Source organism: Oceanobacillus sp. J11TS1, from assembly GCF_018333215.1.
Taxonomy (GTDB): Bacteria; Bacillota; Bacilli; order Bacillales; family Amphibacillaceae; genus Oceanobacillus.
In genome coordinates this window covers 1-57,080 of record NZ_BORO01000026.1, presented here as the reverse complement: position 1 = coordinate 57,080, position 57,080 = coordinate 1, and the positions used below count along the sequence as shown (strand labels likewise).

Here is a 57,080-nt window from a genome sequence, read left to right as displayed (position 1 = left end):
ATGGTTCATAGGCCAAGCCCCAACTATGAAAAAAAGTGTTGACCTTACCACGAAGGCTACCATGCCCACCACTCCATGTAAAACCGGCGCACTACCTGGGGATTTACACATACTTATTGACAGTACCGATACGAGCATAGCGGAGCGGGTATACTAACTTTTCGAGCGGATATAGGCCTTTTGGATTGGGTTGCTCTCTTTTCGAGCGGAGGCCAGATTCGAGATAGGTCTACTGATTAATTTATAGAAAAATAGACCAGGATTCTTCCCGGTCCATCTTTTTATTCTTCTACCATTTCCGATTGTACATAATGATAAACCAAGTTTTCCGTGTGCTTGAGAGACGATTCATGTGTCCGTTCAAATGCGTGGGAGGCGTCAATTCCCGGTCCAATTAGTCCATGAATGATATCATGCCCGGAATGAATGGCCGCAGATGCATCTGATTGATAGTACGGATAGATATCTAATTTATAATCGATTTGATTTGCTTTAGCAATTTCTGTGAGATGATTGCGAAGGCCATAGTGGTATGGACCAGAAGCATCCTTCACACAAATCGATACCGTGTATTCATCTGTTCGTTGACCGTCTCCAATCGCTCCCATATCGACAGCTAAATATTCAACAGTTTCTGGCGGGATGTTGGAATTACCGCCGTATCCAATCTCTTCATTATTAGAAAAGAGGAAATGCGTTGTATAGGGCAATTCTGTTTGATCTGCCACAAGCTTTTCAATCACATTAATTAAGATTGCAACACTTGCTTTATCATCCAAATGGCGAGATTTAATAAATCCGGAGTCTGTTGTTTCAACTCTTGGATCAAAGGAAATAAAGTCACCTACTTCAATTCCTAATTTGCGGGTATCTTCTTCGCTTTTCACAACCGCGTCAACCCGGACTTCGATATTTTCTGTATCTCTTTTTAGTTCGGAAGTATTCCGATACACGTGGACAGCTGTTTGATGCATTAAAATGGTACCTGTTATTTTTTCTCCACCTACTGTGTGGATTGTACAATATTCTCCTTCCACAAAGTTAAAAGGAAAACCGCCAATAGCCTGTATTTTTAAACGGCCATTGTCTTTTATCTCTTTGACAATCGCTCCTAAAGTATCCACATGCGCTGTCAGAAAACGATGTTTGCGTGTATCTTTACCAGGCAATGTCGCAATCAAACCGCCTTTACGGTTACGTTTTGTTTGTACATGGCTTTTTGCTAATCTGTTTTCAATAAATTGTATCGCATCTTTTGTATAGCCGGTCGGACTTGGTATGGTTACTAAATCCTTAATTAATGCCTTCGTTTCTTCTATGTTAGGATAATTGCTCATGATTGGCCTCCTCAGAAAATTTGGAATGATACTAATGATTCTACTATAGTTTACCAAAAAAAGCATTGTCATTAATTATTCAAAGTTTATAAAAATGTAATGTTTTTACTTCGACCAAACTTGTTATAGATCTCATTATCTTGTAACATAGAGTTCGGCAACACTATATTGAATTCAATAGATTAAGGAGGAAAACAAATATGAAGAAATTAACAGGAGCACTATCTTTCATTCTCTTATTATTTGTATGTAGTGCAAGTCCTGTCTTTGCACATACACACCATGAGGCATCTGACCCAGAGGAGGGTTCAACAGTAACAGAACCTTTAGATAGGATTACAATTTATTTTGAAACAGTGATTGAAGAGAGCGCTGTACTGGAATTACAAGCGGAGGATGGTACACAGATTGCTCTAGATAATATCGCAGTCAATGACGATGAATTATCTGCTGAAGTCGCTGAACCTTTAAAAAATGGGGCATATACAATCAGTTGGGATATTATTGGTGTAGATGGTCATCCTATGGAGGATTCCATTTCGTTTGAAGTGGATATAGAGGAAGATACAGATTCTGCAGAAGATGCTAACGAGAATCAAGATGCTTCTTCTGAAAGTGATGTCCAAGATTCTGCGCAGGATGATAGTAACTCCAATACGATGCTAATTGCGATTTTACTTATTGCGATTATCGCTATCGTAGCCATTGTATTACTAAGAAGGAAGAAATAAGACATGTTTTATCTAACCATTTTCACAGAAACATTCTTATACCTTTGCCTTGCCTTTTTAGCGGGAAGCTTTCTTATTCGATTGCTTCCTGCCACTTCTTCAGCAAACATCAGAATCTCTTCTAATTTGCAGCTCACAGCTATTGGGGGAATTGCTTTATTCGCATTTATGCCTCTTATTCAGCTGATTAGTCACATAGCCCAACGTTCTACATTAGGTTCTGCTTTTGAGACGGTTTTATTATCCTTTCGAATTGGGAATGCTTGGCTATTTTTATTTATCATTTGTATTCTTTTTAGTATTTACATTGCATTTGTCCAGGATACAAGCCGTAAACAAACTGCTTGGGTTGGTATGATTTTTGTATGTTTTGCTGCAATTGGTGTGGGCTGGTCCAGCCATGCTGGTTCATTGCAAGGGATTCCCGGTGTGTTAACGCATGCGGTGCATTTGTTTGCAGTGAGCTCCTGGGTTGGAACGCTCATGATGGTCTGCTGGTTTTCACCAAAGTCTATTAGTTGGCTGCATTTTATAAAAAGCTATCATCCTTTTGCAATGGCTTGTTTTGCCATTGTCGTTCTAAGCGGTATTTTATTAGCGCAATTCACTGTTGATTTTCGCCAGTATGGAGATGCCCTGCTTGTTTCTTATGGTCAAAGTTTATTTTTTAAACAATTATTTATCGTTCCATTATTGGTATATGCCATATTTAATGGGATTTGGATGAAACGACGTTTACAGGCTGATGCAAGCTTTCAAGCAAGACCTTGGATACGAGTAGAATTCTTTATTATTATGTTTATTTTGTTGCTGACAGGTGTTATGAATGAACAGTCACCGCCGCTTCATATCGAAAATTTAATTGCCCATAGCGGCTATGCACCTATTCTAAATATGTTTTATGCGGGAGCTATGGATGGTTTAAGAATAGGCTTAGCATTAGATGGATCTGTTTTCTTTTTTATTGGCTTAGCGCTGGCATGTCTAGCTGCAAGCATTTATACCTTTAAAACAAGAAGACACCCTGCTCTTTCCTACCTAGCGTCTCTCCTGTTTGTAGTAATGGGATACTTTGCCTTTATTCAAAGCATCGTGATTAACTGATTATAAAAGCAAAAGCATGTGCTCTTTTTTATGTCCAGAGCACATGCTTTTATTTATCTTTCTAATATCGTTACTTTAACATCTTTTCTTCCCCAGCTATGTGCTTGAGAGGAATCTGAAAAGAATACATCAATTTTATTTCCTGTAATTGCTCCGCCTGTATCACGTGCTACAGCTACTCCATAGCCTTCCACTTCTACAATACTGCCAAGCGGGATAACACTAGGATCCACAGCAATTACCTTCGCACCTGGATTTTTCTTTAAATCAAAACCGGTTGTAGTAATACCGGTACACCCAGCACAATCAGCTGTGTATGCTGTTGATGACACGGTAAATGTTTTGCCCGATTCTTCTTTAACTACAGTGTCTTCTTCACTAGAACTTTTCTCTTCCTTTGGCTGAGAAGGTTCTTCTTTCTCTTGGCTAGGATCTTCCTTCACCTCGGACTTCTCAACAGGAACCTCTTCTTTTTCTGCTTCAGGTTTAGCTTCAGGTTCAGGTTCCTTTGTAATTGTTTTAGAGGCGACACTCGTTTCTTTTTCTTTGTGAACCTTTGTTTCTTCTTCTTTCGCTGCTTTTTCTTCAGCTTCAGCTAGTTTTGCTGCTTCCGCTTCTTTTGCTTTTTCTTCAGCTGCAGCAAGTGTTGCCTGTGCATCAGCTTCTAAAGATGCCAATTGGGAATCTGTTATTTCCAATTCTTCCACAAGCGCTTGTAAATCGTCTTGCTTTGTTTCTAACTCATCTTTCTTGGCATTGCTATCTACCAATGCTTGTTCCACATTTTCTTTTGCTGCTCTTTGCTCATCTTTTAAATTATTTAAGTCATCCATTTTGTCTACTTCTTCAGAACGCTTATCTTCCAATAGAGCAATATCTGCTTCTTGCTGTTCAATCAAGGATGCATCAGAATCTGCAATTTTATTAACTGCATTTGCCCGTGTAATAAAATCCTCAAAGCTTTGGGCACCGAAGAGAACCTCTAAATAGTTAATATCCCCGCCGGAATGCTGAACAGATACCATTCTTTCTTTCAAGATATCAAACCGCTCTTCTATTTTCTGTTCCAGCTCTGACATTTCATCTTCTAAAGTAAAAATATCTTCTAATAAAGCATCAATCTGTTGATCTGTTTCATCAATCTCCTGTTGCTTTTCTTCTAATTCAATTTCTGTACTTGCAATTTCACTCTTTAACTGCTCCAATTCTTCTAATACTGAAGCAATTTGTTGTTCAGAGTCGGATAACTCTGTCTTGACTTCCGAGCGCTGATCGCGAATTCCCTCGAGATCATCAGCAGTTTCTGCTTGAACTGGTTTAATACTGGAACTCATGAAACCAACTATCATTACTATTGCTAGCAAAAACGTTTTCTTCAATTCTTTTCCCCCTGTTCCTGCATCACTACTACATAGGTCTCTCTGTAAAAGGACGATGAGCCCTTCGTTAATATGCAGTTTTGTGAATCATAGGATAAATTTAACACAATATGAATTTCTAGTGCAGTGTAACATCTATAGATTGCAAAAAGATTATCAAAATATTACAGTTCTGTATCACCACTAGGGGAAAATCCTTGTTAAGCCTGTCATACGAATGCTTTCAGATGTAATATTACAATCTAATTACATGATGTAATATAAGTAAATTTCCCATGGAGAGTCCTGTTCTGTAAATGTTTCCTCTAGGGACAACCCTATATCTCTAGCATTTTCAATTGGAACAGCAGAAAGAACATATTCTCCTCCTAACTCCTTTAAAGCCGTTGTATCAATGGCCAAGTCCTGTATAGGCTCATTTCGATTTTTGGTAAACATATAGTTCTTACCGTGTTCCGCTACATACATATACAATCTTCCTCCCCATGTATCAAAGTAATTTTGCAGGCTCGGACTTTTTTCTAACTCACCGGCAATAACCTCTCGAAAGGCATGCTTATATTCCAGCGGAAAACTATTATTATACGTATCCAACGTATAGAAACCATTATATTGAGCTATCGTTGGATGCAACCCAACACTGACAACGCGATAATCGCTTGGATCCTCCCCGATATATTCTTGAATAGACGTAAATAATTCCTTCGAATAAAACTCTTTAAAGGTAGGCGTATTTACTTCCCGGTATTTAAATTCTTCTGAAAGTCCAAACAGCATATAGCATTGCCAAATAATAACTGCAATGACAAGAAGTTTCCCAATCTTTCGAAACCTCCAAATGATGCCTAGAGCTAGGGCAAAAGCAATATACCATATTGGCGGATCCATAAAATGAATGCGGGCAAAATTAAAGGTATTTAAAACAGAAATATTTTCTTTTAACGGTTGCCAGCCTTCCCAGTACCAGAATGCATACCAAAAGGACAACACTAAATTTAACAAAAACAGCGTATACAACCATTTCGGCTGCCGTTTTTTTACTAATGCAAGCCACAGGGCGAATAAAATAATGGGAATAATAATATAGGCTTGAATCGCTTCATCATGCGTATGCCCATATAAAAAATTCTCCCATGCCAATTCGTAGCTTCGTTCAAATGTATTATGACTCAACTCCAATTCTTCTCGGTGGGAAGTAAAACTATCATCAAAAAACATGGATGTAATTAATAAGTAATCCTTCATCAAAAATAGGCTTGTCATTATTGCAATCGCAGCAAAGAACGTCCAATTCCATTGTTTATAGCGAATCCGGTCAATCAGCCACAATACGCCAATTACTGCGAGAAAGAAAACAAAACTAAGGACAAAATTTGCGAAAAATGGAATAAGGCATAGTAATACCCATGTATGCTTCGGTGCCTTGGTCCGATATTGTCGAATCATTAAAAAGACATACAGAGCAAGCGGCATCCCTGCAATTGATAGGACGCCGGACGGCCAATAAGGCAGCATAGCAAAAGCAAGCGAAACACCGACTGTAATCCAGGGTGTCGTCTCTTTTTTCACGACAAAGCGAGTTAATAATAAATACATTCCAAATAACGCTGCCAAGCGCATAATTGTTTGACTGATCGTATAGGCTGTTATTGGTTCAAAGAGAACATACAACCAAAGCGCGGCATCAAAAGCAGAAGGCAAAGCACTTCGAGGCAGTCCATCAATGGCATACGGCAACGGCACATCCTTTAAGGAAAAAATTTGCCCGCTCTCTGCCAGCACTTTGTACCAAACGATATTAGAATCCATATTATCATGAATACGAATATGTACGTCTTCTCCATAAATCACATAAGGAGACAAGTAGGCAAGCAAAATAAGACAGCCTGCCCATATCCATTTATTGTGCATAAAATTGCTGAATGCTTTGAATGACATACTCTACATCCCCTTTACTTATCCCATAGTAAAGTGGTAATCGTAATAAACGTTCACTTTCTATTGTTGTATAGGCATCTTCTCCATGAAAGTAGCCAAATTGTTTTCCTGCTATGGATGAATGTAAAGGAACATAATGTGTCGCTGTTACAATGTCCAGATCTTTTAAATAATTGCTTAGCTGTTCCCGAACGATCGCATCCGCTGTTTTGATAAAGAATAAATGTGCGTTATGTTTGCTATCTTCAGGGATTGCTGGCAACTCGATTTTCCCCTCTTCAGCAAGCGGTGCGAGACCTTCCGCATAAAGGTTCCATGTCCTAATGCGATTTTCATTAATTTCTTCGGCATGCTCGAACTGTACAGACAGATAAGCTGCATTTAGTTCACTAAGCAGATAAGATGACCCGATATCTCTCCAAGTATATTTATCTACCTCGCCGCGAATAAATTGCGAGCGGTCTGTTCCTTTTTCTTGAATGATCTCCGCACGTTCTGCCAGGGAAGCATCATTAATGTAGAGAGCTCCACCTTCTCCGCAAACATAGTTTTTCGTTTCGTGAAAGCTGATCGTTCCTAAATGTCCAATTGTCCCCAAAGCTTTTCCTCTATAAAAACTCATCAATCCCTGTGCTGCGTCTTCTACAACCCATAGCTTATATTTTTCTGCAAGGGACATAACCAGCTCCATTTCACAAGAAACACCTGCATAATGGACAACAACAATCACTTTGGTTTTTTTTGTAATTGCTGCTTCGATTCGTTTTGGATCGACATTCATTGTTTCCGGTTCGACATCTACAAAGACAATTTTCGCTCCCCGAAGCGCAAACGCATTTGCTGTCGAAACAAAGGTATAAGAAGGCATGATCACTTCGTCCCCTTCGCCAACATCCGTTAACAACGCTGCCATTTCAAGAGCGGCTGTACAAGAAGGGGTCAGCATGGCTTTGTTGACACCCATCTTTTCCTCCAACCAGCGTATACACTTTTCTCCGTAGGAACCGTTGCCTGATAATTTCTGTTTTGCTATTGCATCACGAATTGCTACGTCTTCTTTTCCTATATAACATGGTACATTAAATGGTATCATGGAATCACCTCATTATAAGAATGCCTATTATCACAAAAGCAAAGCCAATGATTTTCTGTGTACTAATCGGTTCTCCAAATAAGAGTACAGATAAAATAAAAACAAGAACAAAAGAAAGACTCATAAATGGATAGGCATAGCTGATATCGAATTTTGTCATAGCCGCCATCCAGCTTAATGCTGCTAAAAAGGCAGCAATAAATCCGGATAGTATCCAAGGATTCCATATGAGTTGAAATAAAAATAAAAATTTATCAAGTAATCCATCTGGTAATTCCCCTTGCCGATCCATGGTCCATTTAATAATTAATTGTCCATAAACGGTAAATAGAATGGTTCCAGCAATATAAAAATAGCCCAAGCTTCTCTCCCCCTACTACCTGTTGCCTTCTTTAAAGAAAATTACCATTCACTTTATGATAAACATCCTTCCCTGCGCGTAACCGAAACCCTAAGCCGATAAAGACATTTAATGAAGCTGGATTACTCGGAGAAATAGATGTAATAAGCTGCTCTTTATTGGTACGTTCAAACTGCTCTTTCACACAAGCTGCTGCAAATGGTGCGGCAAAACCCTTTCCACGAATATCCTTATGCATTGCCAACAGTAAAACATTTTCTTCTTGATAAGCAAAAAAACCTGCAACACGATCAGCTTGCTTATAGGCAAGAATTAAATTCTGTTCAATCAAGTCTTTTACCCAATTCCGATAACGCAGATCCGCCATTTCATTGGGAACTTGAAAATCACGGTGATATCTTCCGCCTTGAAATGCTTCTTCCGCTATGGCTAATACTTCATCTGCATTATAATCTTCATAAAAGGATACCTCTCCAGCCCGTTCTGCTAAAAAGGTATTCCGGTAACAATAAGGCTCCAGTAATGTATCCGTATAATAAAAACCGTATTTATGCAGTAAAGCCTTGTCCGCCAGAGGGTCCACCTTAATAGTAAAATGACCCTCTGTTTCTTCTGTTGCTTGCAAAGCTGCTTCACTGTATTCCGTTAATTGAAAGGTAGCCAATGGAAAATTCCGATTATCCCATGGTGTTGGTTCTAGATATTCACTCATTTCCCTCTTCCTCTCTATTTAGCATCCAAATATTTTTGGCGGGGCGAGTAATTGCCAATGGCCAAGCCCTAAGATATGGTGACTTCTGCGTCGGCAATTATTGTCCTGTAGTTTTATTTTTTTGAACTTCGCCTTTTATATCTTTAATTAAATAAAGCGGACGCCCCTTCGCTTCATTAAAAATCTTTCCGAGATAGAGACCAATAATCCCAAGCTGGAAGAAAATCAAACCACCAATAAAGAAAATAGATACCATAACACTCGTCCAGCCTTGCACGGTCTCATCCAGAAAGAAGTAACGTGAAAATAAATAAAGCGCATAAATAAAGGAAGCCAAAGCCATCAGAAATCCTATACCAATCGAAAGTCTCAGCGGTTTATTCGATTGGGAGACAATCGCATCGGTTGCTAATGCGAATAATTTTTTCAGCTGATAAGACGATGTCCCTTCCTTTCTTGCATCATGCTGTACCTCTATTTTTGTCTGCTGATATCCCATCCATTGAATAAAGAAAGGAAAGTAACGATTTTGCTCCCGCAGCTCTCGAAAGCTTTCCACTACTTTTTTTCGGGAAATACTAAAATTTGCTATGGAAGCGTCTGTTTTTTTCCCTGTAAAATAATCATAAACCTTGTAAAACACCCTCGATGACAATTTTTTTAATTGTTTATCCTGCCTTTGCACACGTTGCGCAAAAACAACATCATAACCATCCTGTGCTCTCTGATATAACGAAGCAATTTCTTCCGGGCGGTCCTGCAGATCGCAATCCATCACGACCACCCAATCCCCTGAAGTAAAATCAAGACCGGCTGTGATGGCATGATGCTGTCCAAAATTGCGAGATAGATTTATTCCTTTTATTTGCTTATCTTGCTGATGGAGCTTGAGAATCGTTTCCCAAGCGAGATCCGGGCTTGCATCATTTACCATAATAATTTCATATTCTGCTGGAATGGACTGGATTGTTTGAATAATTCGACTGGTTAATTCAATAAGACAACGTTCACAACCGTAGACTGGAACTACGACAGAAATTAAATCGGTACGTCTGTTTTCCATTTTTCTACATACCATTCCACTGTTTTTCGCAGTCCATTCTCTAAATCTACTTCAGGCTGCCAGCCTAATTCTTTTTGTATTTTACTAGCATCTATAGCATATCTCTTGTCATGTCCTTGACGATCATCTACATAGGTAATCAAATCAGAAAAATGCTCCAAACGATAGGTTTGAAGTAAATCCGGTCTCAATTCATCCAATAACTGACAAACCATTTTTGTAATCATTATGTTTTCTTGCTCATTACTGCCGCCAACATTATAAACTTCCATCGTCTTACCCTGGTGATAAATCCTATCAATCGCTTTACAGTGGTCCTCAACATATAACCAATCACGTATGTTCTTTCCATCACCGTAAATGGGTATCGGCTCATTTGCCAAAGCATGTCGAATAATCGTCGGCAACAGTTTCTCATCGTGCTGTCGTGGACCATAATTATTGGAGCAGGAGGAAATAATAACATTCATCCCATAAGTATAGCCAAAGCTTTTCACTAAAAGATTCGCACCTGCTTTCGATGCACTATAGGGATTTCTAGGATCGTAAGGGGTTTCTTCTGTAAACTTTCCTGATTCTCCTAATGAACCATAGACTTCATCTGTCGATATCTGGTGAAATCGGCGCTGGCGAAGCTCTCCCTTCTTCTCCCAATCTTCCTTGGCTGCTTGTAAGAGATTTAGTGTTCCAACTAGATTCGTATCAATAAATGGACTGGCATCATCAATGGAGCGATCAACATGCGATTCAGCTGCAAAATGAATCACACCTTCAACATCATATTCATCGAAAATTGCTGCCACTGTTGTCCTATCTGCAATATCTCCATGAATAAAATGGTAATTCTCCGCATCTTCTACTTCTACTAAATTATTTAATGAGCCTGCATAGGTTAGCTTATCTACATTAATTAACTGCTGTTCGGGATATTTCTTTTGATAATATTGGATGAAATTAGAGCCGATAAATCCGGCCCCGCCAGTGATTAAGATGGCCTTACTCATTTCCTACCAGTCCTAACATTGGGTGATGGTCAATGGAATCCCAGTATTGCTGACTATGTTTACGGTTTGCAATTTCCATTAAATATTGTCCATAATCTGTTTTTTCCATAGACTTTCCCTTTTCGTAAAGCGCCTCCCGAGACATATATCCTAAATAAAAAGCAATTTCTTCTAAGCAAGCAATCTTAAATCCTTGTCGTTGCTGTGTTGTTTTAATAAATTCAGCCGCATCAAATAAGGATTCTTGTGTCCCTGCATCCATCCAGGCAAACCCTCTTCCTAATAGCTCCACATGAAGCTGATTCCATTTCAAGTATTCTTTATTTAAATCTGTAATTTCTAATTCCCCGCGCTCAGATGGTTTGAGTTTTTTAGCAATTTGAACAGCTCTGGAATCATATATATACAGACCTGTCACAGCAAAGTCTGATTTAGGATCCTCTGGCTTTTCCTCAATTGAAATCGCATTTTGATGATGATCGAATTCAACAACGCCAAAGCGATGCGCATCCTTCACGCGATAGCCAAAAACCGTCGCATGCTGGTGTTTTTTCAGTGCATTTCTTAATAATGTTGTAAATCCTTGCCCAAAGAAAATATTATCCGCCAGGATCAGAGTGACATCATCTTTCCCAATGAAATCTTCTGCAAGAATAAATGCTTGTGGAATTCCTTTTGGCTGATGTTGTTCTTTATACACGATACGAATACCTAATGCAGATCCATCTCCTAATAATCTCTCAAAACGATTCGTATCCTCCGGTGTACTAATCACCATCACTTCTTTAATACCGCCAAGCATCAGGACAGATAATGGATAATAAATCATCGGTTTATCGTATACAGGTAATAGGTGTTTATTGATACTATCCGTACTTGGAGATAAACGAGTTCCGCTTCCCCCAGCTAGAATAATCCCTTTCATGTTATACACCCTCCATCAAAATAGTATTTGAGATTTCATATATTTCTATTGTGAAACTTAACGCTTATCTCCATTATTCCTTATTTCAGACTTTTATAAACTTACATTATTATTTCAAATTTGTTTCGAAACGGTAATAATAAATGAGGTTACTGCCTTTGAATTGCCACAATTAGTAAAAAGGATATAAGAGTAGAGCATTTAGCAAATTTGTTCCGTGCCAAATGAACTGTTTTCTTAATCAAATATCTTTCTCTAGATGACTTATAAAGGATAAATTTCCAAAGATAACATCAAAAAACCTCTCCACCATTTTAAACTTAAAAATGATGAAGAGGTTTTATTCACTCTAATTAATTTGTGACAGTTTCTTGATTGTGCATTCTTTCTTGTTTTATTACTGCTCTTTCCCGACGTGCTTTTCTTCCGTGCAAGACATAATATAAGCCTGTAACAACAATGGTTAAAAGACCCATCAACCAATACAAATTACGATATCCTACAAGCGGAATCAACATTCCAAGCAAGAATGGAGCGAAACCAGCGCCTAAGTCAGCAAGCATATAAAAAGTTGATGTTGCAAGACCGATCTTTTCTTTTGGTGCAGATTTGACAGCAATTGCTTGAGCACTTGGTATGATTGTTCCATAGCCCAAACCGATAAAAACAGCGGATAATAAAAGTAAGAATCCATTCGTTGCTGTTGCCAATACAGCTAAACCAATCACAAAGGATATAAAAGATGGATACATTACTTTATTTTCTCCAAAACGGTCAAATATTTTTCCGGTAAATGGACGGGAAACCAACGTACTCACGGCATAAACCATAAAGAAAAAGCTCGCTACAGAGACAAGATCAATTTCTTGTGCGTAAGCTGTTAAGAATGACAGAACACTTGCATAAGCGACCCCTACAAATACAGCAACAAAAGCAATTGGCAATGCTTCTCTTTGCAAGTATTTGTCCAGTCCTTTTGCTGGTTCTGCTTCTGGCTGTTTCTGAGCTTCCTGTTTTGGAAGAGAAGCAACTTCGATTTTCTTAATTGTAAGTCCCATTAAGAATGCTACTGCAATAATAGCAAGACAGAAAGTAAAGTTCATTTCAAAACCAAGATGCTGATTAATTAAAATACCTACAAACGGTCCTACCGCAGATGCTACGGTTGTACTTAATGCATAGTAACCAATGCCTTCCCCTTTACGATTTTCAGGAACAATTTTGGAAGCAATTGCTCCAGTAGAGGTAGATGAAATACCGAAAGCAATTCCGTGTAAGAAACGAACAATCATAAGAATTGCTAAACTATGAATCGTAAAATATAAAGAGATGGTTGCGATAGAAGCAACAAGGCCAATCATTAAAATATATTTAGGCTGCCACTGGTCAATATACTTACCAGAATATAGACGGCCAAAAAGCATACCGATAATAAATATACCAGCAGCTAAACCTCCCATTCCTTCACTTGCTTGGTATTCCTCAATAGTGAATACCGTAATGGTAACAATTAAAGAATAGTGAATAATATACATAAGAAAATTCACTAATGTTATCGATATAAAATCTTTTGTCCAGAGTTTCTCCGACATTTAATCACCACTTTCTAAAAAACAGTATGTTTATATTATATATATTAATAATAACGTTGTATAATTAAAATTAATGATGTTTACATTAACTACACTTATATAAGAGGTGAAACCATTGAACTTTGAGCAATTAGAATATGTAAAGGCCGTTGTTGAATATGAATCGATGACACGTGCTTCTGAAGCACTGCATATCAGTCAATCAGCTTTAAGTCAATCCATCGCAAGTCTGGAAAAAGAGCTCGAGCATAAACTCTTCAATCGGTCGAGAAGCGGCACAGTACCTACGGAAAATGGCAAAAAGCTTATCCCTATTATATTAGAAATTCTCGAATCGGAATCGAAGTTAAGACAAACTGCCAATTCCTTATCGGCAATACTGCGTGGAAAATTAACCGTTGCAACCTCACCATCCTTATTTATGGCAGTTGTTCCGCCAGCACTCTCAAGCTTTAGAAAGGATAACCCGCTAATTGACGTGCAGATTATAGAGGCAGAAAATGAGGAAATTTATCATTTAGTACAGAAAAAAGAGATAGATATTGGACTGTTTTCTTTAATAAATGATCATAAAATAGAGCCAAGTATGGAGGTATATTCCTTATTTATATCCAGCAGTTTTAAAGCAATTGTACCAATTGATTCCAAGCTCGCATTTCGGGAATCAATCAGTTTAGAAGATATTCAAGATTCGCCTTTTATTTTATTTGACCGGGAATTTTATAACGTAAATATTGAGAAATTTGAAGAGAATCGAGGACCATTAAATATCTTGTTTACCACAAAAAATCCCAGCGTCTTATTTCGTTCCGTTTCATCAGGTTTGGGCATCAGTATTGTTTCTGATTTGATGCTTCAAAATAATCCTTATCTGCAGACCAAATCGATTGCAGCTATTCCTATTGGTTATCCATTTAATAATGAAATCCAATTTGTCGCTTTATCCAATAAAGACAATGGAAAAAAGCAACTGACGGAAACCTTTATTTCCTATATAAGAAATAAAAAATGAGCAGTTCTCACCTGAGACTGTTCATTTTTTGTTACCTATAGAATGGGAAAGGATAGGTGGCTTGATAGCTGTTCCACTTTTGCATTTGTATGGAAAATCGGGATTCAAGATTATAATAATTTCACTCCTCCTATTTTAGAACTACATTTAGGTTCAGAATGTTTTGTATCTCGCCTTTTTACAAAGCAATTATCGCTAGAAATAATAAGATTCATAACTTCTTTCCCCAATTCTATAATACGTATATATTTGAAGATAACTTCCATATTGTACTTCTTTTTTCATGTTTTTCTTCAGTCTGTAGTCCGATAGTATACTGAAACTCTCCGAATTCATTACTAATTTTCTAACCTATCACTTATAGGTGGCATAAATTTCCCTTATTTTTTCAAAAAATATCCTTTTTTTCCTTTTATATTTATGGTAAATTATATACGCATGAAAAAAAAGGGGGAAATACATACTATGAAGAAATTAATGCTATTATTAGTAGCTATTTTATTAGCTGGAGTTCTTGTCGCGTGTGGTGACAGTGACTCAGGATCAGAGGCAAAAACTGATACCGATACAAATCAGGAATCAAATGAAGATACATTAGAAACGGAAGATGAGGATGCTGAAGTATATGAATTCAACCAAGAAATTGCGGATAATGATAATTTCAAGGCTACTTTAGTCAGCATCGAAAGAGTTATTGACGAAGATTGGGATGAAGAAAAAATAGAAGTGACGTTTGAAGTAGAAAACAAACGTGACGATACAGTAGAATTCCAAGCTCGTGAAGTTTCCATTAACGATAAAATGGTGGATGAAAGTTTACAATCCATGAGTACTGAAGTTGCAGGCGGTAAGTCTGCGGATGCTGTTCTTACCATAGAAGATTATGAAGGCGGCAACCTTCCAGAACTAGAAGGCGATTTTGAAATGTTATTAAACGTATTTAGCTGGGACGATATGGATTACGATGAAGAAGCTGAAGTTAATGTGACATTTGAATAAAAAATTTGTATAGCTCTCACATTGTGGGAGCTATTTTTATTTGGTAAAATACACTTGCAATCAGTTCATAAAGTGTTCGCAACAATATTTATAAAATTTTATAAGAAACTCAAAATAGAAAATAAAGATCAAATCCTTTCTTTCATTCATACTCATATCAAAGAATTATTGGATTTGGATTCTAAATCGAGAGAAGACTTTTGATTTCTCTTGAAAGTTTTCTAGACAACAATGGCTCTCATAAATTAGCCGCACAGCAATTATTTGTTACACGACAAGCATTGTATTATCGAATCCAAAAAATCAAAAATATCTTAGGTAATGACTTTTTAGAGCCACCTAAAAGGTTAGCTGTAGAATTTTCTGTTAAGGCTTATCGATACTTAAATAAAAATCGTTCATTGTAAAACACACGCGACTTAATCACGTCCCAAGTGAATGCTAATCACTTGGGGCGTTTTTCTCTTCTACCATCTCCTTTTTTCCATTTCTTCTGTGGTACTAGATCTAATTCTCTTCCTTTCCTGCCATCTTCTACTACCTAATATCATTTTTACGCGGTGTGATGAAGGGATATCTGTTTCTCAAAACAAAGAATTTTATGTTATGATTTGGAAAGTTATTTTAATTACATTAAGGAGAGTTAGTGTATGGACGAAGTGCCAATCAATTCTAAAAATATTCTCGCTTTGATAATATTTCTTTTATTGACAACCGGTTTTACATGGCTGTATATCAATTTCAACAGTACCATTAAAGATGAACCTGCAGAAGAAACGATTGAATTAAAATACAGTAAAAAAGGATTGTATTTATACCCGCGCTATGAGATACATGTCTCCAATTCGGATCGGCCAAGTACCGTTTCCAAAGAACAATTTGAATCTGTCGAAGTAGGAGATACGATTTCAGGGTACATGAAAACTGAAGATACCTTTGTAACGGAGAAAGATATTCACTTTGAAAAATTATTAGGGATACCGATTCTTATTGTGTTATATCTAGCTGTGCTATTCGTTGGTGCCGGCTTATTGAAAAGTACAACATTTATCAAAAATAAGCCTTCCTATAAAAACATCGTTCAAAAAGTATTCATGACAAGTCTTTTAACGCTTTTAGGCATCTACATCCTAACAGGGTTGATTCTTGTAACGCTGATAACAACAAATATTTTTAATAAAGTAAACACATGGAATCAAACAGTAGTAACAGCGTCTGTTTTAGGCGGGGACTATAATGAGACACGATCACAAAGGGGTGCTTCTTACACAACCTATGAGCTATTCCTTCATTTTCAAGATCAAGAAGGGAAAGATTACATAACCAAAAAAGCAGTAACCGGTACAACATATAATAAATATGATCTGGATGAAAGCATTCCACTGATTTATCGTAATAATAACGTATATGATACCTTTATTGATACAAAAAGTGCCAACGAAATCTGGCCTGCTTTTCTGAATCTGTATACCATACTTATCGGCTTTTATTTAATTTCCGTATTTGCCATGATTAGAGGATGGCGTAAGAAGAAAAAGCTTCAGCAAGAAGAAGATGCTACGCTTCACAATACGATTTGAAACTTGAATGGAATAATTTGATAAAGTGGGTTAACCTGACTCATCAAATTATTCTGCAAATCCTTCCACCCTTGACTTTTCCACGGTATAATAAATCGTAATCATATCTTTACTCAACTGCCATGTCAGTTGTTTTATTCTTTTTACTTTTATATTATTTAATCAGTATTCATTTATTTGTGAACAATATCACAAATAATAGGAAGGGGAGAAAAAAGTTGCAACGACAAATGAAAATGGGGACGATGATTCATGGTGTAGGGGAGAAAATGTCTGACTGGAGACACCCAGAGATACCGTCAGATGCCAGTGTCAGTCTTGAATTTTATATAGAACAGGCACAAAAAGCTGAAGAAGGTAAATTTGATTTCGTTTTTATTGCGGATGCGTTATACATTAATGAAAATTCTAACCCGCATTTAAACATAAGTAGCTAGGATGACTGCTCTCTTTCCATATAAATCAAGGTGTATTTGAAAATAACCTTTTATATTTTTATTCTTGAACTCCATTACTACATTGAATAGTTTAGAGGTGAATGCGTTGCTATTCTTCCAGATATTCATAAAATTGATTTTCTAATTCATCAAGTTCCTTTTTTGCATCTTGTATTTTTTCATGTCTCTCGAGAAGTTCCTCAGTTTCATTGGTACTCTGTTCTACCTCTTTCATTAGTTCCTCGTGTTCCTTATCATCCTTCTCTTCTGCTCCACAACCGCTTAGTAATACTAAGCCTATTACCAGCATAAATATAGCCTTTTTCATATTATTTCTTCCTCCCCCTCTTCTTAATCACTTATAATATCGGAATGTTTTTTTCAAAGTGTAGTTCTCTATTCTTTCTTATCGCATTTAATAGTCCTGCTCTTATTTCAGATGGGTAGACACCTTGCTTTATATATATCCTTCTTGCATCTAATATATCATAAGCCAGGGCATCACAGTAACTTAGGTTTAAATAATCTTGTAATTTATTACCACTTAAACCATAAGTATATGTTTCTCTATGCCTACCATCTACTCCAGGGTGAGGTTGTTCCATATTCATACTAACACCATCACTTCTCTTTACTCCTGCCTGTTTCATCTTAGCAGCAGAAGGCATATGTTGCGGTGTAATATTATCAAACTTTATACCTTGTTTTGCAAGTTCCTTAAAAGTCCCTACTTTACCTTCTGTAGGTAAAAGAGGATTATCTATACCCTTAGGAATATCTAAATAAGTACTTTATAAAAGGATGGTAGTTTATTCAACCACCATCCTTATTAGTTAACTCGCTTTTGTATCAACTTGATCTGGCATGATATATGCCGTTTTATTTTTCATCATACCATAGATTATTCTGACCAATCTTCTCATAATGCAGAGAAGAGCTTGTGACTTGGATTTCCCTTCACTTAGCTTCTGATTATAGTATGCGTAAAACACACGATTACGAGGAATTTTACTTCCTTTACATACTTGAACTTGAACAGCTAGGTTGTAAAAGGTTTCATATAGCTTTCGATTGCCTTGTTTCGTTTTCTTCATCGTTTCCTTACCGCCCGAACCCATTCTAATTGGTGCTATTCCTGCATATCTTGCAAGTTTATCAGAATTTGCGAACCGATGAATATCACCGATTTCTGCAATTAAAGCGGATGAAGTAACGGTATCAATCCCTGGCATGGTTTCAAGCTGCATACCTAGCGTCTGAATAGTTAGCTTTAACTCTTTAACCACCTTCTTGATTTCCTGTTTCTTAAATCGGATATCTCGAACCATGCTTTGAGTGATAAAGTCTCTTGTTGTCTGATATTCTCGTTTTACTTCACCATCAGCTTGAACAAGTGATAGTATCTGTTCTGCTTTTCTTGTTGAACAAGCATTATTACTCGCTTCTAGTAAGAATGTTAGTAAGCCTTCCATTGTTTTCCCCTCCAAATGAGAAGGTGAAGGATAGCTTTCCCAAAAGGCTAAAGCAGTTTTGCCATCCACTTCTGAAAAGAAATCCTTATAGCTTGGATAATGATAGTTTAATTGGATGTGTAATTGGTTCTTTAAAGCAGTTTGTGCTTTTACTAAAGCGTTTCTTCTGCCTACAAGTTGTGCAATTATCCAGTAAATATCGTATGGTGTAGCTACAGGCAAATACGGTAGGTCACGTATTAAAACCCTTGCCTCACATTGAGCGTCCCAACTATCATTCTTTTGTGTCATCGCATAGCTGTTTCGTTCTGCATTGGATAAAGAGGAATTAACGAATTTTACATTGTAGCCTTGTTCAATCAGATATAACGCTAAACCTCGTCCATAACCGCCCACATCTTCTAATCCAAATACAGGGGTCAAACCTTCTGTAAGATACCTATTTACATATTCTAATAAACTAGGAAAGATGGATGTTTTATTTTGAAACGTCATTTCTCCTAGCTTTTCATTCCAACAATCCAATATCACCGCTGTATGTTGAAACTTGTGTAAATCTAGTCCTATATAAATATACTTATCTCTTTTCATCAGAAAACCTCACCCCTATTTTAGATTTTAACGGTAAATGCAAGACAGAGAATGTCGGCAACCTTAGGTCGAGCGTTAGTCTCAAGAGACTCGCAAGGGTACGAAAGCCTATCCATTCTCTATCTGTTAACCGTTATAAAATGGCTTGATGTTTGCCATTTGCTGTTATGTCTCCATAGCGGTATAACCCACTATAAAAGGCTTTTCTATCTAAAATCCGTTTGATCTGGACTTTCGTAAACAACTTTCCTTGTTTTGTTCGATGTCCTTCTTCATTCAGTTGTTCCGCTAGCTGAGTTAAAGACCATGAAGGATACTGTTCCTTTAAGTCAAACACTCTTTGTACGGTCTGCGCCTGTCTGTCATCTATGACAAGCCTTTTTTGACCTTTCTTCACTTTGTAGCCTAATGCGACATTTCCTCCTGCATAGCCGCCCTGTTGGGCTTTCTTGTTTCGCCCTCTCCCTAACTTCAATGAGATTTCTAATCGTTGATATTGGTCTAACAACTCCATTAAGCCATTGATTAAAAAGTCGCTAGGGTCTTTCTTATGGATACTGTATTGCGGTTGTTCAATGCTCCGAATGTCTACTCCATACTTTTTCAACTCTCGATGAACTAACACTTTCACAATGTCTGACCGCCATAATCGGCTTGTGTTCAATGTGACAACATAATCCACCTCATGGTGGGAGAGATACTCCAACATCTCCTGAAAGCCTAATCTGTCCATTTCTAACGCTTCTTCATCCACTTTAGCCCCACTGATACCCTCATCCTTAAACAAGCGTAAAAGTGTGTATCCTTGAGCCTGACAAAACGCTTTGATTTCATCTTCTTGGTAAGCAAGACTATAACCATCCCTTGCTTGTCCTTGTGTAGATACTCGTATATATCCAATAACTTTCATGATAATTTCCCCCTCCGTTACATTAACGTAACGCTTAGCCGCTATATCCAACATAAATTTATTGTATGCGGTTTTAGCGATACATTCAACCCCTTTACCGATACAAATTTATTGTGTATCGTAAAAGTAATATGAAAAAGAGGAAGGGAACTATCATGCCAATATCAATCAAACTTAAAGAAATCCTTAAAGAACGTGACCTTTCACAGCGTGAATTGGCACGAATGACAGGACTGCGTCCTAATACGATTAGCCATCTTTGTTCAGACAACGTGGACAGAGTTTACCTATCAACATTAGAAACAGTATGCAAAGTGTTAGACATCGACATTCAGGAGTTAATTGAGGTGGAGTAGTCCTCTCGATAAAGTAATCGTTCTTTTGTACGTAAAAGTTGCGAAAAATTTAAAAGGCAGTGAGAAAGCAAAGGGTAAGTATTTGAGGATAAGTATGGTGGTATCTGATGATTTTAGGTTATTTCACAACAAAGGAAATTCACTAGATAGGGTACCCTTTTTAAGGGTGTTGTACGTACCAAATAATTTGTTAATAAATCATATAGGGATTACAAGGTTTAGTTCTATCCTGTAAGTAGTAAGTAAGTCATTCGTCACTAGGTAGTCCCTCAAAAATAAACCTTGAAAGGCACTTTGCCAATCAAGGTTTCAAATAAATTACATTATATCTTAGGTATATCAATCTCTTTGCCTGGAGACTTACTAATTAGAACGTCAGGAAGGTCTGGATTATTCTTTTTTATCTTATACTTTTGAATTTTTGTTAATTCAGGGTCAAAAGAAATGTCTTGTGATTTAAAGTCTAGGCTTAGTAGTTTATTATAATTCTTCCTCAAAAAAACTTTCCATTCCTCTAACGAAGAACCTGAAATTTCTTCTGAACTCTCTAACAAACGATAGCCATCTGCATAATGAAACATTAGTAAACCAGTCCCTAAGCCAAAAGTCTCATTATCTAAGATAACTGCTGGTACTTCAAACCCACTATTCCAATTATAATTGGCAGCAAAGTAATGGAGTATTAGTGGATTATCTACTTTTTTTAACTGGCTGATTAAAATATTTTTATCTGTATTATAAAGTAACCCCACTAGATAAGTAATTTCTGAGTTAACCATCAACTAAATCAATTCTCCATACCTTTAAGATTTCTCTTTCTCATAATTTGTAGCAGCAATAAAATCAAAAGCACCTGTTGAACTAATTTCATTTTTATATTCAAAATTATATATTAAAATTACTGCATTATATGATTTCTTTAGGTTTATACTTTTCTGGATTTTTGGGATGACAATTTCTTCATACGAACACCCATCTAATAATGCTGAAATATCACTACTACTATTCTTATAGACCGCTTTTTCTATAGTATCCTCATCTGTTTCATCCATATCAATATTAAAATCGATAAAGAATTGGGATGGGACAGACTCGCCATCCTCATCATACGTTAAATCAACATACTCTCCTATTGAGTCCTCATCGTTAATATTCCCTAACCAAATTGAAACCCATCCTTGTTTTTCCATTATAGTATCCTCCTACTTTAATCTTAGACCTTGTGGTAAAGACGAAACTCCACCCTCTAATCTATAATTAGCCCAATTATTAAGTCGTCTAACAAATGTATTATAGTCGCTAGAAGTATCTATTATTGCTAACAATTCATTATGCGCTTTAGTTGAGCCTAACCCTCCATGAACACCGTTTGGATTGACAAATTTGACATCTGATATAGCTGTTCTTAAATCTTTAATCTCTTCAGCACCAATATTCCAATACTTAAATTGAGGAGCCCTTGAAACTAAGTGCCACTCATGTAAACCTCCAGGTTCTCTAAGTTGACGTTCAATTTTCTTTCTAATCTTTTTATCTTTCCAAAGTTCGTCTAGTTCACTACTTGTAAGGGAATTGAAGAATTTATTAAAATTCCCACTCTTTGCAGTTGGTATATCATCAACAGTTAATTTTGTTATATCTTTAGCATTATCTATACCCTTATCTCCACTATCCTTAGTAGAACTACTACCACTACTTCTTCCACCGCCATCTGATCTAACTAAATGATAAGCCCCAGTAGCGTCCTGCACAAGTCCAACCTCTGGCATCTGTTGTCGAAACCATTCACGTATATTGGTAAGTGTTGGTAATCTCCCGCCATCAGGTACAAAACTACTTGCTGCGGCAGTGGAAGAATTTGTATCGTTATCAGTCTTTGGCACAGCTTGTGATCCCGATGGTTTACCGCTTGGTGATGGAACGTCTGGACTTGGATTTGGTTTACGAATAACATCAACATTCCCATGGAGAGTACGTTTGCTATATGTTCTTTGGAATTTGGATCCTCTGGCGCAAATGTGCCTTTCGCTAAGTCTACTCCTCCCATTGTTAACCAATTAACGAAGTCTTCTGAGGAGTTAAGCATATTTTCACCATAGCCAACCATGGCTCTATACGTATCTTTTCCGGTATCTAAGGCACCTACCGTTAGATAATTCGAAAAGTCATAAAATGAATTCATCTTGTTATCGTTTAATTCTTCTAGACGATTTCCGAAACCAGTAACTTTATCCTTCCCTAACTCAACTGTATTGTCAACGGTCTTCTTGAAACTATTACCTAGTTTCGTAAAGAAGTCTTCTTCCTCCACTTCCGGCGGCTTTAATCTCTCCTCAGGGATTGCCTCCACGAAATGATATTTCATAACTCCTTCGTGATCCATGAAAGAGCGAACAATTCTTCCATCTTGCAGGGTTAAATAATTACCGTAAAATTCTCCTTTATAATCTCGTACAGGCGTAGTGCTTACTGTGGTAACATTAAGACTATTATATTGATCTTCTAGCATAACAGGCGATGTATTATCCAAAAAGTAACCCAGAGCCCGTATCCGATAATCCGTCGTCATACTCATTTTATCATTAAATTCGTTTCGGACAATGGATGCGGCAGTAGATCCCATTGCTAGATAACTAGAACTTGTTATTGCGGTAAGAATGTCTATCACATATTCTTTGGGAATGGCTTTTTGGAATAGCCCTGCAATCATTTCCTGATGAACATCTAATTGCTTTATTGAATTCGCTTTGTAATTCGTTACCAGCAACTGATGATCTCCCGTTAACGACTGAATATCTTTAAGGTAGTTTTCTAGGAGGTCAAAATCTTTTTCCGTTGTTGTTAACTTGTTGGTTGCTTCCTGGTCAAATTGATACAGATTTTCAATTGTTTTGTTCACTTTATCTTCTGTTTTACCCACATTATATAGTATTTCCTCATCCGAGACATTCGATAAATGGATAATATCTTGTACCGATCGTAAAAGCTCATTGGTTTCATCCGTTAACTGCACTGTATGTTCTTTTGTTTTTTGGAGTTGTGATTTCATTTCTGATTGAAGAAATTCTTCATCAATATAGGCCTGCTCCGAGCTGTCAAATTCGTACAACGACTGTTGGATTTGCAGTAATGTTTGGTGATATTCCCGGACAATTCCTTCTAAATACACAGCTAGTGGTGAATGGATATCCCGATAAAATGCACGGATCGATGAAGCTGTTCGTCCACTAAAATCCGATTCTGTTTGCAGTATTCCTGTTATTTTCCCCTGAACTTCCACAACTTGATTCGCTAATTCTCCCAAAAGCTTTGTCGTCTGTTCAATACCTTCATGAATCGTTGATGCTTCTAAAGTCTTCATACCCCTTTACCCTATCCCTCCCTCGCTATCGCTAAAATCATGATTCGATCATTTTAATTCCCTTTGCTTCCATTCTATCTTTTTCCTCCAATGCATCCAATGCTCCTAATGCAGAAGTAATATGCTTTGCCGAAACGTCTTGAAACAGTACAGTTAATTGTTCGATTCGTTGATTTAACTGGTTCATTTTTTTTACTGCATCCAAGTTATTTTCCCCTCGGATATCCACGAGTCCTTTGGCTTTTACTTGAGCTAATACATGTTCATAATCTTGAAGCTTTTGTTCGACTGGACCACGATTTAATTTTATTTCAGTCATGCCTTCACTCCCTTTTTAACCATGCACACATAACTCGTTACACGGTAAAAATTAGCTTATTTTCATCTATTTATAGTATAAACATGCTAATTATTAATTCCAAGGGATTAAAGGAATTATTTTCAAAGAATGTCAAACAATTAAAAGCCTTATGCCCTGGTTCAAACTACCATTTTCAACATCCGTCATATGAATGATAGAAACTTGACTTCGAGATTAAATGAATCCGAAAGAATTATTCGAGGACGATTAGAAACGACGGGCACAACTAGCGTATTTGTCCAAATTCCAAGGCCATTGCTCTAGCCGCATGAATTCCCCTGGTTCCTATAAGTGATACATTTCGGTAACACCCTGCTTAGCAATTTCAGGATATACCTTAATTTATTTACTCATCTTTCATTGCCTCTTTTTTCTGCTGTTCAAGCTCTATTTGTTGTGACTCTAATGAAATAATATTTGTCTCTATGTTACTGATTTCACTCATTATCTGTCTTAGTTTTTTTCCTATGTCCGTCATTGCCCCGCCAATCTGCTCTTCAGCTAAGGAAACAATGCTTGTCTTTACCCCATCTTCTCTTATTTCTGCTACCGTTTTTGCATTCTCTCCATCAAAGTTTTTTGATGTGAATTCAGGTTTTGAACACCCTTCCTCTACATCGTAAAAATCACTTTGTACTTCTCTCAGATCTTTCTGCACTTCCTTTAATCGCTCCAGTTCCTCTTGTTTACTAGATAATTGCAGTTGATTCACCTCTATACTTATATCCACCATCTTCAATCTTTGATTTAATACAAAAGATGCAGTCATCCTATACATCCCAACTTTCCATTAATATATTATATTTTTTCCTTTACTTCTTACATTTTAATGAAAAATTTGATAACTTTAAAGCATATTCTTAAAATTTAGGATTTGCAATATATTCCCGGTTAATTATCAATAACGTACAAGAAATAAATTATTCTTCACATTATTGACAGGAAATTTCAGCCGCACAAAGAACCAAACTATCTAAACGGTTACGCTTTGATAATCTGGTTTTTCCTATCTTATTGAAATTACAGACCTTTGCTTTAATCTTGACAGCAGGATCCTTGATGTTCTATGCCATTATCTAAAATTGAATACAGTGAAATAAATTTGTATCGTCTTTCATCTTCCTAACTAAAAAAATGATCACAAATAATAGAAAGGGGAGAAAAGAGTTGCAACGACAAGTGAAAATATGGACGATGATCCATGGTGTAGGGGAGAAAATGTCTGACTGGAGACACCCAGATATACCGTCAAATGCCAGTGTCAGTCTTGAATTTTATATAGAACAGGCACAAAAAGCTGAAGAAGGTAAATTTGATTTCGCTTTTATTGCGGATGCATTATACATTAATGAAAATTCTAACCCGCATTACTTTGACTGCCTTACAATAAAATCCATTGAAATAAAAAAGTGTCAAAAACCGTATAATTTCAAGGTTTTTGACACTCAATGAAACGTGATAAAATTGTTTAATAAAACTAAAATGGAGACGGAGGGAGTCGAACCCTCGTCCAAGGATATCGCCACTCAAGTATCTACACGCTTAGTTGGTATATTATCATTCACTCTCATGTCAGCCTACCAACAGGCTTCCATGGGGCTAGTCTGATTAAGTTCTTCTGCCCATCCTCAGACGGTGGATAGCAGTATAGCCCGCTTCATTTGAGACCCTTCAATCTGCCACACGGGCGATGGCAGGAAGGATCGTTTTAGGCTACTTACGCAGCTGCTAAAACAGGTTGATTGTTTTCTTTGCCAGTTATATTTAGGCGTAACGTTTTACGAGCCGTAACCTCGACGTGCAACTTGAGCTCAATCTATCCCTGTCGAATCCGTAACGTCCCCGTATATAAAAAGCACAGGGAATAATTAAGCATCATTATTCAGCTGTTCCTTGTTTGCATGATATGAGTTGTTTGTTCAACAACTATCATTAACAAGGTAACCTCTATTATAACAAATCATACTAAAAAATCAAGTGGTCTTGATTAACGCATATGATCTTTGATTGCGCGGTCGACATCTCGTTTCATTTGCTTCCGTTTAAGGTCTTCCCGTTTATCATATTTCTTTTTCCCTCTTCCAAGGCCGATTAATACTTTTGCATAACCATTTTTTATATAAATTTTTAATGGGATTAATGCATAGCCTTGCTGCTGGGTAAGACCAATTAATTTATCAATTTCTTTACGATGAAGCAATAATTTTCGTGTACGGGTAGGATCATGATTGTAACGATTTCCTTGTTCGTACTCAGCAATATGCAGATTAATTAATTGCAGTTCGCCTTTCCTGTCAATCCGGGCATGTGCATCTTTAATATTTACTCTGCCATTACGAATGGACTTAATTTCCGTACCTTGTAAAACAATTCCTGCTTCATACGTGTCTTCAATAAAATAATCATGGGAAGCTTTTTTATTCTGGGCGATGGTTTTTCCATTTCCTTTTGGCATTTAAAATCATCCTATCCTCTCGTAGAACTTTCATTCATTACTAATAGCTCATGAAAATAAAGTATATGAACTCATTTGAAAGTTCTTTTTCATCTGTGAAGCATTCACGTTCTCTCTGAATGAATTCTCTCTTTATTTTACCAAAAAACTTGCCTTATCTCAAAAGTTTTATATAGGTAAGTAAGTTTCTTTCTGTGTGAAAAAACGATAAAATCTCTTAAAAGAGATTCTACCGTTTTGATTTATTTCTTTTTTGATTTTTAGGCTTTGCTTTCCCTTTTGCCTTTGGTTTTGATTTTTCTTTCGTTTTGGTTGAGGTTTGGATTACTCGTTTAGACGGCTTTTGTTTGCTTTCTTTTCGACGTGGAGAAGCTAAGGATGTTAATTCGAAATCCACTGTGTATTCTTCCAAGTTTACATCAGCTACCTTAATATCAACTTCATCTCCAACTCGAAATACTTTGGCTGTCCGTTCTCCAATCATCGCCTGACTGCGTTCATCATAATGATAATAGTCGTCTGTTAAATAGCTGACATGGACAAGACCTTCCACCGTATTTTCCAGCTCGACAAACATGCCAAAATTCGTTACGGAACTAATAATACCAGTGAATTCTTCACCAATTTTATCTTTCATAAATTCCGCTTTCTTCATATTATCTGTGTCACGCTCCGCATCTACTGCTCGGCGCTCCATCTCAGAAGTATGACGACCAATCTCTGGCATGCGCTCCTTCCAATGATTCAACGTTTGCTTATCCATTTTATTTTCAATTAAATATGTGCGAATTAATCGGTGCACAATTAAATCAGGATAACGGCGAATCGGCGAAGTAAAATGTGTATAAAAATCCGTAGCCAAACCAAAGTGACCAGCACTTTGCGGAGAATATTTTGCCTGCTGCATCGAGCGCAGCATTAATTTTGATACAATCATTTCCTCAGGCTCATCTTTAATGGATTCTAACACTTTTTGCAGCTGTTGCGGATGAACCTCATTCGCAGTTCCTTTTACAGAGATACCCAGTCCAGCTAAGAAGTCATAGAATTTCTCCAGCTTTCCTTCGTCCGGGTCTTCGTGGATACGATGAATAAATGGTACATCCATCCAATGGAAATGCTCAGCAATCGTTTCATTGGCAACAAGCATAAATTCTTCAATTAATTTTTCCCCGACGGAACGTTCACGAATAACAACATCGGTCGGATGGCCTTGTTCATCGACAAGCACTTTTGCTTCTTTGAAATCAAAATCAATAGCTCCTCGTCCAAAACGTTTTTTGCGTAAAATAGAGGCAAGCTCTTCCATATCCTCAAACATAGGAACAAGCGGCTCATATTTTTGACGAAGCTCCTCATCCTTATCTACTAAAATCTTATTCACATCTGAATAGGTCATTCGCTCATTTGAATTAATCACACTTTGGAAAATTTCATGGTGAACAACTTGCCCGCCTGCATTAATCTCCATTTGGCAGCCTAGTGTTAAGCGGTCAACCTGGGGATTAAGGGAGCAAATACCGTTTGATAAACGATGGGGAATCATAGGAATCACGCGATCGACTAAATAAACACTTGTACCTCTCTCAAATGCTTCTTTATCCAGCGGCGTGCCTTCCTTAACGTAATGACTCACATCAGCAATATAGACACCCAGCTGGTAATTCCCATTATCCAAACGCTTCACACTGACAGCATCATCTAAATCTTTCGCATCTGCTCCATCAATCGTGACAACGACTTCATCCCGTAAATCTTTTCTTCCTTTTATCTCATCTGGATGAATTTCATCTGGTACTCTATTTGCTTGTTCAATGACCTCTTCGGGAAAATCAATCGGAATTCCATGCTTATAAATAACGGAGAGAATATCAATTCCCGGATCATTTTTATGACCTAGAATCTGAATAATTTCTCCTTCTGCACTCTTTCTTCCTTCTGGATATTTGGTAATACGGGCAAGTACTTTATGGCCATCAATCGCACCGTGTGTATGACTTTTAGAAATAAATATATCATTAGGGATCCGCTTATCATCCGCAATGACAAATCCAAAGGAACGATTATCTTCAAACGTGCCGACAACAGTGACTACCGCCCTCTCCAAAATTCGAATAACCTTGCCTTCTGGGCGAGAACCCTCGGAATCTTTCTTTTCTAAACGAACAAGTACTTTATCTCGATTCATTGCTGAACCCATATCATTTGCGTGGATGTATACATCCTTTTCGTCTTCATCTTCCGGAATAAGGAAGGCAAAACCTTTTGCATGCATTTGGATTGTCCCTTTAATTAAATTCATTTTATCTGGTAATCCGAAACGATTTTTCCTTGTACGTACAAGCTCTCCTTCTAATTCCAACTCATTTAAAGCAATAACTAGCTCTTTAAATTCAACCGCATTATCTAAAGCTAAAGCCTCTTCCAGTTCTTGAACAGATAAAGGCTTGGTACTGTTTTCTTTAATATAATCTAAAATGCGTTCTTTCATACTTTCACCTTCTTTCTTTTAATCTTTCCTGCTTTTATTTTATACTTCCCAATCTAAGCTTTCTAAAAACATATAGATATCTTCGTGAAGCTGATCCTTTTCTTTGTCCATCGTAATGACATGGCCAGAATTTGCATACCATTTGATATCCTTTTGTGTAGCTTCGACATTGTCATAAATATAATTAGCACTGTCTGTATTAATCATTTCATCGTTCTCTGCCTGCACTACAAAAGTTGGTGTATAAATCATATCAATATTTGAATTCACTTCCTTAATGGTGTCACCGACCCCTTTAAAGAGATCCTTCGAGTTACTCATTAATGCTTCCATTTCTTCTTTGATGACCGTTTCGTCCTTTTGCTCCAGCTGCTTAAACTCTTTGGAAAACGATTGAAATCCTTTTGTCAGCTCTTTCTCGTTATCAAAAAACATCGGAGCACACATGGATACCATACCTTTAATTTGCTCCGAATAAGCAAGTTTTAAACCTAATACTCCGCCAAGAGAAAGACCGGCTACAGCAATTTCCTTATATCCCAAATCCTTTAGATGGTTATATGCGGCTTTTACATCTGCCCACCACTGTTCTGGATTACTTTTTATTAATTCTTCAGGAGGAAGCCCGTGCCCACGATAAATTGGCGCATGGCTCGTATAGCCTTTCTTCTCTAAAAAACGTCCGAGCATACGAACGTCTGCAGAATTTCCTGTAAATCCATGTAATAATAAAACAGCCCGCTCTCCTGCTTCAAATGTAAACGGCTGTGGTAACTTTACTTTCACACTATCCATTCCTTTCATCTTCCTTCACTAATTTTTTCCCATTTCACTTCTAGTATACCCTTCTAAAACAAAAGTGAAAATGAAAAAACCTTACCACCAAAATGTGATAAGGTATAATATCTACTGTAATACATATGCTGCTAGAAAAGCTAAGACAAAGAACAGTACACCTGTAACAATCGTTAAACGATGAAGCACTAAATCAATTCCGCGTGCTTTCTGTTTCCCAAATAACTGTTCAGCTCCACCAGAAATTGCACCGGATAAGCCTGCACTTTTTCCAGACTGCAATAACACAAGTGTAATCATAACAATAACATCAATTACTAATATAACATTAATGACAGTTAACATGCTTTCATACTCCTCCTATGTTCCGACAATCCCTAAAATCTACTTTATCACACTTTGAATTTGTTGCGCAACAAAGATTCATGAATTGTTTCTTATAATATCAACTATCGATAACGGTGTTGACTCAAAAAAACAATATATCATCTTTCATTTCTTTATTTTCAGTAACGATTTGGAAAGCGATTGAAATAATGAATTTATTATTATCAAAACTTTAGTCACCCCATCTATCATCCCAGGTTAGTTATTTGTACACAGGACAATCCCTTTAATTTTGTGTTATTTGGAGGGTTCTAGCAAATCCTCTAGAATACATAACGATATACCTATAAACAATGGAGGGATTTCATGAATAAATTGAACAAAGGACTATTAGCATTAAGCCTTACAGGAGCTTTCGTACTTGGTGGAACATCCATCGCTCCCGCAGTTGTCAATGCAGTTGGGAATGGTCCAAATTACGGTGGTAATGAAACCGTGAATACCTCTATCCTTACCACTTATCAAGAATTAGTAGATTTTCTGAAAAAACAAGACGCAAAACAAGAAAAAATGGAATTAGAAGTTATTGGTCAAACTGTGAAGGGGCGGGATATTCACCTTGTAAAGTATATGTCGAATCCTGAAAATCCAACGGTTCTATATTTAACCCAACAACATGGGAATGAACAATTAACTACAGAAGGAGCACTAGAATTTATCAAACATCTTGGAACAGGTAAATCAAAAGGGGTATTGGATAATGTTAATGTCCTCGTGCTGCCAATGCTTAATGCGGACGGCGCCATGGGAGACGTTGATTTTCCATTAGATGATTATGTTGCAAACGGTGACCGTCATTTAACTAGATACAACGCTGTTGGCACGGATATAAATCGCGATCATATTGATAAAATCCAACCGGAAACGAAAGCTTTGCATGAGAATGTCTTACAAAAATATGATATTGATTACATGATTGACCTACATCATCAAGGAGCGGATCGGGTAATTAATGGGGATGAATTGGTATCTGGTTCCATCCTTCATCCAACAACACCTAACGTCAATCCAGAGGTCCTGCATAAGTCTAAGCAACTTGGTGCTATAGTCTACAATGAAATTGAATCAACAGGCTGGGGACGCATTGGAAAATACCCTGGCGGAAGTGCTGAAACAATTGCACGTAACGGAATTGCGGTTCAATACGATATTGCCACTCTTTTATTCGAAATGCGCGGGATGTCTGACCATTCCAATGAATCAGCTGTACTTGGCCAAAAAAGTAATGGTTACTTAATTAAACAGACTATCAACACCCTTGATTCCACATTAAGAGCCATTGCAAGTGGATCCGTGAATGAACAAGATGAATCTTTCTGGGATTCGTTACCAGAGCAAACTCGTAAAGATTCAGAATAACAAGCAGAAATTAATGAAGAATATTCTATGTTCAGGGTGTTTAACCCAGTAAATTAACGAGTCTTGTCGGATTGACGATTACTGATGCTCTTTTTTAATTAACAGCAGGCCAATATTAACCTCATGCTAAAAATAATTACATGCAGAGCGTCAACTTCTGATTTCTTCTTAATATCTTCTTTTAAGATAACTTTTTAAGGAAAGAATACGGATAATGTTTGCTAAAGTAACGAGGTATAATATTGGCCATTTTTCAATCCTTTTATTCAAGAAAGCTCTATTCTTTACTTCATATTTTCCATTGGTTTGCTTTCACCTTTTGCCTTCTCCTGTCCAAAACCATAGTCTATGATTCCGTATCTTTATTTACTCTGGCATTTGTTCTGAAACTTGGCTTCACAGTATAATGAAAATAGCTGCTTCAAACAAAATACTGTACTGCTAATTATAGAATCAATAAGGGGGAAAGCCGAATGCATATCAAACAGCATTGGCTAGATGTTTCTGATGGTGCAAGCATTTATCTCAAACAATGGCTTCCAGAAAATGAAGCGATTGGTGTCTTGCAAATAGCACATGGCATGGTGGAGCATATCGAACGTTATCACGATTTTGCTTCTTATTGTACTTCCTTAGGCTTTGTTGTCATAGGCTGTGATCATCGCGGTCATGGTAAAACAGGAGATACCGGAATACAGGGGTACTTTACAGAAAAAAATGGATTCCGTCGTGTCGTTACAGACCTTTATGAAATCATGCAATTTGGGAAAGATGCGTTTCCACACCTTCCCTATTACTGTTTAGGGCATAGTATGGGTTCTTTCTTAATGCGAAATTTCATCCAGCATTATAGCACGGAAATCGACGGGGTAATTTTAACTGGCACGGGCCATTATTCCAGAATCGTTACGGCTATTGGAAAAAGAGTTGCCTCCCTGTTACCAGCAACAAAGCCATCTCCTCTTATGAATAACCTTGTTTTAGGAAGCAGTATGAAGCGTGATAAACATTATAAGCATGAATGGCTTACAAGAGATAAAACATTGGCTGACGCCTATGAAGTGGATCCTTATACAGGCTTTATTCCAACCGCTCGTTTTTTCTATGACTTGTTGGAAGGGATATATCAGACAAGAGATCAAAACCTCAATCAACATATACGTAAAAACCTGCCCCTTCTTCTTATTAGCGGAGACCAAGATCCGATTGGCCAGTATGGGAATGGGGTATGGAAAACTGCTGATCTTTTTCAAAAAAGCGGGCTGACGAACATTCTCGTCCAAGTTTATGAAGGAGGAAGACACGAGTTATTAAACGATACATGCCGAAAAGAAGTATTTGAGTTTATCGGAAGATGGTTGAAGCATTCTAAAAAAGACAATAATTAGCAATTCCTTTCTCATATCGCCAAATGTCTACAATTTCCGTATATTACTTGCACAATGATGCACGCTCATTTAGTATAAATATGTTATAATATGTTTAAAGCTTTATTAAAGAAAGGATGCTCGAATGATGAAGAAAATGAATGGAATTGCTGCATCAAGCGGTATTGCCATTGCTAAAGTATATGAATTAAAAGAACCGGAATTAACGTTTGAAAAGACGACAGTTGATCATCCAGAAAAAGAGATTGAACGTCTTGAAAGCGCAATCGAAGTTTCTAGAGATGAACTGGAGAAAATTAAAGCACATACATTAAAAGAACTCGGTGAAGAGCATGCAGAAATTTTCTCTGCACACCTGCTTGTATTGGGCGATCCAGAGCTTATAAATCCAATCAAAGATAAAATCAATAATGAAAAAGTAAATGCAGAAGCTGCTTTAGACGAAGTTGCAACGATGTTCATTCAAATGTTTAAAGATATGGATAATGCATACATGCGTGAGCGCGCAGCTGACATTCATGATGTTACAAAACGTGTAATGTCTCATTTGCTTCAGGTAACCTTCCCTAACCCTGCTCTAATTAACGAGCAAGTGATTGTGATTGCAAAAGATTTAACTCCTTCAGATACTGCTCAGTTAAATCGTGATTTTGTAAAAGGTTTTGCAACCGATATCGGTGGCCGAACTTCTCACTCCGCTATTATGGCCCGTTCTTTGGAAATTCCCGCTGTTGTAGGAACAAAAGATGTTACAGATTCAGTGAAAAAAGACGATCAAGTTATCGTGGATGGAATTGAAGGTAAGGTTATTATTAACCCGACAGAGGAAGAAATTAAATTATATGAAGAAAAACAAGCTGCATTTGCAAAACAGCAGGAAGAATGGGCAAAATTAAAAGATGAGCCTACTTTCTCTGCAGACGGCGAACAAGTAGATCTTGCTGCAAATATTGGTACACCCGACGATGTAGAGGGCGTTCTTAATAATGGCGGTGAGGGCGTTGGTCTTTATCGTACAGAATTCTTGTACATGGGTAACTCGGAATTGCCTTCCGAAGATGTACAATTTGAAGCATACAAATCCGTATTAGAAAAAATGGGAGACAAGCCTGTTGTTGTACGTACACTCGATGTCGGCGGGGATAAAGAAATCAGCTACTTAGATATGCCGAAAGAACTTAACCCATTCTTAGGATTCCGTGCAATTCGTTTCTGTTTAGAAAATGAACACGTATTCCGCCCGCAATTGCGTGCTCTATTACGCGCAAGTGCATACGGCAATTTAAAAATCATGTTCCCGATGATTGCTACATTGGAAGAATTTCGCCAAGCTAAAGCATTGCTATTAGAAGAAAAAGAAAACCTTCAAAATGATGGTATAGAAGTTTCTGATGATATCGAAGTAGGAATCATGGTAGAGATCCCATCTACGGCTGTCATTGCAAAACAATTTGCAAAAGAAGTTGACTTCTTCAGCATCGGAACAAATGACTTAATTCAATACACAATGGCTGCTGACCGTATGAATGAACAGGTATCTTACCTGTACCAACCATATCATCCAGCAATTTTGAACCTGGTAAACAATGTGATTGAAGCAGCTCACGCAGAAGGCAAATGGGCTGGTATGTGTGGAGAAATGGCAGGAGATTCTACTGCGATTCCATTACTTCTTGCACTTGGCCTGGATGAATTCAGCATGAGCGCCACTTCTATCTTACCGGCAAGAACGCAAATTCTTGGCTTGAATAAAAAAGAACTTGCAGCACTTAAAGATGAATTCCTTTCACTAAGCACTGCTGAAGAAGTTGTTGCATTAGCGGAAAAGACTATTAATAAATAAATTAATATAAAGAAATCCCCTAATTATTGTTTTATCCAAACAATAATTAGGGGATTTTTAATACATACGATACATTCCCACAGAATTCGGAGCTGTATAGCGAAAGCCAAACTGTTCATATAACTTATCAGCCGGAACATCGGCGATCAGGCTGACATACGATCCTTGGTATGTATGGTTATCTAAATAATTCATAATTTCCTGCATCACACATTTTCCAAGGCCTTGTCCCTGATAGCTAGGTTTAACAACAATATCCACTACATGAAAAACAACCCCTCCGTCACCAACAACTCTTCCCATACCAATTAATGTATTACCATCATAAATAGATACAGCAAATAGTGTATTAGGAAGGCCAATTTCAATTGCTTTTCTTTCCTTGCTACTTAGACCGGCCTCTGTCCGTAATTGATTAAATGTTTCGATACTTGGTGTCTGATACTTGATTTGATAACGTTCATTCATTGATTTTTCATCCTTTGTTACAGTTTTTTCTATTGTAACATTCCAATATATATCTATCTAATTAGCCTTCATATAATATTTTCTTATCTAGTCCAATTAAAAACCAATATTATATTTAATTAGCATGTAAAGCTATAATCAATTATAATAACATTACTGAGGAGGAGATGCATTGGATTTTCACAGTAAAGATAATATGTACAGCTATACAAATCGTGAAGCAGATACTGCATGGAAAGAGAAAATAAAAGAGCTGATTGATATGGATTCTATTCAACTAGCTGCAGATATAGGATGCGGGGGCGGTATTTATTCCAAAGCTTTGGCTGATATCGGGATTCCATCTATATTAGGCATTGACTATTCCAAATCCATTTTAGAAGGAGCTAGGGAAAACTGCAGCAATTATTCTAATATTACCTTTCAGCATGATGACGCAGATAATACTAGCTTAGAGCCGGATAATGCTGACTTAATATTATCCAGAGCATTAATCCACCATATAAAAGATTTACGTTCTGTATTTGCTGAGGCATATAGAGTATTGAAAAGCGGCGGCTGTTATCTTATCCAGGATCGCACACTGGACGATTGTTTACTAGAAGGTAGCAACGAACATATTCGCGGCTACTTTTTTGAGGCTTTCCCGACACTAAAGGCATTTGAAAAGGAACGGAGACACTCTAGCTATGATATAAAATTAAGTCTTCAGCAAGCTGGTTTTAAAAATATAGAAGAGCACCGCCTATGGGAGATAAGGAAAATGTATAAAAACAAAGAAGCTCTCTTTGATGACATTCAATCCAGAGCCGGACGCAGTATTTTACATGAGTTATCGGATAATGAGTTACAGCGTTTAATCGACTATATGGATCAATCTATTATTGGTGACTATATAACAAAGATTGTAGAAAAGGACAGATGGACGTTGTTTAAAGCAATAAAGGGATAAAGTGAAACTTCAATTAGTGGGGGTTCTTTCATCCCCTACTGATTGCTAGTACCACAAGGGCATGCACCTAAAGGTATGACCAAAAAGCGGCCTCCCTAAAGGCCCTTGAACCAATCGGGCCGTTACTGGTTGTTTGATCTCCCACTTAGATGATTATCATCATCTTCTTCTTGCTATTACAGTTCCTATCCCTGTAACCCAGATATAAACCACAAAGAAAATCCACAAATACGTAATGGATACGGATTCAACTCCGAGAAGACTGAATATGAATATTCCTAAAAATAATACAGCTAAAGAAATATGAGATGCGTATGCGGAAAAACGAAATATATTGTGCTTTACTCTTTCATCTGCTTCCGGAGTATTATCTTTTTTACGTTTGTACTTAATAAATGCAAATATTGCTAAAATAATTGCTCCAGTTAATCCGCCCAATAATACTTCATATGGAAATTCTCCGCCTTGAAAAAAGTAATACAGAGATGCCCCCAAAATACATCCAACCAGTGAAGCGATAATACGAAAAAATGGTGCCCACTTTTTTACAGATTTTCCTTTCTTCATGTTATTTTCCACACTCATTTGTCATCCTCCTCTTCTAAAATAAACACCTGCTCAATCGGCATTTCAAAATAGGCAATTATTTTTAAAGCCAGCTCCAGACTCGGATTATATTTATTTTTTTCGATGGCGTTCATTGTCTGGCGTGTAACCTGCAGATCCTCCGCCATTTTTATTTGCGTTATCCCTTTTTTCCGGCGGATTTCACGGATATGATTAATGACTGCTATAGTAAACACCTCCTCAAAAACCGACATATCAAGTCTGAAAAATCGTAAAGATATCTTTACACATAGTTTAATAAAAATACGATAAAAGGTAAAGATATCTTTACTAATTTCCGTTCTTTTATTAATCGAAAAATGATAATACTTTTCTTCTTCGTTCTTTGTATACTCAAATTTTAAAATAATAAAAAACCCTCTATTTACAATGATTTTATCATCATAAATAGAGGGTTATACACTCATACTAACGTATTATTTATTAGCTAAGTTATAGAAAGAAGTTAATCCGCCATACTCGCCCATGCCAGCTAGTTCATCTTCAATGCGAAGTAACTGGTTGTATTTTGCAACACGGTCGGTACGAGATGGAGCACCTGTTTTAATTTGACCCGCATTGGTAGCAACTGCGATATCAGCAATAGTTGTATCTTCCGTTTCACCAGAACGGTGAGAAATAACAGCAGTGTAACCTGCGCGTTTAGCCATTTCGATCGCTTCAAATGTTTCTGTAAGTGTACCGATTTGGTTTACTTTGACAAGGATAGAGTTACCAATCCCTTTTTCGATACCTTGAGAAAGTTTTGCAGTGTTTGTAACAAATAGGTCGTCACCTACTAGTTGTACTTTATCGCCAAGACGGTCAGTTAAAATTTTAAAGCCATCCCAGTCATTTTCATCAAGGCCGTCTTCAATCGAGATGATTGGGTATTTAGAGATCATTTCTTCATACCAGTCAACCATTTCTTCAGAAGTACGTACAACGCCTTCTCCTTTAAGATTGTATTTACCGTCACTGTAAATTTCAGAAGCAGCTACGTCCATAGCAAGTTTTACTTCTTCACCAGGTTTGTAGCCAGCAGCTTCAATTGCTTCTACAATCGTTTGAAGAGCTTCTTCGTTGGAAGAAAGGTTTGGAGCAAATCCGCCTTCATCCCCAACAGCAGTATTGTAGCCTTTTGAGCCTAATACTTTTTTCAAGGAATGGAAAATTTCTGCACCAGTGCGTAATGCTTCTTTGAAAGATTCTGCACCAACAGGCATAATCATGAATTCTTGAATATCTACGTTATTGTCAGCATGCTCTCCACCGTTTAAGATGTTCATCATCGGCGTTGGAAGAGTTTTTGCATTGAATCCGCCAAGATAGTTGTATAAAGGTACTTCTAAGTGATTTGCTGCTGCACGAGCTGCTGCCATAGACACGCCTAGAATAGCGTTAGCGCCTAATTTCCCTTTGTTTTCTGTTCCATCTAAATCGATCATTAATGCGTCGATGATGTTTTGACGAGTTACATCTAAACCGATTAATTCAGGAGCGATGATTTCATTTACGTTTTCTACCGCTTTTTCAACACCTTTTCCTAAATAACGGTTTTTGTCACCGTCGCGCAATTCTACAGCTTCATATTCCCCTGTAGAAGCACCGCTTGGTACGATGGCAGAGCCAAAAGCTCCAGATTCTGTGAAAATTTCTACCTCAACAGTTGGGTTACCTCTTGAGTCTAATACTTCTCTTGCGTATACATCAGTAATATATGGCATAATATACTCTCCTTTTATGGCTATTTTTTGTTTTGGCTATTGTCAAAATCTGTGGTAGACAAAGCAAATGCAGGAAGCTTTTTCCGACCACTGATTTTGAACTTGCCCTTTTATTTTTTAATTAATGATGAACCAGTCATTTCTTCTGGTTTCTCTACCTCAAGTAAATCTAATAGTGTTGGTGCTAAATCAGCTAGAATTCCGCCATCACGTAACGTAATTTCATCTTTTGTTACGATAACCGGAACTGGGTTTGTTGTATGTGCAGTCATTGGCTTGTCTTCCAATGTCACAACCTCATCTGAGTTCCCATGATCAGCTGTAATAATAGCATGTCCACCTAACTCTGTAATTTTATCAACAATTTTACCTAAGCATTCATCTACTGCTTCAATTGCATCGATTGTCGGCTGCAGCATTCCTGAGTGACCAACCATATCTGGGTTTGCAAAGTTTAAGATAATGGCATTTTGCTCCCCAGCATCAAGTTCTTTTAATAACGCATCGGTTACTTCATAAGCACTCATTTCTGGTTTTAAATCATAGGTAGCTACTTTTGGTGAATCAATAAGGATGCGTTTTTCACCTTCAAACTCTTTTTCACGACCACCGCTCATAAAGAAAGTGACGTGCGGAAATTTTTCCGTTTCCGCAATACGCAATTGGTTCAAATTGTTCTGTGCTAAAACTTCTCCAACGGTATTGTCCAAGTTAACTGGTTTGTATGCAACATGTCCATCCACTGTTTCACTGAAGTTCGTCATCATAACAAATTCAAGATTCTTCGGAGCTTTCTCGCCACGATCAAAATCATGGAAATCATCGTTCGCAAAAGTTCTTGAAACCTGAATCGCACGGTCTGGACGGAAATTATAGAAGATAATAGCATCTTCGTCCTGAATCGTTGCAACAGGTTTGTCATTCTCATCTGTAATAACCGACGGAATCACAAATTCATCATAAATTTCATTTTTATAGCTATCCTCTACAACTTCAGCTGCACTGTGATAAGAAGGTCCTTCTCCGTAAACCATGGCATCATATGCTTTTTTCACACGATCCCAGCGTTTATCACGGTCCATAGAGTAGTAGCGACCAGATACAGTTGCAAATTGACCTACGCCTATTTCCTTCATTTTATCTTCTGTCTGCTTTATGAACTCACCAGCAGTTTGCGGACCAACATCACGGCCATCTAGAAAAGCATGTACATATACTTCTTCTAAACCTTGGCGTTTCGCTAATTCTAATAGAGCAAAAAGATGATTGATATGGCTATGCACCCCGCCATCAGATAACAGACCGAAAAGATGCAATGCTTTTCCTTTTTCTTTTGCATAATTAACAGCACCTACAAGTGCATCTACCTCAAAAAAATCGCCATCTTTAATAGATAAATTAACACGAGTTAAGTTTTGATAAACAATACGGCCTGCTCCAATATTTAAGTGACCAACTTCGGAGTTACCCATTTGGCCATCTGGTAATCCAACAGCAGTCCCAGAAGCAGTTAGCTGATTATGTGCATAAGTGTTCCAATAACGATCAAAGTTCGGAGTTTTTGCTTGCTTGACTGCATTTCCTTTTTCTTCATCACGGATACCGAAGCCATCCAAGATAATTAATGCAGCTAATTTATCTTGACTCATTTTGTACCTGCCTCCACTAATTGAACAAATGATTCAGGATCTAAACTTGCACCGCCAACTAATGCGCCGTCAATATCAGATTGAGCAAGCAGTTCGTCAACGTTCGCAGGTTTTACACTTCCGCCATATTGAATAATTACTTGATCTGCTACTTCGTCTGAAGTAATTTCTGCAATGACTTTACGTGTTTTTGCACAAACTTCATTCGCATCCTCACTAGAAGCTGTTTTTCCTGTTCCAATTGCCCAAATTGGTTCATAAGCAATAATTGTTTGTGTTACTTGTTCATCAGACAATCCTGCTAATGCTTTTCTTACCTGATTGCCTACAACATCCATTGTTTCGTTCGCTTCACGTTGCTCTAATGTTTCGCCAACACAAACAATTGGTGTTAAATCATGTGCAAAAGCAGCTTTTGTTTTTTGATTTACAGATTCATCTGTCTCTGCAAAATATTCGCGACGTTCAGAGTGTCCGATAACAACATGTGTTACGCCTAAGTCCTTTAACATTACTGGACTAACTTCCCCAGTATACGCACCTGATTCCTCAAAGTGCATGTTTTGTGCAGCAACTTTCACATTTGAACCTTTTGCTTTTTCAACAAGAGCAGGTAAATGTACGAAAGGTGCACAAACAATTGCTTCTGCATTCCCGCCTGAAGCCTTAGGAATAACGGCATCCATAAAATCGGACGCTTCTGCTAATGTTTTATTCATTTTCCAGTTTCCCGCAATAACTACTTTACGCATGCGCTCACCTCATCCATTCTATATTATTTATCATTTAAAGCATCTACACCTGGCAGAACTTTTCCTTCCATAAATTCTAAGGAAGCTCCTCCACCTGTAGATACATGGTCCATTTCACTTGCTAAATCGAATTTTTCTACTGCTGCTGCAGAGTCTCCTCCACCAATAACAGAGAATCCTTCTGTTTCAGCTACAGCATTTGCAACTGCTTTCGTTCCGCCAGCAAACGTATTTAATTCGAATACACCCATTGGTCCATTCCAAATAACTAATTTCGAATCTTTTATAATAGAAGTATATTTTTCACGCGTTTTTGTACCGATATCTAATGCTTCCCAATCAGCAGGAATCTGGTCGATATCTACAATTTTCGTATTTGCATCCTCTGCGAAATCATCAGCTACGACAACATCGGATGGTAAAACAAACTGCACACCCTTGTCTTTTGCTTTTTGCATGAATTCTTTTGCTAAATCAATCTTATCTTCTTCTAATAATGATTTACCAATTTCGTGCCCTAACGCTTTAACAAACGTATAAGCTAAGCCGCCGCCAATAATCAAATTATCTACTTTATCGAGCAAGTTATCAATTACATTAATTTTATCTTTAACTTTCGCTCCGCCTACGATTGCTGTAAATGGACGCGCTGGATCTTCCAATGCTTTACCTAGGACTTCGATTTCTTTTTCCATTAATAGACCTGCTGCAGCCGGAAGCTTGGTAGCAATTCCAGTTGTAGAAGCATGTGCACGGTGTGCTGCTCCAAACGCATCGTTGACGTAGAGATCTGCCATTTCAGCAAATGCATCAACTAGTTCTGGATCATTCTTCTCCTCACCAGCTTCAAAACGAACATTTTCAATTAATAAAACATCGCCATTTTGTAGTTCTTCGATTGCTTTATTAACTTCTTCACCATAGACTTCATCCGTTTTGGTAACTTCTTTGTTTAGCAATTCGCTCAAACGTTTTGCTACTGGATCTAAACGAAGTTCTTCTACAACCGTTCCTTTAGGACGACCTAGATGACTCGCTAAAATAAGTTTTGCCCCTTTATCCGTTAACTCACGAATCGTTGGCAAGGCTGCACGAATACGTGTATCATCGGTAATTTCTCCATCTTTTAAAGGTACGTTAAAATCAACACGACAAAATACACGTTTACCTTCTACCTGTAAATCAGCAATGGTTTTTTTGTTCAACGAAATCCCTCCTAGTTTGGTATATGTAGCTCTATTTATTATACCATTTTATTTTGATTCACTACTAATTCTAAAGAAAACTTGGCAAACCAAGCCTTTTAAAGCGCAGGGTTGCCCTTAAACTTTCCACTTAAGCCTATATCCTTCTCTAACCTCTACAGAAAAGATAGCTTCTCTTTACAAATTTCATATAAGATATAGGGTTATCCTACTTGTGAAATCTATTCTTAAAAAGGAAAAAGAAAATAGAGGAGGAATTGCTCCCTCCTCTATTTATTCCGTTCGGAGAGGCTGGCCTTACAACGAACGTCCTTTATTTTCTTATAGTCCTTTTTCAGCCATAAATACTGCTAAGTCTACACAACGAGTTGAGTAGCCCATTTCGTTATCATACCAAGAAACAACTTTTACAAGGTTTCCTTCCATAACGATTGTAGATAACGCATCGAAAATAGAAGAGTGGCTGTTTCCAACGATATCAGAAGAAACGATTGGATCTTCAGTATACTCAAGGATTCCTTTAAGCGGTCCTTGTGCAGCTTCTTTCATTGCATTGTTAACATCTTCAGCAGTTACTTCTTTATCAAGCTCAGCAACTAAGTCAGTTAATGAACCGTCTGGAGTTGGAACACGTACTGCATTACCGTTTAATTTACCGTTAAGTTCTGGTAATACTAGCCCAACTGCTTTAGCAGCCCCAGTTGAAGTAGGGATGATGTTTTGTGCAGCTGCACGAGCACGACGATAATCCTTATGTGGTAAATCAAGGATTTGTTGGTCATTTGTATAAGAGTGGATAGTAGTCATTAATCCACGTTTGATACCAAAGTTATCGTTTAATACTTTAGCAAATGGTGCTAAGCAGTTTGTTGTACAAGAAGCGTTAGATACAACATTGTGCTGAGCAGGATCATATTTATCATCGTTAACGCCCATTACGATTGTTAAATCTTCATTTGTTGCTGGTGCAGAGATGATTACTTTTTTAGCTCCTGCTTGAATGTGTTTTTCAGCATCTTCTTTTTTAGTGAAGATACCAGTAGATTCGATGACGATTTCAACGCCAAGATCTCCCCATCCAAGATTTGCTGGGTCGCGCTCAGAAAGTACTTTAATTTCTTTTCCATCAACTACAAGGTTAGAACCATTTACACTGATTTCTTCTTCTAGTTTACCGTGAACAGAATCATATTTTAACAAGTGTGCAAGCATATTAGCATCTGTTAAGTCGTTGATTGCCACTATTTCTACTTGGTCATTTTTTAAAGATTGACGAAAAACATTACGTCCAATTCTTCCAAAGCCGTTAATACCAACTTTTACAGCCATATTAAATTCCTCCTAAGAATGTTCTAAAATTTTATTTATATAAAGAGGTTATCCTCTTAATATCTTTTCTGCAGCACCTTGATCGGTGATTAACATGTTGCTCTTCCCTTGTTTAAAGTACGAATTAATTGCATTTCCTTTTGAAGATCCGCCGGCAACTGTAATAACATGTTTTGATTCATCCATATCCTCCAGTTGCAGTCCGATTGTTTTAACTTTGTAAACAATGCGGCCATTCACATCGAAATAATAGCCAAAGGCTTCTGAAACTGCATTTTCCGACTTTAATAAATCTAATACTTTTTGGGAAGATTTTCTTCGCTCTGCCATACGTAAAGCATCTCCAATACCATGCAGAACAATGTTTGAAGCTTTTATAACAGCTAAAGCATCAATGACATGGGGTTCTTGAATAATCATTTCGTATGTGGAATCACTAATGGGATCTGGCACATAAAGCATTCGATATTGACTATTTGATCTTCTTGCCATTTCTGAAACGATACGTGATGCTTGATTCTCAACTTTTTCACCAATACCTCCTCTAGCCGGAACAAATAAGACGTTTGCTCCTTTAGGCAATGGCTTCATCGCATCTGCTACAGCAGCAATGGTACTTCCTCCTGTTACAGCAATCGTATTGTTTTTTTGTAAAACAGATTGAAGATAAGTCACACATGCTTTTCCCATCTCCGCTTTTATTTTGGGATCATGATCACTGTCACCAGGCACTACAATAACATTATCAATCGATAAAGTACGTTTTAATTGGTCTTCCAGATTTTCTAATCGAGATAAATCTCCAATTAAAGCAGCTAACTGGTCCAAGACTACTTTTCCCTCATTGGTAATAAACATACCTTTTGAAGTAACTTCAACTAGTCCCTGTCCCTGCAGAAAATCAATTTCTCCACGAACATGCCGTTCTGTTAAATTTGTACTTTCTGCTAATGCTCTCCTACCAATTGGCTGATGCAAATGTACATGTTGCAGTAACGTATACCTTTCTTGCATCAAACTAACCAATTCAGGAACAATCTTTCTTTGTAGGGCCATGATGGATTCCATTTAAACCATTCTCCTCTTTGCGGGATTGAAATTGTCCCAGGTGGTTATTCTGCGTCCCAAATCAATTGTATTATAACATACGAGATACTAAAATCAAATAAAAACTCTAAAAAATCACTTCCGTTTTATCCAAAGTAAAAAGAATCCTATCATAGGAGCAGTATCATTTTAAGCGTAAAAACCCTTCACTTTTATCTATTCCCATTGCCAATCAACTTAAACAAGGAAAATTCGTATCACCTTGATTTTTCCATGAGGAAGTAAGCACACTAGAATTTCGCTTTCTTACCAAATAAAAAACACCCTCTAAAAACGTGCATAGCCGTTCTTGGAGAGTGTCATTCTCTTATGAATCATGTAGCAATCTGCTGACATTTTCTATGTTCATTTCGTTTCCATAAACTTTATTGCCTTTATAAGCTATAACGGGAATAATTAATTGATATTCTTCTAATAAGGAATCCGATTGATAAATATCAATTTCTTCAACTGGGATATTATCCGTATTGAGCATGTTTAACAATGCTTTTGCCTCATCGCATAGAGGGCAATTATTTTTCGTATAAAATTGAATCATCTCTTTAGCTTGTACTCCTTTTTCGCTTCGAGGAAGATGGTATATTTAGTTCTTCTCGATATTTCATAACAGTTCTTCTAGCTACTCGTACCTGATATAACTCCTCTAACTTCCTGCGAATTTTTTCATCAGATAATGGTTGTGTCGGGTCTTCCTTATCTATAATTTCCTTTACATACTGTTTTACTACTATCCGAGCAACACCTTCTCCTTTTCTGGTTTCACGCTGCAATAAATATTTTACCTGAAGAATACCAGAATCTGTCTGTACATACTTATGACTAATGGCACGACTAATCGTGGAAACATGAAGATCCAACGCATCTGCAATATCCTGTAAGGTTAAAGGTTGCAGTGCTGCTATTCCTTGTTCAAAAAAGGGCAATTGTTTATTTACAATAATGCGTAAAACCTGTTCTAATGTTTTACCACGGTATTGAATCGCTTGTTCCAGCATCTCCAACTCTTTTTTCTTTTCTTTTAAAAATTCCTTTCCTTCCTTTGGCATGTCCATCCGCATGATGTCTTCTCGGATTTGAATCGAGGGACTTGACCAGTGAAAGAAAGATAAATGCCATTCCCCATCCTCTTTAAAAACCGATGCTTCTGGAATAATAAACTCAGTCTCGGTATCTTCTAATAATTTACCAGGATTTGGGTGGCAAAGCTTCATATTCGTTATCAGCCTTTTTGCATCTTCTTCTGTAATTTCATATGTTTCAGCCAAAGCCCCTACATCTTCATCCGCGATAAGAATAAGATTATTTTCAAAAAGATCATCTAAAAACGGAAAATCACAATCCATCTCTCTTAACTGTAAACGGATACATTCTTGTAAGTTTCTAGCCCCAATTCCTGGAGGTTCAAGAGATTGTAAATAAAAAAGAGCTTGTTCTGTTTCTTCCATCGTAAGCTGGCATTGTGCCGACCAATCCTCTAACGTAATATCTAAATAACCATTTTCATTTAAAGAATCAATTCCAAACAATACAGCTTCTTTTATCGTTTCCTCCTGGATAGACAACATATACATATTTTCTTTTAATTGCTCGTACATACTCTTTTTCCAGGCATTCATATTTTCAAAAGCATTTGTATCATCATGAAATTTGGAGAGCACTTGGCGATCAATCGGACGGATATCCTCTATTAAAGGATTCTCTTCCGCTATTTTTTGAACATAGTCGTATAATTCAATACCAGAAAGCTGCAGAATTTCAATAGATTGGTGTAGCGATTGATTCATTTTCCAGGACAACGCTTGTTTTAACACTAAACTTTGCTGCATGACTTGACCTCCATGAATTTCTCAGAAAAGGATGTATTTTATACTTGCTCCTTACATTATACCTTCTTGACTTGATTTTCCATGACCCCAATTCCCTCAATTTCTAATTTCACCCGATCATTGGGTTGAAGCAGCCCCGCAGGTTCCATTGCAAAACCAACGCCATGTGGAGTTCCTGTTAAAATAATATCTCCGGGTTCAAGCGTCATAATTTCGGAGATAAAGTGAACTAAAAAAGGAATATCAAAGATGAGATGTTCCGTGTTGGAAGATTGGCGCACCTCCCCATTCACATACGAGCGAATGTTTAAATGGTGTGGATTACTTACTTCATCTTTCGTTACTATCCATGGGCCAACAGGCGTTGTATGATCAAGTGATTTCCCCTGCAGCCATTGCGGTGTACGCTTCTGCAGATCACGCGCAGAGGTATCATTTGCCAGTGTAAACCCGGCAATATAACCAAAAGCATCTTCTTTTTTAACCTTGGAGGCGGTTTTCCCAATGACTACGGTTAACTCTACTTCGTAATCTAATTTTTCAGTTATTGAAGGATAAAAAATATCATCTTCCGGACCAATAATTGCATTATCAAATTTCGCAAATAAAACGGGAAAATCAGGAATTTTTGTTTTCATCTCATTAATATGTTCCTGATAATTTGTACCAACACAAATGACCTTTTTAGCTTTTCCAAGCGGCATTCCCAAACGGACTTCCTGAAGCGAAATTTTTTTATAGTCTGTTGCTAGATGAAGAACTTCTTGCAACGTTTCAATATGTTCTGTTGCATGCGTATAAAAATCAATCGGACTTGCCGGAAGCTGCTTCTCCCCGTATTGTTTCGAAATCATTTCTACATCTACAAGTGATTCGGAGTCTACCAAAACCCCAACTCGATAGGAACTTCCTGTTTCTTTCTGATAAGATACTAACTTCATCTCCATCCCCCCTCTCCTCATTATAGTGGAGATATACTTGAATTGGAAATAAAGAAGTCATCATTTGTTCAACCTATCCTCTCCTTGGTCATGCTATACTAGGTGAAGGTTATATCTTTTAAAAAGGCTTAAAAAAACGTAAAGAAAGGAGTACGGACATAATGAAGAAAAAAATACTTTTTATCCTGATTGCATGTATTGCTGTTTTAACCGCTTGCTCCAACAACGAAGCAGATACAGCAAAAGAAGGCGACACTAATTTACCAGAATTAGCTGCATTGGAAGTAAATTTTGATGTTCCCGAACATGTAGAGGTTGGAGAAACCATCGACTTAACCGCTCATGTTAGCTTTGACGGTGAACCGGTTGAAGATGCGCACGAGGTTTTATTTGAGGTTTGGACACAAGGACATTCTGATGATAGCGTTGAGGTAGAGGGCGTACATCAAGAGAATGGTACATATACTGCAAGTTTTACTTTTGATGAAGAAGCTGTCTATGAAATGTATGCACACACAACAGCAAAAGAACAGCATGCGATGCCTTTAGAAACGGTAATCGTTGGTGATGCTGAACCATCCGATGAAGATGCCCATGATGAAAAAGATCATGAACACCATAAGCATCATGAAGAGGAAGATAAACATGACCACGATGAAGAATAAAGGAAATTCCCTTTGATTCATTAACATCGATCTCTTTTTCATGCAATTTTCTTTAAACGATGAATCTAGAAATGCACAACAATACTTCACTAAATGAGGTGACGCGCGTTGATCCAAGTTTATACAGACGGAGCCACTAACGTGAATACAGGAAAAAGCGGTGCTGGTATTTATATAAAATCAGGGGAACAAAAGTTGGAATATACAGTTCCTTTACCATATATGTCAAACCATGAAGCTGAATTTCACGCTATTATAGAAGCATTAAGAATATGCAAAACAAACTTTCCTGGAGAAATCCTATCTTTCCGGACAGATTCAAAAGTGGCAGCAGAAGTTATTGATCAAGGAAGAACTAAAAACAAACAGTTTCTTCCTTTACTGGAAACTATCCAAGCTGCATCAGCGGACTTTCCATTTCTATTTATTAAATGGATACCTGAAAAAGAAAATAGTAAAGCGGATCAGTTAGCACGAAAAGCAATACACCAACAAGAAAGATAATCTACGTGGGGCAACAAGGGGGAAATAAAGTGAATCAAAGATCATTGAAAGAGCAAAGTATTGTATTAATCGGTTTTATGGGTGTTGGAAAAACAACAATCGGTCAGAGGGTTGCCCAAAAATTATATCGGGATTTTATTGATATTGATGAAGAAATTGAGCGCAGATTTCAAATGCCGCCAAAAGATATTTTCGCAAAATATGGAGAAGCAACCTTTCGCCAGCACGAAAAAGAGATTATTTCTGAAATATGCCATAAGCCTTTAAAGGTTATTTCTTTAGGCGGTGGCGCTTTCCTGCAAAAAGAAATTCAAGATATTTGTCTTGCAACAACAACTATTTTTTTCCTCGATTTATCTTGGGATAGCTGGAAAGATCGTATCGGCCTATTGATTGATAGCCGTCCTGTTTTGCAAGGGAAAACCATCGATGAAATAAAACAACTTTTTGATGATCGGCAGCCTATTTATGAGCAGCATCATTCCCGTGTATTAACAGATAATCAAGACATAGAGGAAGTAGCTGATTATATTGTAGACTCTTTGAAATTAGCTTGGGAGATTTATGGGGATTAGAGTTTGGTAGCTCAAAGTATTATCCCTCATCTTTTCTACGTGTCATCCATAACTATATTTTCAGTTCAAACTTTATTAGGAAGTAAATTAAAAATAAGCATATCTAATCAAGCATAAAAGGAACATAGTGCGATTAGATATGCTTACGTAAAATATAAATCCCTATTAAACTACTACATCTGTTTTAATACTTAAAATATCTTTGACACTATTTAACGTGTAATGAGGTTTGAATGGTGTCGTTTCAACCATACTTCTATCTGTTATTCCTGTAAGAACTAGAACGGAATTCATTCCGTAATCATTCCCCATTTTCACATCCGTTTCTAAGCGATCACCAACCATATAACATTTATTTGATGGCAATTTCAAAATATCCTCTACGATAAATTTCGCAGCTAATAAAGAAGGTTTCCCAAGTATGATTTCCACTTTTTCACCTGTTGCTCCCTCCATTGCTCCAATCATTGCCCCGCAATCCGGAATTTGTCCCCCGCGCATTGGACAAGTACGATCCGGATTCGTAGCTATCACAATTGCCCCATTTCTCCATGCCTGAAATGCACGATTCAATTTATCATAATTAAATTCCCTATCCCAGCCCAATACAACATATTTTACTTCTTCAGGATTATCCGATACTTCTATACCATGGGATCTTATTTCATTCATTAAAGGGTCTTCTCCAATAACCATTACTTTATCTATATTTCCTATGTTAGCTTTCAAATATCTGGCTGTAAGTATATTGGAATTAATCACAGTATCTTTTGTTACTTTAATTCCCAACTCATTTAACTTATTTACATATGTTTCAGTTGTTTCGATGGATTTATTTGTTAGAAAAACAACTTTATCGCCTCGTTCGCGCAACGCTCTAATTGTCTCACTTGCTCCTTCAATTGCTCTATCTTCCAAATAAATGGTACCATCTAAATCAAAAATATAACCATTTTTCAAACTGGTCACCCTCCTGCAGAATTAATACCAAAAGCTTTGACCAACAGTTGTTATTAACATAATTTTCTGTTATTTTATGTTAACCTTATACTTTTTACTCCGCTCCATTCTTCCTAGAAACTTATAGGCAGTATATTCAGGCTAACTTTTTATGTTCGAGGTTTTGAATAGATATATCAAAGCCTCGAACATATTGTTTCTTTTACCTTTTTTAACTAACATAACCTTACATTTTTCAATCCTTATTATTCATGCGCTAATATATTCTCACCTCTTCTTCTCACTTCTATTAGTAAGCTTTTCAGCAATAAGTTGGAATATAACTACAATTACAACGAGAATAATAGACATCGCTGCTGCAGAATAGTATTCAGCACGCATAACATTTTGGAAAATTGCCAAACTCATTGGTGCCCAGGCTGCAGGAGCCATTAAAATTGATATACTTGTTTCTTTGATAACGGTTACAAAAACAAGTATGGATCCTGCTGCAATTCCAGGTAGCATTAAAGGACCTACTACTGTTAATAAAGCAGTAAAGGTGGAAGCACCTAAGTTAATTGCCGCCTCCTCAATATCAGTTTTTATAGATTTCATAGTACTCATTGTCGATCGAACCATATAAGGTAACCTCCGCATCGCATAAGCAACAATTAATATAAATGCTGTACCTGTAAGTTGTAGAGGCGCTGTATTAAAGGTTTGAATCAAAGCTATACCAATTGCAATCCCTGGTACAATTAGCGGAACTGTTGTAACAAAGTCAAGAGCAGTGGATTTATGCCTTACAACAAAGTAAGCTACTGCTGCAGATACTACCACACTAATTACTAAAGCTCCCAATGCTAGAACAATACTGTTTTGAATGTTTCCAAGGGAGGACGTGAAAATAGTTTGATAATGGGACAGCGTATAACCGGTCGGTAAAAGATCTTTTCCCCAAGTTGTTGCTATCGATTGTAAGAATACGGTTAATAACGAAAGTACTGGAACAATAATTACAAAAGCAGAAAATAAGAACAAAGGAACTGTTAGCATCTTGTTATCGCTTAATTTAATTTGCTTTGGTTTTCCAGAAACAGAACCGTAGTTCATATTCTTTGTAAAATAGTTTTGCAGCCAATAAGCAAGTCCTGCAATAGCAATCATGACTACTGTAAGAATAGCCGCTCCACCCCAGTTAAAGAATCCTGAAATTTCTCTATATGCTTCTACTACAATTAAGTTTAAGTCACTAGGAGCTAAAATGATCGGCGTTCCAAAATCAGAAAAACTAACCGCAAAAATCACTAATGCTGTTGATAGAATTCCCGGGATCACTAATGGCATTGTAACTGTTGAAAAAGTAATCCAGCTTTTCGCTCCCATATTTCTTGAAGCCTCTTCCAATGATATATCACTCACCTTAAATGCTGCTACCATAGGCCATAATGCATAAGGGAAGAAGAAAAATATTTGTACGATTGCTATACCTGCCATAGAATAAGGATCAATTAAAAGGCCTTCTCCACCTAAAAATTGATAAATTTGAGTGACCCATCCTGATCTACCGAACATAATAATAAAAGAATATCCAGAAATAAAAGTCGGCACTACTAACGGAATAGTGCATAAAGCACTGATTGTTTTCTTAAAAGGCATTTTTGTTCTTGCAATGCCATAAGCAATGGGAATCACGACTACCATAACAACTAAAGATACAGTTATCGCTAAATACAAACTGTTCTTCAAAGAAGTAAAATAAGTTGTATTTTGAAAAATAGCTGTAAAATTGTCAAAGGTAGCGTTTTTAAATTGATTTATTGTGGTTTGCATCGTATCTAAGCTTATCAATGAGCCAAATATATTAATAGGTTCGTTCGTAAAGCTTACTAAAAAGATAGATAGCAAAGGAATTATCAGGAACAGTAGGAAAAATGCATAAACTAGTAATTTTAAGATGCCTAGCCCGCTAAGTTTTTCTTTTATTTTTTTCATAACAACAAAACCCTTTCAGGATCTACTACAACCTTAATTTCTGCTCCATTTTCAAATATTTTATCTCCAGATTCAAATACGGTATCTACTAGTAAATTATTCTCACCAACTTTTATATCGTACCTAACCGTTGAACCTAGATAAGTTGCAACTTCTACCGTACCTTCAAAATAATTATCAATCGTGTATTCATCTTTGCCTTTCACAATTAAATTCTCTGGTCTAATAACAACCTGTACATCTTCAAGTTCCGTATTCATTGTAGAATGAATTTCGTAATTACCAACCTTTACATAAGTTAGATTATCTTCTTTCTTGCTTACCTTTCCAGAAAGTATATTAGAAGTACCGACAAAGTCTGCAATAAAAGGAGTTTTAGGGTTGCTATACAAATCTGTTGGTGTTCCAATTTGAAGGATTTCTCCTCCTTTCATGACAGCCACGCGATCCGCCATACTCATTGCTTCTTCCTGATCATGGGTAACAAAGATTGTTGTAATCTTCAGTTCCTGTTGAATTCTTCTAATTGTGTTTCTCATGGAGTGCCTTAACTTTTGATCTAAGTTTGAAAGAGGTTCGTCCATTAATAAGACTTGGGGTTCCATAACTAGCGCTCTAGCTAAAGCGACCCTTTGCTGTTGGCCCCCAGAAAGTTCACCTGTCAATTTTTTAGCATGATCCTTCAACTCTACATATTCTAATATACTATTTACCTTATCTTCTATGTCCTGTGGATACTTGATTATTTTACTATTAAGCATCCTGATATAAACACCAATTTTTTTAAACATATTGCTGTCTCTTAAATGTTTGATATTCAAGCTATACGCAATATTATCAAAAACATTCATATGCGGAAATAAAGCATAGCTCTGGAATACCATCCCGCAGTTTCTTTGATGAGGAGAAATATTATTTACTACTTTGTCACCAATTCTTATTTCTCCACTTGTTGGTGTTTCAAATCCGGCTATACAACGCATTGTTGTAGTTTTCCCACATCCGGAAGGACCCAAAAGGGCAAAAAACTCACCCTCTTGGATATCTAGTTCAATATTCTGCAGTACATCTACTCCAGAAAAATTCTTTGTAAGCCGCTTTACAACAACAGAGCCCATAAAACCATTCCTTTACTGTATTTTATTATTCCATTCATTTCTAATACGATCATAATTCTCGTTTACCCAATCGATGTCTAAATCAATGGCATGTTCTTGAACATTTTCTAAAGAAATTGGCGTTTGTGATTCAATTTCTGGATTGATGGGTATATGATTCCAAGAAGCTAATATTTCTTGTGCCTCATCACTTAGCATAAAGTCCATAAATTTCTTGCCACCTTCTGGATTTGGACCGTCTTTAACTAAAGTAACAGGGTTTACTAATACTGGTGTTTCATCCGGAATGATAAAATCAACATCTTCCCCATTCTCTTTTAGTTCATATGCCATGAAATCAAAACCAATTGCTATTTCAGCTTCTCCCATAGCAACCCCTTTTGTTGGACCAGAACCAGAATCAGGCATGGAATTCGCTTGATCCGTTAGCTTTTGAAAGTACTCCCATCCTTCCTCCTCACCATGTTGCATCATGTAGCTTAATACCATAAGCGTTGATGTACCAGAAGCTGCAGGATTGGGAAATTGAATTTTACCTTCCCATTTAGGATCTAATAAATCCTCCCATGTTTTCGGAGCTTCTTCCTCAGAAACTAACGCTGTGTTATAAGCAAAGCCTAATACAAAAATTTCAGTACCTACATAATAATCATCTTGGTGTTTCATTTTAATGCCGTTTTCAGTAACTTCCCAGTCTTCCGCTGCCTCAGGGATATATTGTGTGATGATATCTTTATCTACAGCAGCTTCAAAAGGCAAAATTCCACCCCCGCCATACCAAACATCGGCTTGAGGATTTCCTTTTTCTGCAATCATTTGATTTACAAGTACGTTTGTGCCTGCATAATCAACATTCACTTTATCTCCATGGATTTCCTCGAACTTATCCGCCAATTCTTTTGTTAAATCCGGAGTCTCAGGAGAGTAGAGTGTAATCGATCCTCCACCACTAGAACTTGCATCTCCACTCGTGTCATCACCAGCACATGCTGCGAGCAAACTAATAAAAACTACGAATAATACCGATATAACTAGCTGACCTCTGTTACGTATCATCAACATTCTCCTCCTTTGTTTATACAAAATAACTCAAAAAATAGGAGAAATATAAAATTGGACACGCCTTTCCTAATGAAAGGTAATTATCCAACTCTATTTTCTCCTATTTCTATATAGAGTTATTTAATTAATAATAAGTATAGCAAACGCTTTCATATTTGTAAACAATTGTTTTTAAATTTTCGTAATATAATATTTATTTTAATTAGATTGGATTCATTTCTACTTAAAAATATTTATTCTATCTAATTTACTATATGTATCTTAAACATCGATATTCCACAATTCGGGATCACTCGAAGAAATAGCTAAAGCTCCTGCTTCTAATCCCTCTAATATCTCTTTCTCTTTACTGATTAGCCCTCCCGCTATAATCGGAAGGTTTGTCCTCCGAGTTAATTCATCAATAACACTTGGCATAAGTCCCGGTAAGATTTCAATAGCATCAGGCTGGTATTGAGCTGCCATTTCTATTCCCTTGTTCATCGCATTTTTATCGATTAAAAATATTCTTTGAATCGTCATTAACCCTTCTTCTTTTGCATATTTAATCAGGCTATTTCTAGTTGTTATAATTCCCTTAGGTTTCCAGGCTTTCGCAATATACTCTAGTGCATTTTTTGAATTTGAAAGACCTTCAATAAAATCTATATGTAAAAAAGTTTCTTTTCTCGCTTCTTTAAGCACATCCAAGTAATTTGCTGTTGAAAGTAAGTCTCCTGTTAATAAGAATACAACATTTGAATTTGAGTCAGCAGCTAGTCGCAAATGTTCAGGTGACTTCACAGAGGCAATAATTTGTGATTCCACAATATTTACGATGTTTTCCATTCGTATCCTCCTTACATGTATTATTAATGAATCTATTTTATAAAAACAGCAATGCATGGATAAACAGCGTTAGAATGATACTCCCTTGATCTTTTATTCATTTCGAAATTATAAATCTATTTTATCATAAACGAGCTTAAATAAACACGTTACGTGAACCCATCTTACTATCTTAAATCGGTTATATAGAATTCATTAATATTACTGTAAAAGGGTTCGTTCTATTTGAAGAGCATTCATTTTATTATCGGTGATAGATATAAATCCATTGATTCTTCACAGAAGTAATAGCGCAGTATAGAATATAGCAATTAAACCACTTCCATCAGATCGAAATATAACAATATAGTAAAACAAGGCTAAGGTTACCTTAGCCTTGTTTTACTATATATTATTTACGTTCTAAGATTGCGTCAATCAAACCATAATCTTTTGACTGTTCGGCAGTCATAAAGTTATCACGCTCCGTGTCGCGTTCAATGACTTCTAGTGGCTGACCAGTATTTTCAGACATAATGCGATTCATACGATGTTTAATTTCAATAATACGTTTTGCATGAATTTCAATGTCTGTTGCTTGGCCTTGTGTGCCGCCTAAAGGTTGGTGAATCATAATTTCACTGTTAGGCAATGCATAACGTTTACCTTTTTCACCAGCGTTAAGCAAGAAAGCACCCATAGAAGCTGCCATCCCAATACAAATGGTAGATACGTCAGATTTGATGAAGTTCATTGTATCATAAATGGCCATACCAGCTGTGATTGAACCACCAGGAGAGTTAATGTAAAGAGAGATATCTTTTCCTGGATCTTCTGCTTCTAAGAATAAAAGCTGAGCTACAATGGAATTAGCTACATTATCATCAATGCCGCTTCCAAGTAAAATAATTCGGTCTTTTAATAAACGAGAGTAAATATCATATGCGCGTTCACCACGGTTTGTTTGTTCGATAACTGTAGGTACTAAATTCATAAAAAAATCCTCCTTAAGTAGCCACGTAACATGGCTGATGAATTAATTTCTATGTTTTCTATAATAGCTTATTGGTCAATAAAGGTCAAACAAAAGGTTTCACCAATTTTCTACTTTATCCATGATACCCGATTAAACATATAATAAACATCCAGATGAGCAAAAAGTTAACCTACCTTCTATTCTTTCTTTGGACATTTATAGAAAAAGACTTGTTTCAAATGAAAAATATCTGTATAATAAGTTTTGTGGTTTTTTATTATATACATGCGCCCATAGCTCAGCTGGATAGAGCACTGGTTTCCGGTACCAGGTTTGCCGGGGGTTCGAATCCCTCTGGGTGCGCTTAACAAAGTCAATAGAGACAAGGGGTTGAGGTGTTTTCTCCCCTTGTCTTTTTTAATGCAAAAAGGCTTGTTGCAAACGAATTGCAAACCTTCGTGTTTCGAAGTAAAATTATTTGACTATAAATCAATTAAATGGCCTTGATGAGATGGAAGACAAATAAAGAGAGGGATTCACCTCTCTTTATCACCTAACAGCACATACATAGGCGGCTCCGTATTTTCGTCATCATAAGCACCCGATCTGATTAAATGCATGCGCTTCATGACGTATTCCTTCACTTGCATATGTTCAGGTCGTTTCATATGTTCAAATTCTTGTTCGTAATATCCGTATGTAATTCCCGTCTGCAAATCCAAAGCATCAATAAATCTTTCGTCGTCTTCATCGATAAATGGAATTGTTATTTTGAAACTCTTTTTACTCAAATTAAAACCTCCTTGCCATATAAATACGACAAAGAGGTGTGATTTTC

Annotated in this window: 57 protein-coding genes, 1 tRNA gene, 1 other RNA gene and 2 pseudogenes; 17 read left to right on the top strand and 44 right to left on the bottom strand. The window is 37.0% G+C overall.

The features are described from left to right. Window positions 1–281: 281 nt before the first annotated feature. Entirely contained in the window at window positions 282–1,337 is a 1,056-nt protein-coding gene (locus KI343_RS16325) for a M42 family metallopeptidase (RefSeq protein WP_212927488.1), read from the bottom strand. Between the two features lie 200 nt (window positions 1,338–1,537). Here KI343_RS16325 and KI343_RS16320 point away from each other — a divergent pair, with 200 nt between their 5' ends. Then, window positions 1,538–2,068, top strand: coding sequence for a copper resistance CopC family protein (locus tag KI343_RS16320; RefSeq protein WP_212927487.1), 531 nt, complete (start codon window positions 1,538–1,540; stop codon window positions 2,066–2,068). Between the two features lie 3 nt (window positions 2,069–2,071). Beyond that, entirely contained in the window at window positions 2,072–3,172 is a 1,101-nt protein-coding gene (locus KI343_RS16315; RefSeq protein ID WP_212927486.1) for a copper resistance D family protein, read from the top strand. Window positions 3,173–3,225: 53 nt separating this feature from the next. On the opposite strand, the gene KI343_RS16310 is transcribed toward KI343_RS16315, so the two are convergent. From KI343_RS16310 to KI343_RS16270, 9 genes are all read right to left on the bottom strand, one after another. Then, window positions 3,226–4,551 (bottom strand): PcsB-like coiled-coil domain-containing protein, encoded by a 1,326-nt coding sequence (locus KI343_RS16310; protein ID WP_212927485.1) that lies wholly within the window; start codon window positions 4,549–4,551, stop codon window positions 3,226–3,228. A gap of 246 nt (window positions 4,552–4,797) precedes the next feature. After that, window positions 4,798–6,489, bottom strand: a complete 1,692-nt coding sequence (locus KI343_RS16305; protein WP_212927484.1) for a DUF6044 family protein — start codon at window positions 6,487–6,489, stop codon at window positions 4,798–4,800. Continuing rightward, a complete protein-coding gene (gene rffA, locus KI343_RS16300; protein WP_212927483.1) occupies window positions 6,452–7,582 on the bottom strand; it encodes a dTDP-4-amino-4,6-dideoxygalactose transaminase in 1,131 nt (376 codons plus the stop codon). The genes KI343_RS16305 and rffA overlap by 38 nt, the downstream gene beginning before the upstream one ends. 4 nt (window positions 7,583–7,586) lie before the next feature. Then, complete coding sequence (locus KI343_RS16295) at window positions 7,587–7,943, bottom strand: EamA family transporter (protein WP_212927482.1); 357 nt, start codon at window positions 7,941–7,943, stop codon at window positions 7,587–7,589. Window positions 7,944–7,974: 31 nt separating this feature from the next. Next, window positions 7,975–8,655 carry a GNAT family N-acetyltransferase gene (locus KI343_RS16290; protein ID WP_212927481.1) on the bottom strand — a complete coding sequence of 227 codons (681 nt, stop codon included), beginning with the start codon at window positions 8,653–8,655 and terminating at the stop codon, window positions 7,975–7,977. Window positions 8,656–8,752: 97 nt separating this feature from the next. Then, the gene (locus tag KI343_RS16285) at window positions 8,753–9,718 is read right to left on the bottom strand and encodes a glycosyltransferase family 2 protein (protein ID WP_244857039.1); all 966 of its coding nucleotides are present in this window, start codon (window positions 9,716–9,718) and stop codon (window positions 8,753–8,755) included. Further along, entirely contained in the window at window positions 9,694–10,722 is a 1,029-nt protein-coding gene (rfbB, locus tag KI343_RS16280) for a dTDP-glucose 4,6-dehydratase (RefSeq protein ID WP_212927479.1), read from the bottom strand. Before rfbB ends, KI343_RS16285 begins: the two co-directional genes overlap by 25 nt. Then, window positions 10,715–11,647, bottom strand: coding sequence for a glucose-1-phosphate thymidylyltransferase RfbA (gene rfbA, locus KI343_RS16275; RefSeq protein ID WP_212927478.1), 933 nt, complete (start codon window positions 11,645–11,647; stop codon window positions 10,715–10,717). Before rfbA ends, rfbB begins: the two co-directional genes overlap by 8 nt. 353 nt (window positions 11,648–12,000) lie before the next feature. Then, complete coding sequence (locus tag KI343_RS16270) at window positions 12,001–13,239, bottom strand: MFS transporter (RefSeq protein WP_212927477.1); 1,239 nt, start codon at window positions 13,237–13,239, stop codon at window positions 12,001–12,003. 115 nt (window positions 13,240–13,354) lie between these two features. Between KI343_RS16270 and KI343_RS16265 the strand changes: the two genes are divergently transcribed. The 5 genes and pseudogenes from KI343_RS16265 to KI343_RS16245 all read left to right on the top strand — a co-directional run. Then, window positions 13,355–14,251 (top strand): LysR family transcriptional regulator, encoded by an 897-nt coding sequence (locus KI343_RS16265; RefSeq protein ID WP_212927476.1) that lies wholly within the window; start codon window positions 13,355–13,357, stop codon window positions 14,249–14,251. Between the two features lie 465 nt (window positions 14,252–14,716). After that, window positions 14,717–15,250 carry a hypothetical protein gene (locus KI343_RS16260; protein ID WP_212927475.1) on the top strand — a complete coding sequence of 178 codons (534 nt, stop codon included), beginning with the start codon at window positions 14,717–14,719 and terminating at the stop codon, window positions 15,248–15,250. Window positions 15,251–15,450: 200 nt separating this feature from the next. Then, on the top strand, window positions 15,451–15,657 hold the full coding sequence (locus KI343_RS20655) for a helix-turn-helix domain-containing protein (protein WP_212927474.1): 207 nt from the start codon (window positions 15,451–15,453) through the stop codon (window positions 15,655–15,657). 243 nt (window positions 15,658–15,900) lie between these two features. Continuing rightward, complete coding sequence (locus tag KI343_RS16250) at window positions 15,901–16,830, top strand: hypothetical protein (protein WP_212927473.1); 930 nt, start codon at window positions 15,901–15,903, stop codon at window positions 16,828–16,830. A 230-nt stretch (window positions 16,831–17,060) separates the two neighbouring features. Continuing rightward, window positions 17,061–17,249, top strand: a pseudogene (locus tag KI343_RS16245) (LLM class flavin-dependent oxidoreductase); the annotation flags it as partial. Window positions 17,250–17,376: 127 nt separating this feature from the next. Here the strand turns inward: KI343_RS16245 and KI343_RS16240 are convergent. From KI343_RS16240 to KI343_RS16225, 4 genes are all read right to left on the bottom strand, one after another. Then, window positions 17,377–17,595, bottom strand: coding sequence for a hypothetical protein (locus KI343_RS16240; protein WP_212927472.1), 219 nt, complete (start codon window positions 17,593–17,595; stop codon window positions 17,377–17,379). A 31-nt stretch (window positions 17,596–17,626) separates the two neighbouring features. After that, a complete protein-coding gene (locus KI343_RS16235; RefSeq protein WP_212927493.1) occupies window positions 17,627–17,878 on the bottom strand; it encodes a hypothetical protein in 252 nt (83 codons plus the stop codon). A gap of 222 nt (window positions 17,879–18,100) precedes the next feature. After that, a complete protein-coding gene (locus KI343_RS16230) occupies window positions 18,101–19,330 on the bottom strand; it encodes an IS110 family RNA-guided transposase (protein WP_212927471.1) in 1,230 nt (409 codons plus the stop codon). A 133-nt stretch (window positions 19,331–19,463) separates the two neighbouring features. Then, window positions 19,464–20,240 carry a recombinase family protein gene (locus KI343_RS16225; protein ID WP_212927470.1) on the bottom strand — a complete coding sequence of 259 codons (777 nt, stop codon included), beginning with the start codon at window positions 20,238–20,240 and terminating at the stop codon, window positions 19,464–19,466. Between the two features lie 155 nt (window positions 20,241–20,395). Between KI343_RS16225 and KI343_RS16220 the strand changes: the two genes are divergently transcribed. Beyond that, on the top strand, window positions 20,396–20,596 hold the full coding sequence (locus tag KI343_RS16220) for a helix-turn-helix domain-containing protein (RefSeq protein ID WP_026089141.1): 201 nt from the start codon (window positions 20,396–20,398) through the stop codon (window positions 20,594–20,596). 323 nt (window positions 20,597–20,919) lie between these two features. Here the strand turns inward: KI343_RS16220 and KI343_RS16215 are convergent, their stop codons facing one another. The 6 genes from KI343_RS16215 to KI343_RS16190 form a co-directional block, all read right to left on the bottom strand. Beyond that, entirely contained in the window at window positions 20,920–21,375 is a 456-nt protein-coding gene (locus KI343_RS16215) for a DUF4274 domain-containing protein (protein WP_212927492.1), read from the bottom strand. A gap of 24 nt (window positions 21,376–21,399) precedes the next feature. After that, entirely contained in the window at window positions 21,400–21,786 is a 387-nt protein-coding gene (locus tag KI343_RS16210; RefSeq protein WP_212927469.1) for an immunity 22 family protein, read from the bottom strand. A gap of 12 nt (window positions 21,787–21,798) precedes the next feature. After that, a complete protein-coding gene (locus KI343_RS16205) occupies window positions 21,799–22,365 on the bottom strand; it encodes a hypothetical protein (RefSeq protein WP_244857037.1) in 567 nt (188 codons plus the stop codon). Next, window positions 22,317–23,957 carry a ribonuclease YeeF family protein gene (locus KI343_RS16200; protein WP_212927468.1) on the bottom strand — a complete coding sequence of 547 codons (1,641 nt, stop codon included), beginning with the start codon at window positions 23,955–23,957 and terminating at the stop codon, window positions 22,317–22,319. Before KI343_RS16200 ends, KI343_RS16205 begins: the two co-directional genes overlap by 49 nt. Before the next feature lie 37 nt (window positions 23,958–23,994). Beyond that, window positions 23,995–24,276, bottom strand: a complete 282-nt coding sequence (locus tag KI343_RS16195; RefSeq protein WP_212927467.1) for a YwqI/YxiC family protein — start codon at window positions 24,274–24,276, stop codon at window positions 23,995–23,997. 388 nt (window positions 24,277–24,664) lie between these two features. Further along, a complete protein-coding gene (locus KI343_RS16190) occupies window positions 24,665–25,087 on the bottom strand; it encodes a YwqH-like family protein (RefSeq protein WP_212927466.1) in 423 nt (140 codons plus the stop codon). Window positions 25,088–25,452: 365 nt separating this feature from the next. On the opposite strand from KI343_RS16190, the pseudogene KI343_RS16185 reads away from it, so the two are divergent. Further along, window positions 25,453–25,713 (top strand): annotated as a pseudogene (locus KI343_RS16185) (hypothetical protein); the annotation flags it as partial. An 85-nt stretch (window positions 25,714–25,798) separates the two neighbouring features. Here KI343_RS16185 and ssrA read toward each other — a convergent pair. From ssrA to secG, 5 genes are all read right to left on the bottom strand, one after another. Then, window positions 25,799–26,162, bottom strand: a transfer-messenger RNA (tmRNA) gene (ssrA, locus tag KI343_RS16180). 143 nt (window positions 26,163–26,305) lie between these two features. Continuing rightward, window positions 26,306–26,773 carry an SsrA-binding protein SmpB gene (smpB, locus tag KI343_RS16175; protein WP_212927464.1) on the bottom strand — a complete coding sequence of 156 codons (468 nt, stop codon included), beginning with the start codon at window positions 26,771–26,773 and terminating at the stop codon, window positions 26,306–26,308. Between the two features lie 229 nt (window positions 26,774–27,002). Then, a complete protein-coding gene (gene rnr / locus KI343_RS16170) occupies window positions 27,003–29,264 on the bottom strand; it encodes a ribonuclease R (protein ID WP_212927463.1) in 2,262 nt (753 codons plus the stop codon). A gap of 39 nt (window positions 29,265–29,303) precedes the next feature. Continuing rightward, window positions 29,304–30,050 (bottom strand): alpha/beta hydrolase, encoded by a 747-nt coding sequence (locus KI343_RS16165; protein WP_212927491.1) that lies wholly within the window; start codon window positions 30,048–30,050, stop codon window positions 29,304–29,306. Window positions 30,051–30,170: 120 nt separating this feature from the next. Next, the gene (secG, locus tag KI343_RS16160) at window positions 30,171–30,404 is read right to left on the bottom strand and encodes a preprotein translocase subunit SecG (RefSeq protein ID WP_212927462.1); all 234 of its coding nucleotides are present in this window, start codon (window positions 30,402–30,404) and stop codon (window positions 30,171–30,173) included. A 348-nt stretch (window positions 30,405–30,752) separates the two neighbouring features. Here secG and KI343_RS16155 point away from each other — a divergent pair, with 348 nt between their 5' ends. The 3 genes from KI343_RS16155 to ptsP all read left to right on the top strand — a co-directional run bounded on the left by KI343_RS16155 (window position 30,753) and on the right by ptsP (window position 35,036). After that, window positions 30,753–31,805 (top strand): M14 family zinc carboxypeptidase, encoded by a 1,053-nt coding sequence (locus tag KI343_RS16155; RefSeq protein ID WP_212927461.1) that lies wholly within the window; start codon window positions 30,753–30,755, stop codon window positions 31,803–31,805. 473 nt (window positions 31,806–32,278) lie between these two features. Continuing rightward, a complete protein-coding gene (locus KI343_RS16150) occupies window positions 32,279–33,193 on the top strand; it encodes an alpha/beta fold hydrolase (protein WP_212927460.1) in 915 nt (304 codons plus the stop codon). A gap of 127 nt (window positions 33,194–33,320) precedes the next feature. Then, a complete protein-coding gene (gene ptsP, locus KI343_RS16145; protein WP_212927459.1) occupies window positions 33,321–35,036 on the top strand; it encodes a phosphoenolpyruvate--protein phosphotransferase in 1,716 nt (571 codons plus the stop codon). A 57-nt stretch (window positions 35,037–35,093) separates the two neighbouring features. On the opposite strand, the gene KI343_RS16140 is transcribed toward ptsP, so the two are convergent. Next, window positions 35,094–35,504 carry a GNAT family N-acetyltransferase gene (locus tag KI343_RS16140; RefSeq protein WP_212927458.1) on the bottom strand — a complete coding sequence of 137 codons (411 nt, stop codon included), beginning with the start codon at window positions 35,502–35,504 and terminating at the stop codon, window positions 35,094–35,096. A 172-nt stretch (window positions 35,505–35,676) separates the two neighbouring features. On the opposite strand from KI343_RS16140, the gene KI343_RS16135 reads away from it, so the two are divergent. Then, window positions 35,677–36,456 (top strand): class I SAM-dependent methyltransferase, encoded by a 780-nt coding sequence (locus tag KI343_RS16135; protein WP_280530146.1) that lies wholly within the window; start codon window positions 35,677–35,679, stop codon window positions 36,454–36,456. A gap of 159 nt (window positions 36,457–36,615) precedes the next feature. Here KI343_RS16135 and KI343_RS16130 read toward each other — a convergent pair whose 3' ends face one another. From KI343_RS16130 to KI343_RS16080, 11 genes are all read right to left on the bottom strand, one after another. Beyond that, window positions 36,616–37,041 (bottom strand): hypothetical protein, encoded by a 426-nt coding sequence (locus tag KI343_RS16130; protein WP_212927457.1) that lies wholly within the window; start codon window positions 37,039–37,041, stop codon window positions 36,616–36,618. Further along, the gene (locus KI343_RS16125; RefSeq protein ID WP_077602206.1) at window positions 37,038–37,250 is read right to left on the bottom strand and encodes a helix-turn-helix transcriptional regulator; all 213 of its coding nucleotides are present in this window, start codon (window positions 37,248–37,250) and stop codon (window positions 37,038–37,040) included. The genes KI343_RS16130 and KI343_RS16125 overlap by 4 nt, the downstream gene beginning before the upstream one ends. A 249-nt stretch (window positions 37,251–37,499) precedes the next feature. Next, a complete protein-coding gene (gene eno, locus KI343_RS16120; protein ID WP_212927455.1) occupies window positions 37,500–38,789 on the bottom strand; it encodes a phosphopyruvate hydratase in 1,290 nt (429 codons plus the stop codon). A 110-nt stretch (window positions 38,790–38,899) separates the two neighbouring features. Further along, entirely contained in the window at window positions 38,900–40,438 is a 1,539-nt protein-coding gene (gene gpmI / locus KI343_RS16115) for a 2,3-bisphosphoglycerate-independent phosphoglycerate mutase (RefSeq protein WP_212927454.1), read from the bottom strand. Further along, a complete protein-coding gene (gene tpiA, locus KI343_RS16110) occupies window positions 40,435–41,190 on the bottom strand; it encodes a triose-phosphate isomerase (protein WP_212927453.1) in 756 nt (251 codons plus the stop codon). The genes gpmI and tpiA overlap by 4 nt, the downstream gene beginning before the upstream one ends. A gap of 23 nt (window positions 41,191–41,213) precedes the next feature. Beyond that, complete coding sequence (locus KI343_RS16105; protein WP_212927452.1) at window positions 41,214–42,395, bottom strand: phosphoglycerate kinase; 1,182 nt, start codon at window positions 42,393–42,395, stop codon at window positions 41,214–41,216. A 321-nt stretch (window positions 42,396–42,716) separates the two neighbouring features. Next, window positions 42,717–43,724, bottom strand: a complete 1,008-nt coding sequence (gap, locus tag KI343_RS16100) for a type I glyceraldehyde-3-phosphate dehydrogenase (RefSeq protein WP_212927451.1) — start codon at window positions 43,722–43,724, stop codon at window positions 42,717–42,719. Window positions 43,725–43,772: 48 nt separating this feature from the next. Continuing rightward, complete coding sequence (locus KI343_RS16095; RefSeq protein WP_212927450.1) at window positions 43,773–44,792, bottom strand: sugar-binding transcriptional regulator; 1,020 nt, start codon at window positions 44,790–44,792, stop codon at window positions 43,773–43,775. A 346-nt stretch (window positions 44,793–45,138) separates the two neighbouring features. Next, window positions 45,139–45,369 carry a glutaredoxin family protein gene (locus tag KI343_RS16090; RefSeq protein ID WP_212927449.1) on the bottom strand — a complete coding sequence of 77 codons (231 nt, stop codon included), beginning with the start codon at window positions 45,367–45,369 and terminating at the stop codon, window positions 45,139–45,141. A 4-nt stretch (window positions 45,370–45,373) separates the two neighbouring features. Beyond that, on the bottom strand, window positions 45,374–46,657 hold the full coding sequence (rpoN, locus tag KI343_RS16085) for an RNA polymerase factor sigma-54 (RefSeq protein WP_212927448.1): 1,284 nt from the start codon (window positions 46,655–46,657) through the stop codon (window positions 45,374–45,376). Between the two features lie 56 nt (window positions 46,658–46,713). Further along, window positions 46,714–47,598, bottom strand: coding sequence for a fumarylacetoacetate hydrolase family protein (locus KI343_RS16080; protein WP_212927447.1), 885 nt, complete (start codon window positions 47,596–47,598; stop codon window positions 46,714–46,716). Between the two features lie 161 nt (window positions 47,599–47,759). Here KI343_RS16080 and KI343_RS16075 point away from each other — a divergent pair, with 161 nt between their 5' ends. From KI343_RS16075 to KI343_RS16065, 3 genes are all read left to right on the top strand, one after another. Then, window positions 47,760–48,263 (top strand): FixH family protein, encoded by a 504-nt coding sequence (locus KI343_RS16075; RefSeq protein WP_212927446.1) that lies wholly within the window; start codon window positions 47,760–47,762, stop codon window positions 48,261–48,263. A gap of 108 nt (window positions 48,264–48,371) precedes the next feature. Then, on the top strand, window positions 48,372–48,767 hold the full coding sequence (locus tag KI343_RS16070; protein ID WP_212927445.1) for a ribonuclease HI family protein: 396 nt from the start codon (window positions 48,372–48,374) through the stop codon (window positions 48,765–48,767). Between the two features lie 77 nt (window positions 48,768–48,844). Beyond that, window positions 48,845–49,342 carry a shikimate kinase gene (locus tag KI343_RS16065; protein ID WP_212927489.1) on the top strand — a complete coding sequence of 166 codons (498 nt, stop codon included), beginning with the start codon at window positions 48,845–48,847 and terminating at the stop codon, window positions 49,340–49,342. 165 nt (window positions 49,343–49,507) lie between these two features. Here KI343_RS16065 and KI343_RS16060 read toward each other — a convergent pair whose 3' ends face one another. The 6 genes from KI343_RS16060 to clpP form a co-directional block, all read right to left on the bottom strand. Continuing rightward, window positions 49,508–50,302, bottom strand: coding sequence for an HAD-IIA family hydrolase (locus KI343_RS16060; RefSeq protein WP_212927444.1), 795 nt, complete (start codon window positions 50,300–50,302; stop codon window positions 49,508–49,510). A 267-nt stretch (window positions 50,303–50,569) separates the two neighbouring features. Next, window positions 50,570–52,279 carry an ABC transporter permease gene (locus KI343_RS16055; RefSeq protein WP_212927443.1) on the bottom strand — a complete coding sequence of 570 codons (1,710 nt, stop codon included), beginning with the start codon at window positions 52,277–52,279 and terminating at the stop codon, window positions 50,570–50,572. Beyond that, on the bottom strand, window positions 52,276–53,397 hold the full coding sequence (locus tag KI343_RS16050; protein WP_212927442.1) for an ABC transporter ATP-binding protein: 1,122 nt from the start codon (window positions 53,395–53,397) through the stop codon (window positions 52,276–52,278). The genes KI343_RS16055 and KI343_RS16050 overlap by 4 nt, the downstream gene beginning before the upstream one ends. A gap of 12 nt (window positions 53,398–53,409) precedes the next feature. Then, window positions 53,410–54,453 (bottom strand): ABC transporter substrate-binding protein, encoded by a 1,044-nt coding sequence (locus KI343_RS16045; protein ID WP_212927441.1) that lies wholly within the window; start codon window positions 54,451–54,453, stop codon window positions 53,410–53,412. Between the two features lie 267 nt (window positions 54,454–54,720). Then, the gene (locus tag KI343_RS16040; RefSeq protein ID WP_212927440.1) at window positions 54,721–55,287 is read right to left on the bottom strand and encodes a glycerol-3-phosphate responsive antiterminator; all 567 of its coding nucleotides are present in this window, start codon (window positions 55,285–55,287) and stop codon (window positions 54,721–54,723) included. A 391-nt stretch (window positions 55,288–55,678) separates the two neighbouring features. After that, window positions 55,679–56,260, bottom strand: a complete 582-nt coding sequence (gene clpP / locus KI343_RS16035) for an ATP-dependent Clp endopeptidase proteolytic subunit ClpP (RefSeq protein ID WP_212927439.1) — start codon at window positions 56,258–56,260, stop codon at window positions 55,679–55,681. A gap of 269 nt (window positions 56,261–56,529) precedes the next feature. Between clpP and KI343_RS16030 the strand changes: the two genes are divergently transcribed. After that, a tRNA-Arg gene (locus KI343_RS16030) sits at window positions 56,530–56,605 on the top strand. A 173-nt stretch (window positions 56,606–56,778) separates the two neighbouring features. Here the strand turns inward: KI343_RS16030 and KI343_RS16025 are convergent. Further along, entirely contained in the window at window positions 56,779–57,033 is a 255-nt protein-coding gene (locus tag KI343_RS16025; RefSeq protein ID WP_212927438.1) for a hypothetical protein, read from the bottom strand. Window positions 57,034–57,080: the final 47 nt, after the last annotated feature.

Excerpts from the sequence above, each read along its gene's own strand:
- KI343_RS16325 (WP_212927488.1), bottom strand. The coding sequence starts at position 1,337 with ATGAGCAATTATCCTAACATAGAAGAAACGAAGGCATTAATTAAGGAT.
- KI343_RS16235 (WP_212927493.1), bottom strand. The coding sequence starts at position 17,878 with ATGAATATGGAACAACCTCACCCTGGAGTAGATGGTAGGCATAGAGAA.
- KI343_RS16320 (WP_212927487.1), top strand. The coding sequence starts at position 1,538 with ATGAAGAAATTAACAGGAGCACTATCTTTCATTCTCTTATTATTTGTA.
- KI343_RS16075 (WP_212927446.1), top strand. The coding sequence starts at position 47,760 with ATGAAGAAAAAAATACTTTTTATCCTGATTGCATGTATTGCTGTTTTA.
- smpB (WP_212927464.1), bottom strand. The coding sequence starts at position 26,773 with ATGCCAAAAGGAAATGGAAAAACCATCGCCCAGAATAAAAAAGCTTCC.
- KI343_RS16090 (WP_212927449.1), bottom strand. The coding sequence starts at position 45,369 with ATGATTCAATTTTATACGAAAAATAATTGCCCTCTATGCGATGAGGCA.
- KI343_RS16080 (WP_212927447.1), bottom strand. The coding sequence starts at position 47,598 with ATGAAGTTAGTATCTTATCAGAAAGAAACAGGAAGTTCCTATCGAGTT.
- gap (WP_212927451.1), bottom strand. The coding sequence starts at position 43,724 with ATGGCTGTAAAAGTTGGTATTAACGGCTTTGGAAGAATTGGACGTAAT.
- KI343_RS16230 (WP_212927471.1), bottom strand. The coding sequence starts at position 19,330 with ATGAAAAGAGATAAGTATATTTATATAGGACTAGATTTACACAAGTTT.
- tpiA (WP_212927453.1), bottom strand. The coding sequence starts at position 41,190 with ATGCGTAAAGTAGTTATTGCGGGAAACTGGAAAATGAATAAAACATTA.
- KI343_RS16155 (WP_212927461.1), top strand. The coding sequence starts at position 30,753 with ATGAATAAATTGAACAAAGGACTATTAGCATTAAGCCTTACAGGAGCT.
- clpP (WP_212927439.1), bottom strand. The coding sequence starts at position 56,260 with ATGAATTTAGTACCTACAGTTATCGAACAAACAAACCGTGGTGAACGC.
- rfbB (WP_212927479.1), bottom strand. The coding sequence starts at position 10,722 with ATGAGTAAGGCCATCTTAATCACTGGCGGGGCCGGATTTATCGGCTCT.
- KI343_RS16240 (WP_212927472.1), bottom strand. The coding sequence starts at position 17,595 with ATGAAAAAGGCTATATTTATGCTGGTAATAGGCTTAGTATTACTAAGC.
- KI343_RS16220 (WP_026089141.1), top strand. The coding sequence starts at position 20,396 with ATGCCAATATCAATCAAACTTAAAGAAATCCTTAAAGAACGTGACCTT.
- KI343_RS16305 (WP_212927484.1), bottom strand. The coding sequence starts at position 6,489 with ATGTCATTCAAAGCATTCAGCAATTTTATGCACAATAAATGGATATGG.
- KI343_RS16225 (WP_212927470.1), bottom strand. The coding sequence starts at position 20,240 with ATGAAAGTTATTGGATATATACGAGTATCTACACAAGGACAAGCAAGG.
- rpoN (WP_212927448.1), bottom strand. The coding sequence starts at position 46,657 with ATGCAGCAAAGTTTAGTGTTAAAACAAGCGTTGTCCTGGAAAATGAAT.
- eno (WP_212927455.1), bottom strand. The coding sequence starts at position 38,789 with ATGCCATATATTACTGATGTATACGCAAGAGAAGTATTAGACTCAAGA.
- KI343_RS16095 (WP_212927450.1), bottom strand. The coding sequence starts at position 44,792 with ATGGAATCCATCATGGCCCTACAAAGAAAGATTGTTCCTGAATTGGTT.
- KI343_RS16205 (WP_244857037.1), bottom strand. The coding sequence starts at position 22,365 with ATGCCAGAGGTTGGACTTGTGCAGGACGCTACTGGGGCTTATCATTTA.
- KI343_RS16285 (WP_244857039.1), bottom strand. The coding sequence starts at position 9,718 with ATGGAAAACAGACGTACCGATTTAATTTCTGTCGTAGTTCCAGTCTAC.
- KI343_RS16140 (WP_212927458.1), bottom strand. The coding sequence starts at position 35,504 with ATGAATGAACGTTATCAAATCAAGTATCAGACACCAAGTATCGAAACA.
- KI343_RS16190 (WP_212927466.1), bottom strand. The coding sequence starts at position 25,087 with ATGACTGCATCTTTTGTATTAAATCAAAGATTGAAGATGGTGGATATA.
- KI343_RS16315 (WP_212927486.1), top strand. The coding sequence starts at position 2,072 with ATGTTTTATCTAACCATTTTCACAGAAACATTCTTATACCTTTGCCTT.
- KI343_RS16195 (WP_212927467.1), bottom strand. The coding sequence starts at position 24,276 with ATGACTGAAATAAAATTAAATCGTGGTCCAGTCGAACAAAAGCTTCAA.
- KI343_RS16045 (WP_212927441.1), bottom strand. The coding sequence starts at position 54,453 with ATGATACGTAACAGAGGTCAGCTAGTTATATCGGTATTATTCGTAGTT.
- KI343_RS16130 (WP_212927457.1), bottom strand. The coding sequence starts at position 37,041 with ATGAGTGTGGAAAATAACATGAAGAAAGGAAAATCTGTAAAAAAGTGG.
- KI343_RS16215 (WP_212927492.1), bottom strand. The coding sequence starts at position 21,375 with ATGGTTAACTCAGAAATTACTTATCTAGTGGGGTTACTTTATAATACA.
- ptsP (WP_212927459.1), top strand. The coding sequence starts at position 33,321 with ATGAAGAAAATGAATGGAATTGCTGCATCAAGCGGTATTGCCATTGCT.
- rfbA (WP_212927478.1), bottom strand. The coding sequence starts at position 11,647 with ATGAAAGGGATTATTCTAGCTGGGGGAAGCGGAACTCGTTTATCTCCA.
- gpmI (WP_212927454.1), bottom strand. The coding sequence starts at position 40,438 with ATGAGTCAAGATAAATTAGCTGCATTAATTATCTTGGATGGCTTCGGT.
- KI343_RS16055 (WP_212927443.1), bottom strand. The coding sequence starts at position 52,279 with ATGAAAAAAATAAAAGAAAAACTTAGCGGGCTAGGCATCTTAAAATTA.
- KI343_RS16065 (WP_212927489.1), top strand. The coding sequence starts at position 48,845 with ATGGGTGTTGGAAAAACAACAATCGGTCAGAGGGTTGCCCAAAAATTA.
- KI343_RS16040 (WP_212927440.1), bottom strand. The coding sequence starts at position 55,287 with ATGGAAAACATCGTAAATATTGTGGAATCACAAATTATTGCCTCTGTG.
- KI343_RS16210 (WP_212927469.1), bottom strand. The coding sequence starts at position 21,786 with ATGGAAAAACAAGGATGGGTTTCAATTTGGTTAGGGAATATTAACGAT.
- KI343_RS16270 (WP_212927477.1), bottom strand. The coding sequence starts at position 13,239 with ATGTCGGAGAAACTCTGGACAAAAGATTTTATATCGATAACATTAGTG.
- KI343_RS16200 (WP_212927468.1), bottom strand. The coding sequence starts at position 23,957 with ATGAAGACTTTAGAAGCATCAACGATTCATGAAGGTATTGAACAGACG.
- KI343_RS16150 (WP_212927460.1), top strand. The coding sequence starts at position 32,279 with ATGCATATCAAACAGCATTGGCTAGATGTTTCTGATGGTGCAAGCATT.
- KI343_RS16290 (WP_212927481.1), bottom strand. The coding sequence starts at position 8,655 with ATGAGTGAATATCTAGAACCAACACCATGGGATAATCGGAATTTTCCA.
- KI343_RS16050 (WP_212927442.1), bottom strand. The coding sequence starts at position 53,397 with ATGGGCTCTGTTGTTGTAAAGCGGCTTACAAAGAATTTTTCTGGAGTA.
- rffA (WP_212927483.1), bottom strand. The coding sequence starts at position 7,582 with ATGATACCATTTAATGTACCATGTTATATAGGAAAAGAAGACGTAGCA.
- rnr (WP_212927463.1), bottom strand. The coding sequence starts at position 29,264 with ATGAAAGAACGCATTTTAGATTATATTAAAGAAAACAGTACCAAGCCT.
- KI343_RS16260 (WP_212927475.1), top strand. The coding sequence starts at position 14,717 with ATGAAGAAATTAATGCTATTATTAGTAGCTATTTTATTAGCTGGAGTT.
- secG (WP_212927462.1), bottom strand. The coding sequence starts at position 30,404 with ATGTTAACTGTCATTAATGTTATATTAGTAATTGATGTTATTGTTATG.
- KI343_RS16250 (WP_212927473.1), top strand. The coding sequence starts at position 15,901 with ATGGACGAAGTGCCAATCAATTCTAAAAATATTCTCGCTTTGATAATA.